The sequence below is a fragment of the Streptomyces sp. NPDC001832 genome (assembly GCF_040297265.1).
Classification (GTDB): domain Bacteria; phylum Actinomycetota; class Actinomycetes; order Streptomycetales; family Streptomycetaceae; genus Streptomyces.
The window spans coordinates 1-47,945 of the sequence record NZ_JBEOYU010000045.1 but is presented as its reverse complement, the minus strand read 5'-3'; the positions used below and the strand labels follow the sequence as shown (position 1 = coordinate 47,945).

Sequence of the window (47,945 nt, the reverse complement as noted above, 5' to 3'; positions counted from 1 at the left end):
CCGATCTTCGACCTCGTCGACTACGGCATCGTCGGCGACCTCTTCCAGGTCGTGCCCCAGCTCACCGAGGAGGTCAAGTCCCGCAAGGGCTGACCCGCTGTCGAGCCGGTTCCGCGACGGGCAAGGTTTGCCCGTCAAGGAGCGGCGACCGGTGCGTGTGATCGCAAGGCGGCCGGAAGCCCTTGGATGGGGTTCCCCTGCTCGAACGAAGCTGAGAGCTTGGGGAAGTGCCGGGCGTCGCGACGGGGCAAACCTTGCCGGTCGCGGAACCAGCACCCCTTTCGCGAGGCCCCGGGGCCGCACGGTGTGAACTCACCGCGCGGCCCGAACCGGTTCCCCCGCCCGGCCGGTCCGGAGGGGCCGGAGTCTCCCGGTGTGCGTCAAGCCGGCGATCGCTCCGGCGCACACCACACCCACGACGGACAACAGGAGCCAGGGCAAACGCGGTTGCTCCAAGGACGCATCCCACACCGCGCCGGTCGCAAGGTTCCCGACAGTGATCCCGACGCCCGAGATGGTGTTGTACAGGCCGTAGTGGGTAGCGACCAGCCGCCCGCCGGAGAGCGTGACGACGGTATCCATCTCGAAGGGATACACCAGGGCCGTACCGAGGGCGAGCAGGGCTGCCGCGAGGAACAGCGGTGCCAGAGCCGCCGCCCGGATCAGCAGTCCCTCGCCCCGGGGCGGTGCGCCCGTGACAAGGAGCGGTGCGAAGGCGCCGCCCATCAGCGCCAAGCCGTACACGACGGACCGGCTCGCGGACCAACGCGCCCGCGCCCAGGCGATGATGCGCAGCTGTCCGGCCGCCGCAACACCCGCTGATACGGCGAACAGTGCCGTGGTGACCGCGTCCCCGCTCCCAGGAGCCGCCCGCTGCGCCTGCAACGGCAGCGCCAGGTAGACCTGGAAAGACAGAACGTACGAGCCGATCATTGCTGCGGAAAAGAGCAGGAAGGGGCGGTTGGACACCACAGCGCGCCAGTCGGCGAGCACTCCTTGGCGCGCCTCGTCCGCGACCGCGGGGCGCCCGTGGCCGGGCATGGCCTTGACCTGGACGAGGGTAAGCACGAGGAAGAGCAGCGCCGCCACCGCGCATACCGCCCGGAAATTCAGTGCGATCAGGGCCAGCCCGGTCAAAGGGCCGACGAACATGCCCACTTGGTAGAAGACGTTGAACAACGCGAATGCTTCCACGCGTCGCTCCCCCGCTTCCTGTGCGAGGTAGGCCCGCACGGCCGGGTTGAACAAAGCCCCCGCGAAACCGGTCAGCGCCGAGGCGAGGACCAGCGCGAGCAGCGAGTCGACGAAGCCGAGCAGTCCGAAGCCGACGGTCCGCAGCACACATCCGGCGGTGATCACGCTTTTGCAGCCGAACCGGTCCGCGAGCGTGCCGCCGATGAGGAACATGCCCTGCTGGCTGAAGTTCCTTACGCCGAGGACGAGTCCCACCGCCCAGGCAGCCATGCCCAGACCGCCCGAAAGGTGGATCGCGAGGTAGGGCATGAGCATGTAGAACGCCGTATTGATGGTGAACTGCTGGACCATCAACAGCCGTACGGTGCCGCCGAAGGAGCGGAACTGCCGGAAGAGTTCCCTCATCGCGTGACCGCCTCGTCCGAGTGCGGCGCGGTGATGTTCACGCAGCGCGTCCAGCGTTCCACGACACGCTCACCGGGATGGGTGATCTCATCGGGTTCGTCAGCGGGCGGGCACGAGAGGAGGTCGTGCGTACGGCAGTACTCGTCGCTGTAGACCGTGTCCCAGTAACGGTGGACTCCGTCGGGGAAGACCGCCGCGATGCGCGTGCCCGGGACGTGGGTGCGGGCGAGCCAGCCGGCCACCAGCGCAACGGCGCCGACGCTCCAGCCGCCGCTCGCGTAGTGGTGCCTCGCCAACCGCCGCGCCGCCCAGACCGCCTCGTTCGGTGCGACCCAATGGGCCTCGTCGAAGGCGGCGTGGTCGACGTTGCGCGGCTGGATGCTGCTGCCGAGGCCCCGCATCAGACGGACGCCGGTAGGCTGACCGAAGAGGGTGGAACGCACCGAGTCGACGCCCACCAGCCGCAAGCCCGGCGAGAACGCGCGCAGGGCACGGGCGATCCCGGCCGAGTGCCCGCCCGTTCCGACGGCGGCCACCAGCACGTCCACCCGGCCAAGCTGGACGGCGAGTTCAAGGGCGAGATTCGCGTACGCCGCCGGGTTGTCCGGGTTGTGGTACTGGTCGGGGCACCATGAGCCCGGATGTGCGGCGAGCAGGGAGCGGACGCGGTCCCTGCGCGCCTGCTGCCAGCCTCCGGCCGGACTCGGTTCTGCCACCGTCTCCACCCGGGCGCCGAGGGCGCGGAGCTGGTGGACCATGAGCCGTTCCATGCCGGGGTCGCTGACCAGCGTGACCGGATGGCCGTAGGTGATGCCCGCGAGCGCGAGACCGAGTCCGAGCGTCCCGCTGGTGGACTCGATGACGGGCGCCTCCGGCCGGAGCTCTCCGCGGGCCCGTGCGGCCGCAACCATGTGCAGGGCCGGGCGGTCCTTGATGCCGCCGGGATTTGTGCCCTCCAGCTTGGCCCAGAAGCCTCGGCCGGCGGGAGTGAAGGGGCTTCCGACCCAGAGGACCGGGGTGTTGCCCACCATGCCGGCGGGGGTGCGGCGGGGCGCACCCGCTGGCTCGGGGAGTTCGTGTGCCGCCACGAAGGCGTGCACGTCATCGGTGGAAATACTGCGCATGGCAGCAGTCATGGCGATTTTGTCCTTCTGCGGCCACGAGCTGGGTCGGGGCCGTCGCGTGAGAGCGGTACGGGTTTCGGGCGGCTCGTGCGGGCGGTCGCCGGAGCGGCCGGGCGCACCGAGCCGTGTCACGTACGGCTGACGCAAACCAGTTGCAGCAGAGGGAATCCCGCCGGGCATGGTGGCCCGGCGGTGACGACACCGAGGAGACGGCGCGAGAGGACCGAGAAGCCCGCTGTCATGAGTCCCCAGGCGGTCAGGGTGAACAGCAGCGCCGCCAGGAAGGGCGGTCCGGAGCGCGTCGGCGCCTCGCCCAGGAGCACCGCAGCGTCGCAACACCCTTCGGGAGCCGCCGGATGATGCCCGGCTTCGTTCACCTCGCGGTCAGCGGTTCCGGCGGTGTCCACCGCGGGCCCCGTGTCCTGCGTTTGAGGCTCGGCGGCTGCGGACAGCGGGGCGCTGAGGAGCGACACGTGGTGCCCGTCCTGCGCCTGCACACCACAGGTCAGCACGTAGGCCACGGCGGCAATCGCCAGGCTCAGGAGCACGGTGGTGACGAGGCGGCGAACACCCGGCCCCGGGGCAACGACGGACGGCACGCCCCGACCGTATCGCCGAACAGGAAACAATGCGCATTTATGAGGACGTAAGGGTGAAATACCTCAGTGAATCGGTACGGACCGGGCGAACCTGCTAAGGGCTGTCCCGTAATCCGTGGTGGATCAGCGCGCGGCGTCAGATGCGGTGCATCGCAAGGCAGAGGGACGTCCGCATACTGGGTGTATGCGGACGTTCCGACAACGCGGCGAGGTGCCGTAGCTGTCGTCGCGCGCCCGCCAGGGGTTACGGGACAGCCCTTAGGTGTGTTTCGAAAGTCCCGTCTGGCCGTCGGTCGCGAAGTCTGAAAGCGCGACAGCCTGACCGGAGTTGTCTTTTGGGGGATCCGAGTGCGTGGACCGCATCACGAGGCATCGATGACGGTGACCGGTCGGGTGCCCCCTGTCCCGCGACACGATGCCCGAAGCAGCGGTCGACCCTACGGTGGTGACATGGCAGTGATCAGGGGTTGGAGGCAGGGAGCGCAGGCTCGGATCGGTGCGTTGGAGGCACTGGGCGTGGCTGTGCTGTTCGTGCTGTCGGTCGTGGCCGCCTCGGTCGTACGGCAGGAGCGCCACTTCGCCCTGCGGTGGCCCATCGTGGTGCTGGCGGCTATCGGTTGCTCTGCGTTGATATGGCGGCGCTGTCACCCATTCGGCGTACTGGTCGTCGCGGTTGGCTGCGGGGTGGCCTTTCAGATTGTCGGGATTCGGGAGAGTCCGCTGGTGATCAGCCCGGTCCTGGTGTCGGTCTACACCGTGGCCGCGCTGACCGACCGGCGTGCCACCTGGATGGCGGGATCGTTCTCGGCTGTCGTATTGGTGGGTGCCGCTGTGTTGCGCGACCCGCGCTCCTGGCTGGCGCCAGACAACGCGGCGATGCTGGCGTGGACGGCTCTGCCGGCTGCTGTCGGGGACGGGGTGCGCTCACGTCGCGCCTATGTGGCTGCCGTGGAGGAGCGGGCGGAGCACGCGGAACGGACGCGTGAGCAGGAGGCGCAGCAGCGGGTGGCGGCCGAGCGGGTGCGGATCGCGCGCGAGCTGCACGACATCGTCGCTCACCACATCGCCTTGATCAACGCTCAGGCAGGCGTGGCTGTGCATCTGGTGGAACGGCGGCCGGAACAGATCCTGGCCGCCTTGGAGGACATCCGGGACACCAGCCGGTCCGCGCTGGACGAACTACGGGTGACCGTCGGGCTGCTGCGACAGTCCGGCGATCCGGTGGCGCCGCGTGATCCGATGCCGGGCCTTGCGCGCGTTCCGGCGCTTCTGGCGTCGTTCGAACGCGCCGGCCTGACTGTGAGCCATATCCGGCGGGGCATCGCCGAACCTCTGGCGCCGGCGGTCGACCTGGCCGCGTACCGCATCGTGCAGGAGGCCCTGACCAACGTCCACAAGCACGCCGGGGCCGACCATGCCCGGTTGTTCCTGCACTACCGTCCTGAGCGGCTGACGATCACCGTCGAGGACGACGGACGAAACGTGGGGGACCACGCCCGTCCGGGGACGGGGCACGGGCTGATCGGGATGCGTGAGCGCGCGTCCACGGTCGGGGGCGTGCTGTACGCGGGGGTGCGCCCGGAGGGCGGCTTCACCGTGACGGCCGAGCTGCCGCTGCGTCCTGGCCTGGTATCGGGCAATCCACCGAGGAGAGACGGGCATGACGATCCGCGTACTGCTTGCCGATGACCAGGCCCTGTTGCGGGGCACCTTCAGGATGCTGTTCGACTCCACGGAAGACATGGAGACGGTGGGGGAGGCCTCCGATGGGCGGCAGGCACTGGAGCTGGCGCGTGCACACCGTCCCGATGTGGTCCTGATGGACATCCGCATGCCGGAGATGGACGGCCTCGAAGCCACACGGCTCATCAGTGAGTCCGAGGACCTCACAGAGGTGAAGGTGCTCATCCTGACCACCTTCGAGGACGACGAGCACGTTGCCGACGCACTGCGCGCCGGCGCGAGCGGCTTTCTCGGCAAGGGGGCCCGGCCCGAGGAACTTCTCGACGCCGTCCGCACCATCGCCGCCGGCGAGGCGCTGCTGTCCCCGTCGGCGACCCGTGCGTTGATCAGGCGTTTTCTTGCGCAGCCGGACCCGTGCCCGGCGGGCGTGCACGAGCGGCTGGAGTGCCTGACACCGCGGGAACGCGACGTCGTGGGGCTGGTGGCACTGGGACTGTCGAACGATGACATCGCCGAGCATTTGTTCGTCAGCCCACTGACCGCCAAGACCCACGTCAACCGGGCCATGACCAAGCTGGCGGCTCGTGACCGGGCACAGCTCGTCGTCATCGCCTACCAGTGCGGCCTGGTCAGTCCGGCGCCGGAATCAGAGGGTTCACCGGCGCCGGAACCAGAAGGTTCACAGACATCCGTGTAACGACAAACCCACGATGGGCAGCGGCGTCGCAGCGCCTGGGACCTCCGCCTCCCGCGTTGTCGTCAGTCGCGATGGTCCCCGAGCTCTCGGCTTCGCTCGAGCAGGGGAGGCCCCATGCGCCATCGCTGCCTCCTCCGCCTCGGATTCGAAGGCCCCAGACGCCGCTGCTTCTCCCAACTGCCCATCGTGGGTGAGGTCGTAATCGCCGGCGCAGTACGTGTGTGTTGGTCCCGGTCGTAGCCAGGCGTGCCGAGTACCGCAGCCGTGGTAGTCGGGAATCGCTGCGGAGGGACGACGCGCGAGGGGCCTTTCCTGGGCGAAGGTGAGAGGGCGAACGGAGGTCTCGCCCATGACCGGAGCCCACTGCCCGACCGAGGGACCCAAGTCCGAATCGATCAAGCCGCGCACCGTGCACGGCGCGCCGATCGCCCTGCTCGCCGCCGCAGCCGTGGGCACGTACTCCACGGAAACCATTCAGCTCACACCAAACACCGCTCTTCCGGGTCCCGGACATCGCCCACGCACGGCGGCACCCAGGCGCACCCAACGCCAGCCGCGGGAGTGACCGCGCCCTCGACGCCATCTCCCTCACCCGGCGTTTCGGCGCCGCCCTCCCCAAGCCCCTCACGCCCGAACCCGTGGCCGCGACGACCGCGGGACCGGCAGCCCAGCAGAGGAAGGACACCGTCCCATGTTCACCGCAATCCAGAAGCGCCGCACGATCAGTGAACGACCGGCCGAAGAGCACGCACTCAAGGCCCCCGCAGCCGACGAGGCGATCACGGCGGGAGCTCACCTGGCAACCCGCCCCACGTGCCGGGACGGGCACGACTTCCCGGCTGCGCTGCCCGCACACCTGTTCCTTCTCCGCGAGGCCCTGGCCGACAGCACCGGACGCCACGGGACGTCCCGGGATGACCGAGCCGATCGCCGCCATGTGGCACCCTGTCGACGCAGTCCGGCCCGCACGGCCGAGGCCACGCAGCTCACCTTGTCCCAGTGGGTCAGCAGGACCGCGACGATCGGGGACCTCGCTGCGCAGCACGGTTCGTAGTTCCCCGCCTCGGTGCCCGGCCGCCCGCACCTCGGGGTGGCCGGGCACAGCAACCCCTCGCTTCCCACCAATGGTAGGATAGGAACCATGAGCGGTAGCAAGAAGTACTCGATCAGCCTTCCCGAGGACCTCGCCGAAACCGTACGCGTCCATGTCGGCCCGGGCGGATTCTCCGCCTACGTGGCCGAAGCCCTGGAACAGCGCGTGGCCATGGACAGGCTTCGTGAGATCGTCGCCGACTTCGAGACCGACAACGACCCGCTTTCCCGGGACGAGGTGGAAGCCGCCCGCACCCTGCTACGGCACGATCAGCGCAGCTCGGGCGGGGCCGCGGCCTGATGCCCGGCACGCTTCTCCTGGACAGCGAGGGCCTGTCCCAGCTGTACCTCAAGGACCGCGCCACCGTGACCCTCGTCCAGGCCGCCCTGGAGGAAGGCATCCGGGTGGCCACGTCCACGATGACCACCCTTGAGGCGGACTACGAACGCATCCACCCGGCACGCATCCGGTGGGTGCTCTCCCGGATCGATGTCCTGGACGTCACCAAGGACGTCACGGACCAAGCCGCCGCACTGCTGCGCAGTCACCGCCTCCACGGTCACAAGTACGCGATCGACGCCGTCCTCGCCGCCGCAGCACGCACGGCACCAGGGCCCGTCACCGTCCTCACCTCCGACCCCGAGGACATCAGCTTGCTCTGCGGACCCGGCATCGAGGTTGTAAAGGTCTGACCGCCCGGCAAGGAAAGCGGCCGACGTCCGGTGCCGCCCGGTCAGCCCGACTTCGGCGGCTTCTGCGCGTCGAAGGCGAAGAGAGTGTTCTTGGCCGCGGCCACGATCACCGCACGCCCCGCAACGGTCACGCGCGGGCTTGCACCCTGCTCGCCCGTCAAACCATCGGCCTGCGGGTCTGTTGTCCACAGGGCTTTGCCATCGTGCGGCGACAGCGCGACCACCCGGCCGGTGGCCGAGCTGAAATACAGCGCGTCGGCTCCCGCAACGGGACCCGACGCACCCTCCACGCCAGTCTGCCGCGACCACTTCTTCCGGCCGGTCGCGGGGTCGAGCGCTGTGACGAGACCGGTCTGCCCGCTCACGTAGACGGTGCCGTCCGCCATGCCGGGCGTCCCCGCGTATGTCTCGGCCAGTCGGGAGTACGTGACCTTCCGCGAAGCCGGGTCGACCCGCGCCACCCCGTCGTAGCCGGCCCGCGCCGCCCCCTCCATGTGTACCTGAAGGAGTACCAGCCTGCCGTTGGCGACGCCCACCGGCACGGCGGGGCCGTCGACAGCGATGGGCCTGCCCAGTGTCCCCGAGGCGCGATCGACCGTGTACAGGGTGGGGTGGCGCACCTCTGAGGCATCGAGCTCCGCATCCGTCGCGCACATCGCGAGGAGCTGTGGGCCCACCGGGACGGGAGCGCACTGCGTACCCGTGGGGAACGGTGTCCTCCAGGTGACCGCACCGCTGTGCGCGTCCCGGGCCTCGAAGCGGGAGTTGGAAGCGTCGACCGTCACGACGGTGGAGCCGACCACAAGGGCGTCCTGAGTCCGCCCCGTGACGGCCGTCGACTGGGCGCCGGACGGCACGGACCACAGCTCCCGGCCGTTGTTCGCGTCGATGGCCACCACCTCGCTGGGAGGGTCCTGCGGGGCGTCCTGGGCGGCGAAGCGGTAACCGAGCACCGTGTCGTCGGTGGCGCCCACCAGGTGCATGCCCTGGACGGGGATGCCCGGGCTCTTCGCCGTCCACACCCGCGAGCCGTCCTGGGCCCTGATACGGGTCGCGACCACACCGCCGCCCCCGCAGAACAGCGCGTCGCCGCGCGCGACGCAACGCAGCTCGTCGGGGATGTCCTCGCGACCGCCCGGCACAGTCTTGCGCCACGGCTCGAAGCCCTCCGGAAGTGCGGCACCCGGCGCCGCAACGCTGTTGCCCTTGTCGCCGCCGCTGTTCCCCCCGAAGCCGCCCGCCGTCAGTGCGGTGACTCCCCCGCCGATCGCTGCCACCGCGACCGCGGCCGCGAGCACAGGACGCCATCGGCGACGCAGACGGCGGCCGGTGGGGGTGCCAGTGCTCCCTGTATCGGGACCGGCCGGGGCGGCGATCGGGGCAATCGGCGCCGGAGTGGCCCGCATCGCGAAGTCATGCTGGGTGATCACGTCGCGGGTGCAGCCCGCGCCGACCCCGTTCGCGTCGGTCCCACCGAGGTCGGCCGGCAGGTCCCGCAGCAGCACGAGGAGTTCGTCCGCAGAGGGGCGCCTCTCGGGATCCTTGTCCAGGCACGACTCGACGACCGCGCGCAAAGCCACCGGAACGGCATCCAGCGACGGCTCCTCATGCACCACCTGATACGCCGTCATATATGGGCTTTCCGCGTCGAAGGGCCCGTGGCCCGTCGCTGAGTACACCAGCAGCGTCCCGAGCGAGAAGACATCGGACCGCGGCCCCACACCACGCGGCGCCTGCAACTGCTCCGGTGACATGAAGGGCGGCGTACCGATGACCCGACCCGTCATCGTCAGCGTCTGCTGGTCCACGGCGCGCGAAATGCCGAAGTCGATGACGCGCGGGCCCTCGGGCGAGAGCACGACGTTCGAGGGCTTCAGGTCACGGTGGACGACCCCCGCCCGGTGGATGTCGCGCAGCGCCTCCGCCAGCCCGATGGCGAGCCTCCTCAGCTCCGCTCCGTTCAGCGGGCCTTTCGTGGCGATGCGCTGGGCAAGCGTGTGCCCCTCGATATAGGTCGTCGCCATCCACGGCTGCTCGGCCTCAGGGGCAGCGTCGACCACGGCGGCGGTGAAGGCGCCGCTCACCCGCCTCGCCGCAGCCACCTCCTGCCGGAAACGGATGCGGAACTCGTCGTCCGCCGCGAACTGCTGGTGGATCAGTTTGATTGCGACAGGTCGCCCCGAACTCGTACGGGCCAGAAAGACCGTGCCCATGCCACCCGAACCGAGCCGCGCCTCGAGCGGATAGCCGCCGATCTCGGCTGGATCACCTCCGCGCAGCGACACTGTTCCCGCCCTTCCGTCCCCCGTGCACCTCTGCCACCACGGTCCTGCGTACCTGTCCTGCACACAAACTAGCCGCAGGGCGGTACGGCAGAGCAAGGCGGGTGACGAACAGTGAGAAGCTGTTGTCCAACCCCCGCTGGATCAGCTCGGGGCGTCTGGTGCGGTCGATCGCAAGGCGCCGGAGTGTCCTCGGATGGCGTCTCCCCTGCTCCTTGAGAGCTAGGGGAAGGAGCTATTGGGGCATTTCGGCAACACGGCGAGCGGCCGTGCCAGGCGTTCCGAGCCCAGCAGGGGTTGGTCGTCCGCATGGCGAAGGTGTCCGATACCGTCGGCGCGCAATGGCGGGACCCCCCGTTGACGGCGCATGGCAGGCACGACAGTCGCACTTCCGAGGCCGCTCCAACGACATCGAGGCTGCATAGCCGCTCGTCACGAGCGAGCATTAATGTGGGATTGAAGTATGTGCGCGCGTCTATCCACGGTGGAGCAACAGGCTCAGGATCCACGCCGCGCACTGGAAGGGAACAAAGCCGTGCATGGCGAGTACAAGGTCCCCAGCGGCAAGCTTGTCGTCGTAGATCTGGACGTCGAGGAAGGCGTACTACGCAATGTGCGCGTCGCCGGGGACTTCTTCCTGGAGCCCGACGAGGCAATCCTCTCGATCAACAGGGCCCTGGAGGGTGCCCCCTCCTCGACGGACGCCGCAGGCCTGGCAGCCCGGATTACGGCGGGACTGCCGGAGTCGACCGTCATGCTCGGACTGACCGCGGAGGGCGTCGGCATCGCTGTTCGGCGAGCGCTGGCTCAGGCGACCGAGTGGAGCGACTACGACTGGCAGTTGGTGCACACGGAAGCGCAGGCCCCGGCCCTGCACATGGCACTGGACGAGGTCCTCACCGCCGAGGTGGCCGCCGGGCGGCGGGCTCCCACGCTGCGGGTCTGGGAATGGGCCTCGCCTGCTGTGGTCATCGGCAGCTTCCAGTCGCTGCGCAATGAGGTCGACCCTGAAGGGGCGGCAAAGCACGGAATGACCGTGGTACGCCGCATTTCTGGTGGTGGGGCCATGTTCGTAGAGCCCATGAGTACCATCACGTACTCCCTGTCCGTGCCGGAGTCACTGGTCTGCGGCCTCTCCTTCGCCGACAGCTACGCCTACCTCGACGACTGGGTGCTGGGCGCCCTGGGCGACATGGGCATCAAGGCCTGGTACCAGCCCCTCAACGACATCGCCACGGACGCCGGAAAGATCGCCGGCGCCGCTCAAAAGCGCATCGTCGGCTCTGATGGTGGCCCAGGAGCCGTCCTGCATCACGTGACGATGTCGTATGACATCGACGCGGACAAGATGCTGGAGGTACTCCGGATCGGCAAGGAGAAGCTCTCCGACAAGGGCACCAAGAGCGCCAAGAAGCGCGTCGACCCGCTCCGCCGCCAGACCGGACTGACGCGCGAGGCCGTCATCGAGCGGATGATCGACTCGTTCCGTGACCGGCACGGTCTCACGCAGGGCAAGGTGACCGACGAGGAGATGGCTCGGGCCGAGGAGCTCGTGCGTACGAAGTTCGGCACCGAGGAGTGGACCGCCCGGGTGCCGTAGAGGCGGGCGCGCGGCGCCGCTCCCCCGGGACATCCTCATGTGTCCGTCGCCGGTAGGTCCTGCTCGGTCCAGATGATCTTGCCTTCGGGTGTGTAGCGGGTGCCCCAGCGGCGGGTGAGCTGGGCTACGAGGAAGAGGCCACGACCGCCCTCGTCCGTGGTCCTGGCATGGCGCAGCCGGGGTGAGGTGCTGCTGGCGTCGGAGACCTCGCAGATCAGGACGGACTGGCGCAGCAGCCGCAGCCGGATCGGCCCGGTGGCATGGCGCAGCGCGTTGGTGACCAACTCGCTGACGATCAGCTCGGTTGTGATCTGCAACTCCTCCAGGCCCCAGGTCCTCAGCAGTCGGGCCGTCCGGGCCCGGACGCCCGAGACGGCTGCAGGGTCGGCGGGTACGTCCCATGAGACGACGTGGTCGGCGCTCAGTTCATGGGTACGGGCGAGCAGCAGGGCAACATCGTCGGGCTGCGGCACGGGGAGCAACTGCTCCACGACCGTCGCGCACAGTGTGTCGAGGGGAAGACCGTGCTGAGCCAGGGCACCGCCGAGGCGGGACATCCCGAGTTCGGCATCCCGGTCCTTGCCTTCGATGAGACCGTTGGTGTAGAGGGCGATCAGGCTGCCTTCCGGCAGCTGGATCTCCGCTGTCTCGAAGGGCAGCCCGCCCAGGCCGAGCGGGGGTCCTGCGGGCAGTTCGGGGAAGTTGACGCGCCCGTCCGGGGAGACGACCACGGGGGGCGGGTGGCCGGCGCGCGCCATCGTGCAGAGCTGGGTGACCGGGTCGTAGACGGCGTACAGGCAGGTGGCGCCGAGCACGGGCGTGCCGCTCGCCTCGCCCTCGGGTTCCTCGTCGCTCAGGCGGAGTACGAGGTCGTCGAGGTGGGCCAGCAGTTCGTCGGGAGGAAGGTCCATGTCGGCGAGGGTGTGCACCGCGGTGCGGAGCCGGCCCATGGTCGCCGCGGCGCTGATGCCGTGGCCGACGACGTCGCCGACGACGAGGGCGACCCGGGCGCCGGACAGCGGGATCACGTCGAACCAGTCGCCCCCGACACCGTCCTTGGCGTCCGCCGGGAGGTACGAGGAGGCCACGTCCAGGGCCATCCCTCCGGGCAGCATCTGGGGGAGCAGGCTGCGCTGCAGTGTGAGCGCCGCGGCGTGCTCGCGGGTGTAGCGGCGGGCGTTGTCCACGCACACCGCCGCCCGTGCCACCAGTTCGCGGGCCGGCAGCACGTCGTCCGGCTCGAAAGGGTTCTGATTCACCGATCGTACGAAGGTGGTCAGGCCGAGCACCGTGTCCCGGGCCCGCATGGGAACGGCGATGAGGGAGTGGAGACCGAACTCGCGGATGGTCGCTTCCGTGGCGGGTTGTTCAACTGCCCACAGCTGCCTGACGGCCTCGAGGGCGGGGATCAGGACGGGTTCGCCGTCCCTGAGCAACCGGCCGTCGTGGGGCGGGGGCACGGAATCCACCAGGTCCCCGACCCGGTGGACCGACTCGGGGCAGCCCTCCCGCACCGAGCTCAACCCTGCGCGGCGCATCCTCGGCCGGGACGACGTGCCACCGGCATCGGGGCGGGCGGCTCCCGTACCGGAAGGCGCCATGCCCAAAGGCCACGGGCCGGGCTCCTCGGGGCTGGCGACCGACTCCAGCAGGTCGACGACGACGAAGTCGGCGAACCGCGGCACCGCGAAGTCGGCCAGTTCCTGAGCCGTGCGGAGCACGTCCAGGGTGGAGCCGATGCTGGCTCCGGCGTCGTTGACCAGGGCCAGGCGCTGCTGGGCCTTCCACCGGTCGGTGACGTCCAGGACCATGTAGCAGATGCCGGTGACGAAACCGTCACCGCCGGTCAGAGGGAAGAACGACGTGGAGTAGGCCCGCTCACGGTGCGGATCGGCCCAGCTCCAGCCCCGGTACTCGTAGTCGATGACGGGAACCCCGGTGTCCAGCACACGGCGCATCAGGGTCTCTATGGCGTCGGCCTCCAGTCCCGGGAGCACTTCGCCCATCCGGCGGCCCACGCGCTGCTCATGCGGGACGCCGGCGATGCGTTCCAGGGTTTCGTTCATCCAGACGTAGCGCAGTTGCGGGCTCATCACCGCCATGCCGATCGGCGAGCTGGCGAGGAAGGCGTCCAGGACGGACTGCCCGACCGTCCACTCCGGCCTCCGTTCGCGTCCGGAGACCAGGAAGCACTCCCGGCCATCCAGGTGGAACGAGGCCGAGACCCGCAGATCCACTTCGATCCGCCTGCCGTCGCGCCGCCGCACGTCGGTGGCACCACTCCACCCGACGCCCGCGCGGCACCGCTCGGCTATCCGCGCCACCCGTACCGGGTCCTCGGGCCTCGCGAGGAGAAAGCCGGCGGGCCGCCCGACCACCTCGGCGGCGCGGTATCCCAGCAGGTCCTGTGCGCTGTGCGTCCAGCCGATGACCGTGCCGGTACTGGCGACCACCGCGGTCGCGTCGTTAGCCGGGCCGGAGAAGTGCTGGGGGGCGCTGGGCTGCGACGGTTCGGCTCCGGGCGTCGGCTGCGGGCCTGCGGACGCCATGCTGGTCACCACCCATCCACTGCGTTCCTGTCCATGATCCCGCCTACGGCGCTCCGGTGCGAGCGTCCGCACCAGGGGATCGGGGACGAAGCCCTGTCGAGCCCGCCTCAGGGGCCGGGTTCACGGGGTGCGACGAGGCCCGATTCCTAGGCGAAGACGGGTGGTCAGCGCCCGTAGCCAGGCCTGCCCGAGGAAGACGGTTCGGGGGGCCGGTGCTCGTACCAGCGCCGGTCGGCCTCCAGCTGGGCGGCGAGGGAGATCAGCCGTTCCTCGCTGCGGGAGGGTCCGAGCAACTGGGCGCCGACGGGCAACCCGTCGGAGGTGAACCCGGCCGGTACGTTGATGCCGGGCCAGCCCAGCACGTTCCAGGGCCAGGCGTACGGGCAGGCCTCGGCCATCGTCACATCGGTGCGCCAGGCACTCAGCCCGTCGAACCTGCCGATCGGGGGCGGCGGCAGGGCTGTCGTCGGCGTGAGCAGTACGTCGTAACCGGCGCCGGCCCGGGACGTGCGGAAGAACGCGCCGATCCTGCGGTGCTGGCGCACCTCCCGCTCCCTCGCCGCGCGCACCACCCGGCCGCCGAGCCGGGTGCCGGTGCGCAGGGCACTGCGGGTGCGCGGGTCGAGGAGGGCAGGCTCGGGGTGGCGGGCGGCAAGTTCCGCGATCCCGGCTGTGGCGCGGGGGACGAAACCGAGGCTGATCAGCCCGTAGCGGGGCCTGGCCTCCTCGACGTCGTGGCCGAGACAGGCAAGGACCTCGGCCAGTGCGCTGACGGCCCGTCGTACATCGGGGTGGGGCGTGGAGCCGGTGAGAGTGAGCGGGGGACGCCAGGCGAGGGCGATGCGCAGTCTGCCCGGGTCGCGGCGGGCGGCGGCCAATGCCTCGACGGGGGGCGGTCGGTGCGGATCGTCGGGATGGGATCCGGCGACCGCGTCGAGCAGCAGGGCCGCGTCGGCGACGGTCCTGGCCAGGGGGCCGTTGACAGTGAGGCCCTGGAAGGCGTCGCTCTGTGGGTGGACGGAGATCCGGCCGCGCTGCGGTTTGATGCCGACGAGATGGGTCCAGGCTGCGGGGATACGGACGGACCCGGCGCCGTCCGAGCCGAGCGCGGCGGGTACGAGTCCGGCCGCGACAGCCGCCGCCGAACCGCCGGACGAGCCGCCGGGGGTATGTCCGGTGTTCCAGGGGTTGCGGGTGGCGCCGAAGGCCGGCCCCTCGGTGAACGGCCACTGGCCCAGCTCGCAGGAATTGGTCTTCCCGACGATCACGGCTCCGGCCGCCCGCAGCCTGCGTACGGCTTCGCTGTCGGCGGTGGCGGCGGGCAGATCGCCGTCGCAGCCGAAGTAGGTCGGCATCCCGACGACATCGGTGTCGTCCTTGACGGCGACCGGGACCCCGAGCAGCGGCAGTCGCTCCCCCGCGGCGAGCCGGCGGTCGGCCTCGGCGGCCTCGGCGAGCGCGGCCTCGGCGCGCAGGTGCCTGAAAGCGTTGAGGGTGCCCTGGCTCGCTTCGATACGGCTCAGGGCGGCGGACACCTGCTCGGTCGAGGTAGTAAGGCCTTCGGCCAGCTCCTGGGCGCTGTCGGCCAGTCCGGCCGGGCCGACCGGTTCGGCCGGTTCAGTGGTTTCGACGGCTTCCGCTGAGGACATGGGCTGTCTGCTTCCTCGTATCGGCAGGCGCGCGCCCGCACCTGTACGCCCCAACGAACTTACCGGAGGGTAACGAATCGTGGGCTGTCCGCTCAACCGTTCGGTGGACTTTCGGCAAGTCGGTGTCCACGGCGACGCCGCCGGGGATGCCGCCGAGGATGCCGCCGACGACGAACGAGACCACCGCCCGCCACTTCCAGCCGTTCGCGTACCAGTAGCAGCCGCCGGGACGGTAGAGATCCGCGAGGTCGAGCACGGTGCGGCGGACGATCCAGTAGTCGGCGATCAGGATGCCCGCGACCGTGCCGAGCAGTCCGCCGACGAGTCCGAGCCAGGTGAAGATGTACAGCTCGGGGGTCCCGGTGAGTTTCCACGGCATGACGAGGACGCCGACGACACCCGTGATCAGGGCGTAGAGCAGCCCGAAGACATTGTCGGTCCTGCCGACGAGCTGGACCGGATCCCAGATCGTCTCCCCGTACACGGCCTGCGAACCGGAGGTGACCAGGACCGAGAGCAGGGCGTAGAGCGTCATCGTCGTCGGCAGGCCCAGCGACTAGCCCCGGATCCGGGCGCGTTGGCCGGCGCCGAAGCGGGTGAAGTCGGGGATGTTCAGGGAGAGCGTGGCCCAGAACGCGATCATGCCCATCAGGGAGGGGAAGAAGACCGGCCAGAAGTCCGCGCCCCAGCCGAGTTTTGACGGCTGGCCGAGCAGCGGGCCGAAGCCGTCGGCCTTGACGGCGCCCCAGCCCAGCAGCACCGCGGCGCTGACGATGACGAAGGGCGCCGCCCAGTTCTCGAACCGCCGCAGGGTGTCCATTCCCCGGTAGATGATGGCGAGTTCGAGCGCCCAGAAGAGGATGAACCGGACCCAGCGGCAGGCGGGGCAGGGAGGCGGGAGGTCGACGGCATGACGGACCACAAGAGCGAGCACACAACGCGCCGACGCGGCCAGGAGGAGCTGGAGACGCAGGTGCTTGCCGCGCTGCGCCAAGCACCTGAGCCGGTCATTGCGGCCTGGGTCCAAGAACGCGTTGGTGCGGGTCTGGCCTACACCACGGTGGTGACGAACCTCTTGGATCAGGTCGCGTGCACGCCCCCGCCTCGCGGCGATGCGCCGCGAGGCGGGGGCGGCTTACGACCTCGGGGGTTTCGGGCTCTCAGCGCCTGGTGCGTTCGCCAAGGTTGAGGAGCGTGTAGAGGAGGAGGGAGGAGGCGAGGCCGACGACCCAGCCGTAGTCGGCGAGGGGTTTGAGGACGGGGATGAGGCCGTCGGCGGGGAAGGGGCCCTGTGCGGTGCCGTTGGCGTCAATAGTGGAGTAGGAGCCGCCGATGGCGAGGACGCCGCCGACGAGGAGGGCGAGGACGGCGCGCAGGTTCCAGCCACCCGTGTACCAGTAGCGGCCGGCAGGGCTGTACAGCTCGTCCAGGGCGAGTTGGGTGCGGCGGATGATCCAGTAGTCGGCGATCAGAATGCCCGCGACGGTGCCGAGCAGGCCGCCGACGACGCCCAGCCAGGTGAAGATGTAGACGTGCGGGTTGGCGATCAGTCGCCACGGCATGATGGCGATCCCGACCACGCCCGTGATCAGCGCGCCGGTACGGAAGTTGATGAAGCGCGGGACCAGGTTGGCGAGGTCGTACGCCGGGCTGACGACGTTGGCCGCGATGTTCACCGACAGCGTGGCCACCAAAACCACGAGCAAGGCGAAGAGCGCCCCCGCGACGCTGTCCATCTTCGCGGCGAGCGCGATGGGGTCCCAGATCGGCACGCCGTAGACCGCCTGCGAGCCCGAGGTGACCAGCACCGAGAGCAGCGCGAACAACGTCATGGTGGTGGGCAGACCCAAGGCCTGACCACGCATCTGGGCGCGCTGGCTGCCGCCGAAACGGGTGAAGTCCGAAATGTTGAGCGACAGCGTGGACCAGAACCCGATCATGCCCATCAGAGCCGGGAAGAACACCTTCCAGAAACCGCTTCCCCACCCCAGCGCCGACGGCTGCGACAGCAGCGGACCGAACCCACCCGCCTTCACCGCGATCCACACCAGCAATGCCAGCGCGCCCACGATCACGAACGGCGCGGCCCAGTTCTCGAACCGTCGCAGGGTCTCCATGCCCCGCGCGATCACCGCGATCTCCAGCGCCCAGAACAGACCGAACGACAGCCACAGTGTCCACGGCTGCCCGGCGATCTGACCAGCGCTCTGCCAACCGCTGCCGAAGAGTTTCCCAGCCAGCAGGAAGATCCCCTCGCCGCCGATCCAGGTCTGGATACCGAACCAGGCACACGCCACCGCCGCCCGAATCAGCGCCGGCAGATTCGCACCCCGCATCCCGAACGGCGCCCGCGCGAACACCGGGAACGGAATCCCGTACTTCGTCCCCGCATGCCCCGTGAGCAGCATCGGCACCAGCACGATCAGGTTGGCCAGCGCGATGGTGAGAACCGCCTGCTTCCAGTCCATGCCGAGCGCGACCAGACCGGAGGCCAGGGTCCAGGACGGGATGTTATGGGCCATTCCCACCCAAAGACTCAAATAGTTGTAAACACCCCAGGTACGTCTCTCGACGGGCACCGGCGCCAGGTCGTCGTTGGCGAACCGGGCGTCGTCCAGAACGACCCCCTCGGCAAGGGCGACGCGGCCATCAGGACAGGTCTGCTGGACCGTGGATGTGTCGGGTATTGACAGTGCGCTGGAGGACATGTAGCCACCTCGGTTCGCGGAGTCTCGTGCGGGACGGCTGGACGCTTCGCTCAGGAGCGGTGCCGTGCGGGGCGCGGGGGGTACGGGGAGGCAGGGGGGCGTACCACCGCGGGGGCGTAAAACCGTGGGGCGAACGGGTCAGGTCGACAGGGCGGGGATGATCTCGGAGCCATAGGCGTCGATCGTCGCCTCGCGCGCATCGTGCATGTTGTAGACGGCGAACTGGTCGACGCCCAGGTCCCGCAGGGCCCGGAGCTTTGCGATGTGAGCCTCGGCGGGGCCCAGCAGGCAGAACCGGTCGACGATCTCGTCCGGCACGAAGGCCGTGTCGGGGTTTCCAGCGCGGCCGTGGTGGCTGTAGTCGTAGCCGGACCGGTCGGCGATGTACGCGGTCAGGGCCTCGGGGACGAGTCCGGAGTGCTCGCCGTACCGGGAGACCAGGTCCGCGACGTGGTTGCCGACCATGCCGCCGAACCAGCGGCACTGCTCGCGGGCGTGGTCGAGGTCGTCGCTGACATAGGCGGGGGCGGCGACGCAGATGGTCACGGAGCTGGGGTCGCGGCCCGCCTGTGCTGCGGCATTCCGAACCGCCTTGATCATCCACTCCGTGAGGAACGGGTCGGCGAGCTGGAGGATGAAGCCGTCGGCCTTCTGCCCGGCGAGGGCGAGCGCCTTCGGGCCGTACGCGGCCATCCAGACAGGCAGTCTGCCGTCCTTCACCCAGGGGATCTGGACCGGCTGTCCGTCGACGGTGGCCTCCCGCCCCTCGGCGAGGTCGCGGATGACGTCGATGGCCTCGCCGAGGCGGGCCAGGGTGTTGGGCTTGCGTCCAGCGACGCGCATCGCGGAGTCGCCGCGCCCGATGCCACAGACGGTGCGGTTGCCGAACATGTCGTTGAGGGTGGCGAAGGTGGAGGCGGTGACCTCCCAGGTGCGGGTGCCCGGGTTGGTGACCATGGGGCCGACGACGAGGTGTTCGGTGTGTTCGAGGATCTGGCTGTAGATGACGAACGGCTCCTGCCAGAGCACCGCCGAGTCGAAGGTCCAGCCGTAACGGAAGCCGTTGCGTTCGGCACGGCGCATCAGGCCAACGACCGCCGATGCGGGCGGGTCGGTCTGGAGGACGAGTCCGAAGTCCATGACGTGTGCTCCTAGTCCGGGTACTGACAGGTGGCGCGCGGACAGTCCATGAACAGCTTGAAACGTGTTGTGGCGCGCCCTCCTGTGTAGTGGCATCCACGTCTGCTGCACGGTGTTTGGCAGGCGTGTTTACGCGGGCGGTGCCCTTGAGTGACGTGCTCGGGCAGATCCTTCCACATGAGATCGCACCGAACCTTGTACAACGCCACCTCGAACGCGAGACGTGGGAGATGATTTTGGACTTCTTTTTAGGCTTTGGGAAGAGGTCATCAACACGTGCCCACAGATCGCCGGTGAGCATTGGCGGCACCATGTACTCCCGGCTGGTGGATCGGGCAGGCGGGACAGCCGAACCAAGAGGTCGGGCAGTTCATCGGGAACGGGCCGGATCACTCACCACCCCCGACTTGGGGCGTCCGTACCAGAAGCTCCGGGCCGACGCGAGGACGACGGAGCCTGCGGGCAAGACGACCGCGTAAAATACGGAATTCAAAGGTCCGATTTCCCTGAGTACTCTCCCGTCACCGCGCCGCTCCCGTAATGAATTCAAGCTTGCACTACCGGGCAGTGAATGCGACATTGGCACAATGCATGCGAACGGGGAGCTGCATCACCGAGAACATGAAAATGGGAAAGTCCGCGCTGCCGCACGCCGCGGGCGCGCTGCCATCCCAGCGAGAGCCGGTTCGCGTACGGCATGGTGCGCATCTCTTCGATCCTGTGCTCAGCGGGATCGGCCGACGCGAGGCATCCGCGTTCGAGGGCTCGCGTCAGCGACGTGGCAGGCACCGGCGTGCGGCCCACCGCCAATCCCTCGCCACGAACCGGCCACGTCCAAGATGCCGGCCTGTCGGCTTGCCCGACGCACCGGCCCGGTCCCCCACGAAGACCAGGAGGGGGCAGCCCCCCGCAGCCCCGGCCCGTGGACGAAGTCCGATCGCACACAGCAGCGATCACAGTTGAAGACCACATTCTGAGATCTCTGCGGTCTTCCAACGGGATGTCGCACCGTGGGATGTAAGGCCCCGCTCCCTTCAAGGTGCTTCCGGGGTGGTCTCGCGGTGCTCCTACGATCAAAGGTTTCATCGGTGCCTGACTGCGCCCCGACGCTGCGGCGCGGAGGCCGCCCTGCCGCGCCCCCGGCGAACGTGCCCATCGCCTGCGCATGTCCGGAGAGGGGAAACGAAATGCAGGTTCAGCTTCTTGGACCGCTACTCATCTCCTGCGCTGACCGCAAGATGAAGGTCAGCGCGCGGAAACCGCGTCAGATTCTCGCCTTGCTCCTGCTCAAGCACTCACGCGTCGTGCCGATGGCCACCTTGACAGAAGAGCTGTGGGGCGGCCATGCGCCGAAAACGGCGCGGGCCTCCGTACAGCTCTACGTTTTCCAACTGCGCAAGAACCTCGCCGAGGTCACCGGTCAGAGTATGGACGCCGTCAGCAGCGAGATGTTGCGCACCGCGCGCGGCGGCTACGAGTTCGTCGGAGACCTGAGCCGGTTCGACCTGCGGACCTTTCATCAACTGGAACGCTCAGGTGCGGCGGCCATTGCCGACGGAGATCTGGTCACGGCTGTTCAGGACTTTCGTGAGGCGCTGTCGTTGTGGCGCGGTCCGGCGCTGGCCGACGTCGAACCGGGGCCGAACATCCGTGCCGAGGCGGCAGGGCTTGAGCAGTCGAGGTCGACGATGCTGAACCACCGCATAGAGCTGGACCTGCGGCTCGGGAGGCATCAGGAGATTCTCGCTGAGCTCACAGACCTGGTGACGCACGACCGGTTCCACGAAGACCTGCATGCACAGCTCATGATCGCGCTGTACCGCTCTGGCTACCGCACCAGCGCGTTGGAAGTGTTTCACCGGCTGCACAAGAACATGGTCCGCGGGTTCGGCCTGGACCCGTCTCCCAAACTGCGCCAGTACTACAACTCGGTACTCACCTCCGACTCGGGGCTGGACAGGATGCCGGTGCTGCAGTTGCCCGGGGAAGTGCGGGTGCAGCTCCCGTAGCGGAAGGTTTCGAAGGGCTCATGTGCCCCTGGCATGTCCGTAGCCGCTTGCGGCGTCCACGGTCGCCGCGTCGGCGACCCGCATGACGTGCCGCAGCCTGGTGATCCGCGCGGACGGTGCTGTAGCGAGTTCATCATGCATGCTCCGACGCAGCTCGTCGAAGACTTCCAGGGCCCGAGTCCGGTATCCCGACCGGTACAAGGCGACCATGTACTGGGCGTGCAGCTCCTCGTGGTGGGGATGCCGTACGACGAGCCTGGCCAGCTCGCTCAGTATCTCGCGATGCCGGCTCATATCCAGCTGGGTTCCGAAGAACAGGGCCAGTGTGTCCAACCTGGACTGGTCGAGTTCCGCCACCGCGGCGCGGAGCAGCCTGCCGTGACAGACGTCCAGTAGCGCGGGGCCGCGCCACATGCTGAGTGCCTCGCTGAGCACCCGGCTGGCGTCGAGCACATCATCGGTGTTCAGCAGTGTCTGCGCCAGATGCCGCAGGCGCTGGAATTCGCATACGTCGAAGAACGCCTTGCCGAGGTTGATCTGATAGCCGTCCCCACGGGTCTGTATCAGATCCCGCACGATCAGGTCGCGCGTGACATCAAGTCTTCGGGCGAACTCCGTACGCAGCGCGGAAATATGGGTGTGCAGGGTGGCCAGGGCACACTGCGGCGGCGCGTCGTCCCACAACTCGGTCATCATTGAGCCGGTTGGTACCCGGCGCGGCTCGTTGAGCAGCAGCAGGGCCAGTAGTTGCCGCGGCTTGCCGGTGGTGTGGATCAGCTCTTCGCCGTCTTCCTGGATCGACAGCGAACCAAGCACCCGAAATTCCATGCGGTCGCCCCCCTGATCGACGTCCATGCCAGCCTGCTACGTGGCGCCGGCAGCCCGTGCCCGGGACAGCGACGGGTGCGCTACCGGGCAAGAATCAGTGTGGCGGGCGACGGAGTGGGATGGAACGAGATGTCCTCGAAGCCCGCCTCGGTGAGCCAGGCCTGGTAGTCCGCCCGTCGCCAGGTCCCACCCTTCTTGCTCTTGAGCAGCATCTCCGAAGCGAAGAGGAGCGGGAAGGACGGGCCGCCCCGGTCGTCGTCCACGACGTAGTCGCAGACGACCAATGTGGCTCCGGGCTTGAGAGCGCCCCGGACCTTGGAGAAGATCGCCACGTTGTCCTCCGGCCCCTCCTGGTGCGCGACGTGGGAGTACACGGCGATGTCGTAGGCGGCGGTGCCGAATTCGACGGCGTGGAGGTCGCCGTCGACGCAGGTGAACCGGTCGGCCACGGACCGCTCCGCCAGCAGTCGGCGGGCGATCGCATTGATCGGTTCCCAGTCGAGCTGCGTGGATCGGGCAGCGGGATTGATTTCGAGCCAGATGGACGAGAAGATCCCCGAGCCACCGCCCAGGTCGAGGATCGAGATCTCCCCAGCCTCCGCCAGCCCCAGCAGGTCTGCGGCGGTCCTCGCCACCGGAACCGACTGCGCGGCTATGGCAGGGACCACTTCCTCCCAGTGGGGGTTGTCGGCCACCTCCACCATCGCGTCCGTCATCGGCCCTCCGATGCGGAACACATCGAGCAGGGATACCAGCTTGCTCATCTCGGCCAACTTGAGCTTTGCGTAGCCGCTCAGATCGGTGCGCTCGCCTTCGACCAGGAACACGGCCGCTTCGGCGGTGTTGCGGTACCTGGCGTCGCGCAGTTCGACCAGCCCCAGGCCGACGAGCCCGTCGAGCAGGGTCTGCGCGCCCCGCTCTGAGATCCCGGCTTTGGCGGCCAGTTGGTCCGTGGTGTCCACACCGGCCTGGAGATGGGTGAACAGCGAGTGCCTCACGGCCACGCCAAGGAGGCCGGTGGCCCAATAGCCGTTGGCGATCTCCAGTACCCGGTCCGGCCTCGGTCGGTCGTCGTTCACTGTGCCTCCTCAGCGGATGCCAGTACGGCATGCGTAACTCGGTCCTTGCTTGCCGTCGGCGTGTCTGCGAACCAACTTCCCACCGCCATTTCAGCGGTGATACCGGGGCCGAAGCCCGCGATCACACCAGTGGCATCCGGCGTCATCGTGTCTTCCTCGAACAGCCTGCGCAGCGCGTCGAATACGACTGCGCTGGCAATGTTCCCGTATTCCGTCAGTGTCGCCCAGCTATGGCGGAACATGCCTTCGCCGACGCCGAGGAATTTGCTCAGGTCAGCCAGGATCCGCGGGCCGCCGGCGTGGATGATGTAGAAGTCGAGATTGCCGATGTCCCAGCCATGGTCCGCGGCGAGCTCGCGCAGCACCGGAGCGAGCGGCTCCATCGTCCCGGGTACCCGGCGGTCCAGCTGGAAGTGGAAGCCGGTGGCGCGTACGGCGTAGGAGATCCAGTTCTCGGTGTTCGGGATGATGTACGAGGCGTTGCGCTCCAGCGACACACCGGTGCCGCCACTTCCGCGCACCACGGCGGCCGCAACCGCGTCACCGAACAAGCCGTCGGACAGCAGGGATCCGACACCGTCGTCATTGGGCTGGTAGCACAGTGAGCACAGCTCGCAGGAGACGATCAGAACATTGCTCTCCGGGTAGGCCATGCAGAAATCGTGAGCACGGTTGATCGCGGCACCGCCCGCCGCGCAGCCCAGTTGCGCAATGGGTATCTGCCGGGTGTTGGTCCGGAATCCCAGATTGTTGATCAGCCATGCGGTCATCGACGGCATCATGAATCCGGTGCACGACACGAAGACGATCGCGTCGATGTCCTGTGCCGTCAGGCCGGCGTTGGCCAGGGCTTGTCCGATGACCGCGGGACACCTTTTCTTGGCCTCGGCCTCGAAGATCCGGTTGCGCTCCTCAAAGCCGGGGTGGCGGAGCGTCTTCTCGATGGGTTGCACGGTGTGTCGTTTCTGCACGCCCGTGTTCCTGATCAGCCGAAGCGCCAGCGAAAGCTGTGGTTTTCCGGCGTGTGCCGCCTCGGCAAATTTCAGGGTGTCTTCCATGGTGATAACATTTTCCGGCACGCTCACCGACGGTTTGCATAACGTTGGCATATCTGCAGAGCCCACCTTCTGAGAAATCGCACCGGCCATCTCATGGCTTCCGATGCCGACAATCGGAATCGGGTCGGGGATCCAACTTCGATAACCATCGCTCGTCCCTCTTGCCATCGGCTTGGCATCGGCTTGGGATTCCCCGTCCTCGGCATCGAAGGAGGGCTATTCACCTTGGCGGGCGATGATCGATTCCAGCGTTCGGCGCAGCACGGTGATCTCGTCCCGTCCGAGGTGCCGTGCCCACTGCTGTTCGATTTCCCCGAGGATCCGGGCGGCGGCGACCTGGCCCTGCGCGCCCCGCTCGGTCAGCCGGATGAGCTTCGCCCGGCGGTCACCCGGATCGGCCGTCCGCTCGACGTAGCCGAATCGCTCAAGTTCGTTGACGACTTCGGCGATTGCCTGTTTGGTGAGCTCGGAACGTTCGGCGAGCACGGTCAGCCGCGATCCTTCAGCGTCGATGAACCGGAAGACGGAGCCGTGCCGGTACCGAATCCCCTCGAACCCCTCCTCGCCGAGCCGCCGGTGGAGCTGCTCGATCGTCATGTCCTTGGCCCGCGCGAGCAGAGTGGGCAGCGGCACCTTGATCCCGCCACCCTCATCGGACTTCCCTGATTGCGTCGTCACCTCGGGCGACCTTTCTGTCACGGGCCATTTCGTCAGGCAGCTTGACTAAATGGTAAAACTACCTGACTATACCGTAGTCAGGCTGCTTGACTAAGTCTGGCGGCCTGGCCCCGATCCGGATCCCGGATGTGAATCCCGCAGCACCCGCGAAGAGAGGAAGAACCATGAGCCGTTCCGACCAGGAAGGCAGCAAGGTCATCGGCGTCGAAGCCGCAGCGATAGAGTCCTTAGCCAAAATGGTGCTGGGTCCGGTGCTCACCCCCACAGACGAGCAGTACGACGCGGAACGCGCCGGAAACCAGACCGCCCGTTGCCATCGGCCCGCCGTTGTGGTGGGCGCGACCGGACCCGCTGATGTGCAGGCCGCGGTGGCATTCGCGACCAGCCACGGGCTTCCGGTGGCGGTGCAGGGAACCGGGCACGCGCTGTCCGCCGTCGCGGCCGAGGGCGGCGTTCTGATCAACACATCCCGGATGCAAGGTGTCCGGGTGAAGGCCGAGGCGGGCACCGCGTGGATCGGGGCCGGGGTGCGCTGGGACCAAGTGCTCCACGAGACGGCGCCGGCGGGGCTGGCACCGCTGTCGGGCTCGGCCCCGGGCGTCGGCGTGGTCTCCTACACCCTGGGCGGCGGGCTGGGACTGCTCTCGCGGCGTTACGGATACGCTGCCGACCATGTGCGCGGCGTGGACGTCGTCACGGCGGACGGCCGGCTGCGGCAGGTCACCGAGGACTCGGACCCGGACCTGTTCTGGGCACTGCGCGGCGGCCGGGACAACTTCGGCGTGGTGACCGGAATCGAGATCGACCTCATGCCGGTCACGACGATCTACGGCGGAGGCCTGTTCTTCGACGCCGAATCGGCCGCCGAGGTCCTCGACACCTACGTGCGGTGGACGGCCACGGTGCCCGACGAGATGACCTCCTCGGCCGCGCTGATCTCCTTCCCGGACGTTCCGGCGCTGCCGCCGACACTACGCGGCCGCCATGTCGTCCATATCCGGATCGCCTATGCCGCAGATGCCCTCGGGGCCGGCGAGAACCTGGTGGCGCCGCTGCGGGCGCTCAACCCGTTCACCGACACCCTTGGCGAACTTGCCTACGCCGACTCCGGGTCCATTCACAACGACCCCGTCTTCCCGGGGACCTTCGAGTCCGGTACCACCATGCTGGGCGAGCTCAACGCCGACGCGGTGCGCGCCGTCCTCGACCTGGCCGGCCCGCACGCGCCGGTGCCGCACGTCGTCGAACTGCGCCATCTCGGCGGACGGCTTGCCCAGCCCTCCGTCATCCCCAACGCCGTCGGCAACCGCGACGCGCGTTACGTGCTCAATGTGATCTCCCGGCTGGAACGTGCTGACATCACTGAGATCCGGCCCGCACACGATCGCATCTTCGAGTCGATCGCGCCGTGGAGCACGGGTGGCCGCGCCCTGAACTTCATGAACGGCGAGAAGGACGCCGAGCACGTGCGCTCGGCGTACGACGCCAAGGACTACCAGCGCCTGACCGAGATCAAGGCCGTCTATGACCCGGAGAACACCTTCCGGCTCAACCACAACATCCCACCGGCCGCCTCAGGCATGTAGCAGCGGCCCATCCGGGGATCGCCGTCGCCGGTGCAGTCGTCGGTGCAGTCGTCGGTGCCGTCAAGGAGCAACTTGCTCAACTTGCCCTCACTCCTTGACGACACCGACCGCAAGGACGCTTCCCTCACTGATGCAGCCGTGTCTGTCATCGAGCGGGCCGGCCGTGCCGACGGTGTCCAGAATGCAGTCCAGCCGCCGGCGCGGCCGAACTGCCCCGCCATGTGGGCCGGCTCCGCGCGAGCGGATACGTAGAAGGCATGGGCCTGCGGGGACAGCGGCGCGAAATGCTCGATCAGGGTGGTCTCCTGACGGATGCCATGGAGACGCGCCGGGATGCGGGAAGCTCAGACCGGCTCCGTCAGCTTCGCCAGCACACGTTCCACCACGGCCGTCTGGGCCTCCGGTGGCGCCTGCTGCTGTTCGAGCCGGCCGATCTCGATCGAGCTCTCGACGACGAGCCGGCACCGCTGCTCGCGCCGTGCGGTGAACGCGTCGAACGTCTCGGCGACGGACCCGTGGCGGACCAGTTCCTCGGCGAGCACCAGGGCGTCCTCGACCGCGATCCCGGCCCCGGAGGCCAGTTGCGGCGTCGTCGGATGGGCGGCGTCCCCGATCAGGATCACCCGCCCGGAGTGCCACGGGCCCGGCAGGTCGAACGACTCCAGCGGGCGGAACACGATCCCGGTGTCCCCGCTGATCGACGCCCGGAACTGCCGCACGTACCCACCGTACGGTTCGAGCAGGCCGGCGAGGCCGCCTGGCAGCTCGTGCGGCTTGCGGGCCACCCGCGGCGTGCGCTCGACCACGAACATGTACATCTGGGTCGCCGAGATCGGTGTCCAGCCGACTTTGGCCTCGCCGCCGAGGAAGTAGTGGCGGCGGTCGACCCCCGGCGGGCGCGGCACAAACATCCGCCACACACTCTGCCCGGTGTACTCCGGCCGGGGCGCGCCGGGGAATATCTGCTCGCGGGTCCGCGAGTAGATCCCGTCCGCTCCGACGACCATGCCGTAGCGGCCGGTGGTGCCGTCGCTGAACGTGACGTCGACGCCGTCGCCTTCGTGGGTGATATTCTCGACGGCCATACCGAAACGCGGGCGGACGCCGTCGGCGAGCACCCGCGAGGAGAGGATCTTGTACAGCACCGGCCGGGCGATCCCGCCCGAGCCGCACACCCGGGCCTCCGGCGGCATCGGCGTCGGGATGTCCCTGATGGGCTCGCCGTCGACCCCGCACACCCGGATGCCCTCACCGGCATAGCCCTGCGCGGCGATCTCGTCGTACACGCCGAGCTGCCGGAAGGCCCGCAGCGTCGGCCCGGTGATCGTGAGGCCGGCGCCGGTCACCGTCCAGTCGGTACCGATGTCGATCAGATCGACCGCAACTCCGTTGCGGCGCAAGGCGATCGCCGCCGACATGCCGGCTATGCCGGCACCGACGATCAACACGCGTTCGACCTGCTTCGACGCCATTGTGATCCTCCCTTGCTGCGCAGGAGCGGGAAACGGGCTACTGGGGCGGGTTGCCGTGCTTGCGGTAGGGACAGTTCGGCGTGTTTCGCGGCGAGCATCCGCAGGGATCGGATGAGCACCGACCGGGGCTCCGCGGGGTCGATGACGTCGTCGACCAGGAGCAGGCCGATGCGTTCGCGCGCGGTCGGCCTGCTCTCACCGCGGTCATGACCACTGCAGCTCCACGGCGCGGGCCGCATCGATGCCGTAAGTCCGGGCGATACGGGCGACCAGATCCGACGGGACCAGCTTGTACTCCTGGGTGCCGACCGACTCCAGCACGGTGGTGGCCAGGGCGCAGCCGAGCTGGGCGGCCCGCTCCTGCGGCCACCCCCACGCCGCGCCGGCGAGGAAGCCGGACCGAAAGGCGTCACCCGCACCCGTGGGGTCGACGATCTTGTCCGTGGGTACGGCCGGTATCTCCAGCGTGGCGGCACCGGACGAGGCCAGTGACACTCCGGACGCGCCCCGCGTGGTGATCCAGGTGCCGACCCGGGCGAGCAGTTGCCGCTTCGTCCAGCCGGTACGTTCCATCAGGAGGGCGGCCTCGTACTCGTTGGTGAACAACCACCGTGCGTGGTCGACCAGTTGGCGGGCCTGCTCGCGGCCGAGGCGGGCGAGCTGCTGGGAGGGGTCGGCGGCGACCGGGATGCCGAGGCGGTGGCCGGTGGCGGTGTGCCGCAGCATGGCCGCGGGGTCGTCGGCCCCGACCAGGACGAGGGCGGGCTTGCCGGTGCGCTCGGCGATCGCGGCCAGGTCGATCCGGGGGGCCTCGGCCATGGCGCCGGCGTAGAAGGTGGCGATCTGGTTCTGGTCCTCGTCTGTGGTGCACACGAAGCGCGCGGTGTGCAGACTGTCGCTGACCAGCACCGAGGAGGTGTCGACGCCGTTCGCCTGCAGCCAGGCGCCGTACTCGGCGAAGTCGATGCCCGCCGCGCCCACCAGGATCGGGTTCAGCCGGAGCCGTCCGAGGCCGCATGCGATGTTGGCGGCGACGCCGCCTCTGCGCACCTCCAGCCGGTCGGCCAGGAACGACAGGGAGACCCGTTCCAGCTGCTCCTTGATCAACTGCTCGGCGAAGCGTCCGGGAAACACCATCAGATGATCGGTCGCTATCGATCCGGTCACGGCGATACGCACGGAAGAGCACTCCTTGAACCTGAGCCGGTGTCAGGGACCTGACGGCTGCCGGTTGCCGGTGCCCGGCGGGGAAGTGGTGAGCGGCCGGGGAAACCGCGCACCACTGGCTGTCGCGCCGGGCACCCCGGCGCGACTGGGGCGTGTTTCGAAAGTCCCGTCTGGTACGCACGCTCGCTGCGTTGTCGGTCGTCGGCGCAGCCCGCTGCGCTCTCCTCCCTCCGCCTTGCGATCGCACGCACCAGACGCCCCCGGCCCCCGCCCTGCGGGCGGACGACGCTACTTTCGAAACACGCCCTAGGCCGTTCCGCCCGCTTGCACCGCCTCGCGCAGGGCGTCGACGCGATCGGTGCGCTCCCAGGTGAAGTCCGGCAGCTCACGGCCGAAGTGGCCGTAGGCCGCGGTCTGGGAGTAGATCGGGCGAAGCAGGTCGAGGTCCCTGATGATCGCCGCCGGGCGCAGGTCGAACACCGCGGCGATGGCGTGCTCGATCCTGTCGACGGCGACCTTGGCGGTACCGAAGGTCTCGACGAACAGGCCGATCGGCTCGGCCTTGCCGATCGCGTACGCTACCTGTATCTCGCAGCGCGAGGCCAGGCCGGCCGCGACCACGTTCTTGGCGACCCAGCGCATCGCGTACGCCGCGGAGCGGTCCACCTTGGAGGGGTCCTTGCCGGAGAAGGCGCCGCCGCCGTGCCGGGCCGAGCCGCCATACGTGTCGATGATGATCTTCCGGCCGGTCAGCCCGGCGTCGCCCATCGGGCCACCGATCTCGAACCGGCCGGTCGGGTTGACCAACAGGCGGCAGTCGTCCGTGTCCAGCTTGATGCCGTCATCGGCCAGTTGGGCCAGGACGTGTTCGACGACGTGCCCGCGGATGTCGGCGGCGAGCAGCGAGTCCAAGTCGACATCGCGCGCGTGCTGCGAGGAGACCACGACCGTGTCCAGGCGGACCGGTCGGCTGCCCACGTATTCGATGGTGACCTGGGTCTTGCCGTCGGGGCGCAGGTAGGGGACGGTGCCGTCCTTGCGGACCTGCGTCAGGCGGCGCGAGAGGCGGTGGGCGAGCTCGATCGGCAGCGGCATCAGGGTGGGCGTCTCGTCGGTCGCGTACCCGAACATCAGGCCCTGGTCGCCCGCGCCCTGCTTGTCCAGCTCGTCACCCCCTTCGTCGCGGGAGGCGCCCTCGACGCGCTTCTCGTACGCCGTGTCAATGCCCTGCGCGATGTCGGGCGACTGCGAGCCGATGGACACCGACACGCCGCAGGAGCCGCCGTCGAAGCCCTTGGCGGAAGAGTCGTAGCCGATGTCGAGGATCTTCCGCCGCACCAGGTCGGCGATGTCGACCTGGGCGGATGTCGTCATCTCGCCCGCGATGTGCACCTGACCGGTGGTGATCAGGGTTTCGACCGCGACGCGCGAGGTGGGGTCCTGGCGCAGCAGCGCGTCGAGGATGGTGTCGCTGATCTGGTCGGCGATCTTGTCGGGATGCCCCTCGGTCACGGATTCCGAGGTGAACAGGCGGCGGGACATGACCCTCCAGACTGGTGGGTGTCGTCGTGGCTACAAGTGGTGCGCGGCGATCAGGAGGTCTTCGTCGCGCACAGAATGCCCTGCACGGGGAGGGCGTACGGCGGCAGCTCGGCGGGATCCTTGGAGATCGCCTTGGTGACCGTGAAGCCGGCTTCTTCCAGCCAACTCCGGTACGTCGACAGCTTCTGCGGCCCACCCTGGCCCATAGAGGCGCCGAGGAAGAAGCTCGGGAAGAAGTCGATGGTGTAGTTGTCGGTGTCCTTGATGTTCTCCGGGTACACCGGCACCAGGACGTTGACCTGTCCGCCGACATTCAGCGACTGGCTGACGCCGTCGAAGATCCTGAGCACGTCCCCCTTGTCGAACATGTCGATGAAGTGCTTGATCAGCACGACGTCAAAACCTTTCGGAACAGCCTTGAACACGTCACCGCCGATGAACGAGCAGTGCTCGGCCACACCGTATTCCTGGAAATTCCGCAGGCATTCCTCTTCCCGTTCGGGAAGGTCGAATGTGGTCACCCGGAGTCCGGGCGACTTCTTGAGCTTGTAGGTGTGGATCGCACCGAGGCCGGTGTTCCCGGCCAGATCGAGCACCTGCGCCCCGGAGGGGATGTCGATGTTGTCGAAGAACCAGGGGTCGATGCGCGCGGTGGTCGCGTTCATCACCTTTGCCCAAGGGTCGCCCAGGTCCCGGTGCTCGGCTGCGGCAGCGTACAGATTCCCGTCAAATCCATAGAATTTTCGCAGGCCGACGATGGTCCCGCTCCGCGCGCTCTCGGTGAGGTAGAACAGCTGCCTGAGCGTGGTGACCTTAATGAATTCCAGAAAGGCGACGACCCCCCGGAGGTCGCTGTCGGCCACGTCGGCGAGCGCGTCCAGCGAATATGCGCCACAAGCCTCGTCGTACGCGACGAAACCCTCCTTGACCAGCAGATACAGGAGTTGCTCCACGGCATCCGGCTTGGCCCCGACGATATCGCCGAGCTTGGCCGCCGTCATGCCGGGATTCTCCCGGAGCGCATCGACGACGCCGAGTTCAAAGCAGGACAGCAGATTCATGAACCGCGCGGGTCCCACCATGTATTCGCGGAAACGTGCAAGCGTTGCTTCTGCAGTCATGGACCGATCCCTTCGAGTCATGCGAAACCAATGGTGGAGCCAGGACGAACCCGGCTGATCATGCAGTCTTCGTCGCGCACAGAATGCCCTGCAGCGGGAGGGCATCCGGCGGAAGGTCGGCGGGATCCTGGGCAATCGCCTTTGTGACGGTGAATCCCGTCTCCTCCAGCCAGGCCCGGAACGTCGACAGCTTCTGCGGCCCACCCTGACCGGTGGCGCAGCCGAGGAAGAAGGACGGGTAGTAGTCAACGGTGCAGGAATCCCCGATGTTCTCGGAATATATCGGCACCAGGATGTTGACCTGTCCGCCGACATTCAGCGACTGGTGGATACCCTCCAGGATCCTGAACACATCCCCCTTGTCGAACATGTTCAGGAAGTGTTTGACCAACACGACGTCGAAGCCTTTGGGAACAGCCTTGAACACGTCACCGCCGATGAACGAGCAGTGCTCGGCCACACCGTGATCCCTGAAGTTCCGTAGGCATTCGTCTTCCTTGTCGGGCAGATCGAACGTGGTCACCCGAAGTCCGGGCGACGCCTTCATCCTGAAGGTGTGAATCGCGCCGAGACCAGTGTTTCCGGCCAGATCGAGCACCTGCGCGCCGGAGGGGACGTCGATGTTGTCGAAGAACCAGGGATCAATGCGCTCGGTGACCGAGTCCATCAACCTCGACCATGATTCGCGCAGGTCCGCGTGCACGCCCATAGCGGCGTACAGGTCCCCGTCGAACCCGTAGAGTTCGCGCAGGCCGACGACGGTCCCGGTCTGCACACTCTCGGTGAGATAGAACAACTGCCGGAGCGTAGTGACCTTGATCTTGTCCATGAAAGCGAGTACCCGCTGGAGGTCGACGTCGGCCACGTCGGCGAGCGCGTCCAGCGAATATGCGCCACAAGCCTCGTCATACGCGACGAAACCCTCCTTGACCAGCAGATACAGGAGTTGCTCCACGGCATCCGGCTTGGCCCCGACGATATCGCCGAGCTTGGCCGCCGTCATGCCGGGATTCTCCCGGAGCGCATCGACGACGCCGAGTTCAAAGCAGGACAGCAGATTCATGAACCGCGCGGGTCCCACCATGTATTCGCGGAAACGTGCGAGCGTTGCTTCTGCAGTCATGGACCGATCCCTTCGAGTCGTGCGACAGCATCGGCCACCCGACTTGGCCGGGGCTGTTCAACGAGTTGGCGCCGGCTTGGCGCCCCGTCCGCCTCTCACGACATTGGATGCGCCGTTCCCACTTCGAAGGCGTGTCGGCTGCGGTGGAGCGGGCGCGTGAGGCGTGGCGATCTGCACGATGCGGAGCGGGAGTTGATCGAGCCGCACCTACCGCTGGGGACGCCCGGGCCGATTCCCGACCTGCGCCGCTACATCAACGCGGTGATGTGAAGAGTGCGGACCGGCAGTCCTTGGCAGGACGTGCCGGAGCGCCAACAGCACAGCCGGCCACCCGCCACGGCAAGACACCCAAGAGCCGCACCGCCGGGTTCCACCTCCGCAGCTTCGCCCTCCAGCCGCACAGCCGGCCAGCCCTTCCATGATCTCAACCGCACAGACCCTAGGGCCTTTTAAGAGATTTTTCAGCGGGCGTCCCTAGCCTCAACCAGCCGATGCCCGGATGCACAGCGGACACTCAGAACGAATTCCGCAACGTGATCACACACAGCAGCTGCCCCCCGGAAAGGCTTGACATGATCAATGCATTAGTCGTCGGGAGCTCATGCCTTACGGGATCTGCCCGGTGACCAAGACTCAGTCGCCGGCCGCACACAGCGGCCCCCAGGTCGCGGTGGAATTCCGTGCGTTGGGCCCCGTGGAAGCAATGATTGCCGGCCGGCCGGTGGATCTGGGGGCACCCAAGCAGCGCACATTGCTCGCGCTGCTGGTGAGCCAGGTGGGCCAGCCGGTGACCGTGGACGTGATGATGGAAGCCCTGTGGGCCGGGCATCCGCCGCCCTCGGCGATGACCTCACTCCAGGCGTATGTGGCGAATCTGCGAAAGCTGCTGGAACCGGATCGTGCGCCGAGAAGACCGGCGACCGTGTTGCGTACGTGTACCCAGGGCTATCTGCTGGACGCCGACGCCACCGACGTCGACGCCCACAGGTTCGTCGAGCACGCCAAGGCGGGCTGGCAGGCCAGGGGCCAGGAGCACCCGCAGCGGGCGCTGAGTGAGTTCGAGGCGGCGCTGGCGCTGTGGCGGGGGCAGGCCTACCAGGAGGTGGCCGCCGTTCCTTGTGTGGTGCCGGAGGTGGCGCGACTGCAGGAACTGCAGCTGTCGGTCGTCGAGATGCGCTGCGCGGCGCTGCTGGACCTGGGAGCCAATGAGATGGCGGCGGCCGAACTGGAGGCCTTCATGAAGGCCAATCCGCTGCGTGAGTACGGCTGTGAGCTGCTGAGTCTGGCGCTGTACCGGGCCGGTCGGCAGGCCGACGCACTGGAAGTGCTGCAGACCATGCAGATACGGCTGACCGAGGAGCTGGGCGTCGATCCGCGGATGGCGCTGCAGCACCTCAGGCGGAAGATCCTGAACCAGGCCCCGTCCCTGGACCGGCACCCGACCCCGGCCCTCCCGGACTCGGCAGGGTCCAGCAGGTCGGCGGCCCCGCAGCAGGCTGGTTCGGCAGGTCTGCCGCCGGCGCCGGATGCCGACGGGGAGGTGTTCGTCGGCCGGGAGGAGGCACTGCGGCAGCTGACCAAGGCACTGGCCGCGGCACAGGCCGGCCGGGGGCGCGTGGTCACGGTGTCTGGGGAACCGGGAGCCGGAAAGACCTGTCTGCTGAGGCGCTTCGCCGAGCCGACGGGAGTGGCGGTGCTCTGGGGTACCTGCACCGAACACGTCACCGCACCGTCGCTGTGGGTCTGGGAGCAGGTGCTGCGTGCGGCGGCCACCGCTTTCCCGCAGCACTCGATACCCCGCCCGGTGTCGGAGCTGCTGGACGGGGACACCCAGCGGCCGACGGACGGCGCGGAGCCGCCCGGTGCCGCACTGCGGCGGTTCGAGGCGATCGTCCAGTATCTGACCGGCCTGTCCCGGACCGGACCGCTGGTCGTGATGCTCGACCACCTGCATCGGGCGGACCCGGGCTCCCTGCGGCTGCTGGCCCACCTGGCCGAGTCGGTGCCCGCAAGCCGGCTGCTGCTGGTCGTGTCCTACCGGTCGCACGAGGCGCCGGTCCTGGCCGAGACGCTGGCTGCCCTGGCCCGCGGGGAAATGACGCGGCTGGAGCTGGAAGGGCTGACTCCCCAGGACACCCAGGCTCTGGCGAGCGCCATCCTGCGCCGGGAAATCAGCAGCCATACCGCGGAAGGGCTGTGTGCCCGCACCGACGGCAACCCGTTCTTCCTGCGGGAGATGATCGGGCTGCTGACCGACGACCAGCGCTTGGACGATCCCCGTGCGGCCCCGGTGCCGGTCCTGGTGCGCGAGGTGGTGCTGGGACGCATCGCGCGGCTGCCCCGGTCTGCGGTCGAGGTGCTGTCGGTGGCGGCCGTCGTCGGCCGGCACTTCGACATCGCGGTCGTCGCCGACCTCGTGCCGGTCGGGATCGACGCGGCACTGGCGGCCCTCGACACCGCGATCGCGGCGGGCCTGATCATGGAAGACCAGCGGCGCCTCGGCTGGTTCCGCTTCACCCACGCCCTGGTCGCCGAGGTGTTGTACGAAACCACCGGGCGGTTGCGCCGGGCCCGTCTGCACCGGTGGATCGGTGCGGCGGCCGGCCGGGCGGGGGCGACGGAACGGGCGGCCGAAAGGGCGGCCAGGACCGCCAGGCACTTGCTACCGGCCACCGAAGGCGACCCTGCCACTGCCACCCGCGCATCGTTGTCCATCGGCGGATAAGTCAAGGAGTCCAAGCATGGTTACGGCGGAGAATGCGGCAACCTCCGATGTCCCGTTCCTCAATATCATTGAGCCAGAGTTCGACTTCGGCGCGCCCGAGGTGATGGCGGCCCAGGCGAAGAGCTGGTATGCGAACAGCCCGATGGGCCTACTCGTGCTGCGGTACGCCGAGGCCCAGGAACTCTTGCGGGACCGGCGGCTCGATCACAACGGCCGGGGCTACATGGAGCAGAACGGTGTCTTCGACGGGCCGATCTACGACTGGTTCGTCCCCATGATCAACAATCACGACGGGGAGGATCACCGGCGGCTGCGCGGCCTGGTGAGCAAGGCCTTCACCCCGCGCATGATCAGTGAGTTGCGGCCGTTCGTCCGGGCAGAGGCCGAGCGCATGGCCGAAGAGATGGCATCGGCCGGCTCGTGCGAGTTCGTCGAGAGCTTCGCGGACCCGCTGCCGCTGGCGGTCATGTGCAGGATGCTCGGCGTGCCGAGGGAGGACTACGACACGTTCCGCCTGTGGACGAACGACATCGGCCTCGTCTTCAGCATGATCCACGGCGGCGACATCGTCGCGCGCGTGGAGCGGGCTGTCGTAGGGCTGAACGGCTATATCTCCTCGCTGATGGAGGACAAGGCGAAGAACCCGGGCGATGACCTCATCTCCACACTGGTCGCCGCGCAGCGAGAAGAAGGCCAGGTCAGCGAGGACGAACTCCGCAACCTTCTCGTCACGCTGGTGTTCGCCGCCCACGACACCACCTGCCATCAGCTTTCCAATGCCATGGTCATCTTCGCCGAGCGCCCTGAGCAGTGGAACCTGCTGGCCGAGCGCCCCGAGTTGGTGCCCCAGGCCATCGAGGAGATCATCCGCTGGTCCCCATCGACGCCGATCATCTACCGGTGCGCGGCCGAGGACTTCGACTACGGAGGCCTGCACATCGAGAAGGGCACCTTTATGACGATGTGCGCACAGACCGCGCAGCGCGACCCGCGCGTCTTCGAGTACGGCGACTCGTTCGACATCACGACCAGCAGCACGGCACCCCCTCTGCTCTTCGGCGCGGGTCTGCACTACTGCCTGGGTGCCCCGCTCGCCCGTGCTGAAATGGCGGATGCGCTGTCCGCGCTGGTCAAGCGGCTGGGCCCGCCTTCCATCGTGGGCCCGGTCAGCTGGCGGCCACCGACCGGCATCCACGGTCCGGAAAAGCTCCCGCTGCGCTTCGGCGATCGCTAGTGCCGGTGGAGACACTGGTGCCCGGCCTGGCCGGAGCAGGCCGCTATCCCTGCGGCGCGGCCTTCGCCCGGGCTGCCGGGCTCGGGCCGCGGTTGCCACGAGCGGCGGAGCGAGGGGGCTGGGCGCGCATGTGGTCCCGCACCCGGGTCATGATGTCGCCAAGTCGTTCCAGCTCGTCGTCGGACAAGGGGTCGAACAACATCCGGCGGGTGACCTGGACGTGGCCGGGCAGGACGTGGTCGAAAAGGGCCCGGCCTTTGTCGGTGATGGTGACCAGGGTGGCGCGGTCGTCGTCGGGACTGCGACCGCGGGTGATGAGGCCGACCTCCTCAAGCAGACCGGCCTGGTACGTCAGGCCACTGCGGCTGTAGACGACACCGTCGGCGAGTTGCGTCATGGTCATGCGGCCGTGGGACGTGGCGAGGCGGGCCAGGAGCTGGAACTGCACATAGCTGAGGTCGCCCTCGGCACGCAGCTGTTGCTCGACCTGGTGCTGGAGCAGGCTGACGGCTTCCATGAGTGCGAAGTACGCCGCCAGCTGCTGGGGATCGAGTGCGCCAGCGCTGTCCGCGTCGGCGGCCGAGTGGGAGCCGCTCATCCAATGAGCGTACCTGCTGCCCGAATCAACGAAGAGGTGTGCTTCGAACTCGAAGCACACTACTATGATTGCTTCGAGTTCGAAGCAATCGAGAGAAGCGGTGATGACGATGAAGGCGATGCGTTACCACTCCTACGGGGCCACGGACGTCCTCGTTTTCGAGGAGGCGGACCGGCCGACGGCAGGTGAGGGCCAAGTCGTACTGCGGGTGGCCGGTGCCGCGTTCAACCCGGTGGACGCCTCGATCCGCGCCGGCTACTTCCCGAAAGTGTTTCCGCTGGTCCTGCCGCATGTTCCGTGCTACGACGTGGCTGGTGTCATCACCGAGGTCGGCGAGGGCGTGAGCGGTTGGAGCATCGGGGACGCGGTGGTGGCATGGCTGCCGATCGCCTCGCCCGGCGCGGCTGCCGAATACGCCGTCGCACCGGCCGAGACGCTGGCGAAAGCTCCCCGCACCGGTGAACTCGCGGACGCCGCGGCGCTGCCCTCGGTCGGGCTGACTGCCTGGCAGGCCTTGTTCGAGCACATCGGCCTGAAGCCGGAGCAGAGCATCCTGATCAACGGCGCGGGCGGCGCGGTGGGCGGATACGCCATCCAGCTCGCGGCACAGGCCGGCGCGGTCGTGACCGCGACCGCCAGCGCGCGCAGCCGCGACCGCGTCCAGTCCTACGGCGCGGACCAGATCATCGACTACACCGCCACCCCTCTCCAGGAGGCGGTGGCCGGGCAGCAGTTCGATGCGGTACTGAACCTGGTATTCCTCGGCCCGGAGGAGCTCGCGCGCCTGGTAGACCTGGTCGTCGACGGCGGAGCCTTTGCCAACACCATCCCCCCGGGCCTGCAGGACATCGAGCGCGGGGTGCGGAACCTGCAGGTCTTCGGGCGCAGCGACGCCGGCCAGCTCGCCGAGCTGGTCAGCCGCGTGGATGCCGGAGAACTGAAGATCCACGTGGCCCAGCGCCAGCCGCTGCCCGAGCTGAGAGCCGTCCACGAGGCGGCCGCCGCCGGAGAACTGCCCGGCAGGACCGTCCTGATCCCCTGAGCCCTTCACGTCCTATAAGGAGCAACCTGCCCATGCCATCGACATTACGATCGGACGCTGTCGCCTCGACCCTGAACCAGCTGCTGGCCACCGAGGAAAAGCAGGATCTGGTGGCCGCCTTCGCTGATGCCGGCGTGGACATGGCTGGCGATTACCCCATCGAGCTGAGCGCCGCCGAGCTGGCGGAACGCACGAAGGACATCATCATGTCGGTGTCCAGGGAGGGCGGGGACCTGCTGTACCTGCTCACCCGGGCGGTCAGTGCACGAACGGTGGTGGAGTTCGGCACCTCTTTCGGGATTTCGACGCTTTATCTGGCGTCCGCGGTACGCGACAACGGCGGCGGTCAGGTGATCACGACCGAGCTGCAGCAGGACAAGGCACGCCGCGCACAGGAGAGTTTCGCCGCCGCCGGCCTCGCCGACCTCATCGAGCTGCGGCTCGGCGACGCGCGGGAGACGCTGCGGGAACTCCCCGGACCGGTCGACCTGCTGCTGCTGGACGGATGGCTCGACCTGCGGCTGCCGATCCTCAGCGTCGTGGAGCCCCGGCTGAGACCCAGCGCCCTGGTGATCGTCGATGACATCGACCTCGACATCGGCCGGGGCTTTTACCAGGATTTCCTGGACCATATCAACGACCCGGCCAACGGATACCTTTCCGTAAGGCTCCCGGTCCACCAGGGGGTTCAGGTGTGCCTCAAGCTCGGCTGACGCAGGGCAGTCGATGATGCACATCAGGGTCCTGGGGCCGCTGTCGATCCATCACGGCGCCGTCGAGATAACACCCACCGCGCAGAAGCCACGCACCCTGCTTGCGCTTCTGCTGCTCAACCATGAGCAGGTCGTGCCCGTCTCGGAAATGATGGACGAGCTGTGGAAGGGCGCCCCGCCCAAGAACGCGCGCGCGGCACTGCAGATCTATGTGTTCCACCTGCGGAAGAGGCTGGCCCAGTGCTCCGGGTCCCCTTCCGCGGAGGTGGCCCAGACCATGCTGCAGACGGTGCAGAACGGGTACCGGTTAGCCGTCGAGCCCAGGCAGTTCGACCTGGAGATCCACCATCGGCTCCAAAGGGAAGGTGGCCATGCCATGGCGGCCGGCGATTTCCGCTCGGCCGCCATGCACTTCCGCGAAGCCCTGAACCTGTGGCACGGACCCATGATGAGCGATGTGGAACCGGGCACCAGGATCCGCGCCGAGGCCGCCGCGCTGGAGCAGTCCCGGATGACGATGCTGGACTACCGCATCGAACTGGACCTGAAGCTGGGCCTGCACCGCCAGATCCTCAGCGAACTCGCGGTGCTGACCTCACAGAACCGTTTCCATGAGAATTTCCACGCCCAGTACATGATCGCGCTGTACCGGTCGGGATACCGCATCCGTGCGTTGGAGTTATTCCACAAGCTACGGCGCAACCTGCTCGACGAGTTCGGTCTCGAGCCTTCTCCCAAGCTCAAGGAGTTCCACCAGTCGGTGCTGACCCTTGACCCCGCCCTCGATGACGCGGAGGTGGTGACGCCGCCTCCGCGGCCGGCGGCGGACCTGCCGGAGATACCGGCACTGGCGAGCTCGTTCTGACAACCAGCGGTGGACGCGGCTGGGTGCCCAGCGAGCCCATGGGCGCAGCAATGCCGCCAGTGCGGCAGGCAACGCGTCTGCCCCATCTGCCGGGGCGGGGGCGAGCTGGCCGTCTCCCAGATGTCGCCGTACCAGCTGACCTACTACCCCGAACTGAGCCAGTAGCCGCTATGACCTGTTCGAAACTGGATCAAGAACGTGCGGTGATCGCCTCTCATGGCTCGGGCAGATCTGACAGACGCTCTTGACCATCAACAGGCGGCTGTCTCCGCTGCCGCGAGCACGGCCCGGACGCTGTCATCGACGAGGCGCTCAGCACGCTCCCTGGATATCGCCTCGTCGATGTAAGTGAAGTTCCACGACAACTGGTCGTGGCTGGTGGTAACCGATGAGGCGAAGTAGCCGACCACCGAAATACCGCCCACGAACTGCGCCCCGGACAATCCCCACGCACCCAGCTTCCCGGGAAAGTCGAACCGCCCGATGTTGGACACAAAGAAGTTGAAAGAGCCGTGCTCCTCAATGTATTGGACCAACGGCCCGCTGTCAGCGACGCCGGTCGGCCCCTGGTCGGCGAGGAGGCTGAACACCGAATACTGCTCGCCGCGTTGCCTGCGCGCCGCGATGTCGCGATTGATGAATCGGGCCATCGACCATAGATCCCCGGGCTGATAGCGGACCACGGAGTGCACCGCCGACACGTAGCAGCCGACCTCGTCCTCGGACACCGGCCGCTCGAGTTCATCCCGGAAGGCGACCGGAGAGCCCACTGCGAAATGCGCGGGCGGCGGGGCGCCGGCGTCACGTGCCACGGCACAGGCCATCGCCGCGGCCAGCACGCCGTGCAAGGTGACGCCCTCGCGCCGGCACGCCGTCGCGAGGCTCTGCAGTACGCGACTTCCGAGGAATCGGTGCAGCAGCCGGGTCCGGCGCTGGTGGAACGGCACGAATCGCTCGGGCTCCAGCCGGCCCACCTCGCCCGGGTCTGCCTCGGGTCCGTCCCCGTCGGCCGCGGCCTTGTCCGGCAGGATGCCCGACATCACGCGGTAGTGCGCCGGGAAGAGGGCTTCGACCGGGACCGGGACCGGGGTGGAGCCATTCTCCGCAGGGCTCCGGCCGGGCACCGGCGGCTCGGCGGCGAGCCGGACCCACTGCCGCAGCAGCGCGAGCGCGGTGGTCCCGTCCGAGATGCAGTGCGGGACGGTGATGACGAGATCGTGGATCTGCCCCGGCTGCCCGATGACAACGGCGCGAGCGAGCGGACCGGACCGCCAGTCGATCGGCTCCGCCAGCTCGTGGCCGTCCACCTCACGCACCCATCGCGAATCATCGGATTCGCTCAGCGTCACCTCGCGCAGTGGAATCGCGTTACTCGTCGGCACGAACCGCGCTCCGGTGCCGCTCGAGTCCGACGGCTCTTCCGTTATGGCCAAGCGCAACATCGGATGCCGGGCCTGAAGCGCGCCGAGCGCATTGCGCAGAACCGCTGCGGGTAGCTCACCCTCAATACGGACCCGGGCGCAGACATTGAGCGTGGAAAGCTGGTCGATAATCCAGTACCAGCGTTCCGCCGGGCTCAACGCCCGCGTTAAGGCAGTCGGTGTATTCATACTGGCCCCCAACCACTGTCAGAACACCGCATAGTCCACTGACCTGAGCGGTCACGCGACAGGAGACTAGCAAGCCCACAAGAGGCGTCAATCAAACACCAAGTGGCATGAGTCACAAATCCCAGAACCGGAAATTATAGGCGCCATTAACTGATTCTCAAGCGGGTCGTGCTGGCATTCGCTTCATTCCCATGCCCTGAAATTCAGTCGGCATCCAGTCAGCCAGGAGGCGCATCACCATGACCGACTCGACGGTCGACCAGACCTCCCCCCCTCTCATCCACATCGATCCCCTGGGAACCGACCGCCATGGCGAGGCGGCCCGGATGCGCGAACTCGGCCCGGTTGTCCGCGCAGAGCTTCCCGGTCGCGTCCGGATGTGGGTGGTCACCGACTACGCGCTGCTCGCCGAGCTCGCCGCCGACCCGAGGGTGGGCCGGGACTGGCGCAACTGGGATGCCCTGCAACGCGGCGAGATCCCCGACGACTGGCCACTGCTCAGCATGATCCGGCTCAACAACGCGATGGCCCGCGACGGCGCGGAGCACCGTCGGCTGCGCCGCCCGCTGACCCGCTCGTTCACTCGTACGCGAGTCGAGCGCCTGCGACCGCGCATCGATCAGATCGTGACCACGATGCTGGACGGTTTGCCCGGCCAGGTCGGACCGGATGGCACCGTCGACCTGCGGCAGCACTACGCCTACCCATTTCCCATGCAGGTGATATGCGAGCTCATAGGCGTACCCGAACCGTGGTGGCCGCGGTTCCGCGAGCTCATCGACACCGTCGTACGGGCCGACACGACTGCCGAGCAGTTCCTCGCCACCCAGCAGGAGCGGCACGAACTGTGGCAGCGGCTCTTCGCCATGCGGCGCGCCGAACCGGCCGACGACCTGACCAGCGCGCTGCTCGCCGACAACGACGAGGACGACGCACTCACCGACGACGAGCTCGAGGACACGCTGTGGATGCTCATCGGCGCCGGCCATGAGACCTCGATCAGCCTGATCACCAACGCGACGCGGGCGCTGCTCACCCACCCGGACCAGCTGGCCGTCGCCCGCGACGGCGACAGCGAAACGTGGAGCAAGGTCATCGAAGAGACCCTGCGCTGGGATGCCCCGGTCGGCAACTTCCCGGCCAGGTTCCCGGTCGAGGACATCACTGTGGCCGGTGTCACCATCCCCAAGGGCGACGGCATCCTCGCGCCCTGGAGCGGGGTCAACCGCGACCCGGCGCAGTACGGCGAGGACGCCGACCGGTTCGACATCAACCGACCGGTCAAGAAGCACATGGCGTTCGGCGGCGGACCCCACGTCTGCATCGGACCCGCCCTTGCCCGGTTCGAGGCGATGGCGGCTCTGCCCCCGCTGTTCGCCCGCTATCCGGGCCTACGGCTCGCCGCCGACCCCGCCGAGCTGAGCGCGGTTCCGTCGATCTTCTCCAACTCCGTCAGCAGCCTGCCGGTGTATCTCGGCCCGGCGAAGGACTGAGCCTGGATCCACGTACGCCGTCAAAGCGCCGGCTGACCGGACGGTGCCGGCTGCCGACCTCCCAGGGCAATACATCTAAGGCTGTGCCGTAATTCCTGGTGGCCGTGCGCTTGCCAGGAATTACGGCACAGCCCTTAGTTCATGTACTGGCAAATACCCCGCGGCAGGTAGACCCCGTGCCCGGACTTCCCCACATACACACGGTTATCGATCACTGGAACCCCCCGAGACAGCACAGTCTCAACCCGTCCCATCACGCGCTTGCCCTCGTAGGCCGAGTAGTCGACATTCATGTGATGTGTCTCGGCGGACATGATCTGCTCGGTATTCGGGTCGTAAATGACGATGTCGGCGTCCGCACCGGGAGCAATCGTTCCCTTCTTCGGATACAGACCGAACATCCTGGCTGGCGCGGCGCAGGCGATATCGATCCAGCGTTGACGGCTGATGTGCCCGTCGACGACGGCCTGGTGCAGCAGGTCCATGCGGTTCTCAACACCCGGCATGCCATTCGGGATCTTTGAGAAATCCCCCCGCCCCATCTCCTTCTGCCCCTTGAAGCAGAAAGGGCAATGGTCCGTGGACACCACCTGTAGATCATTCGTCCGCAACCCGCGCCACAACGCCTCCTGATGTTCCTTCGGGCGCAGCGGCGTGGAACAAACGTACTTCGCACCTTCGAATTCCGGTTCAGCAAGGTTGTCGGTCGAAAGAAAGAGGTACTGCGGACACGTCTCACCGAACACGGGAAGGCCCTCGTCCCGCGCTCGCGCCAGTTCGGCAACGGCCTCCTGAGCTGATACGTGCACTACGTAGAGAGGGGATCCCGCCACCTGGCTCAGCTTGATCACCCGATGCGTCGCCTCCGCCTCAAGAAGCGCCTTTCGAACTTCGCCGTGATAGCGCGGATCCCTATCACCCCGCGCCAGCGCCTGCTCCACCAGCACGTCGATCGCGAGACCGTTCTCCGCGTGCGTCATTACCAGCCCACCGTTCGAGCCTGCACGCTGCATGGCTCGAAGAATCTGACCGTCATCAGAGAGAAAAACACCGGGGTATGCGGTAAAGAGCTTGAACGATGTAACGCCGGCCGAGACGAGCTCATCCATCTCCCTGAGTGAGGACTCGTTCACATCGGACATGATCATGTGGAACCCATAATCGATCGCACACTTTCCATCCGCCTTCTCATTCCAGGCATCAAGCCCTTCACCGAGAGATCCGCCCTTGGACTGGATCGCGAAATCGATGATGGTTGTTGTGCCGCCCCACGCCGCGGCCCGAGTCCCGGTCTCGAATGTGTCGGAAGCGAACGTGCCGCCGAACGGCATCTCCATGTGCGTATGCGCGTCGACACCGCCCGGGATGACGTATTTGCCGTTGGCGTCGATCCTCCGGTCGGCGCTCCAGCTCTTGACCGCGTCGGTGTCGTGCGCTGCGAGGGCGGCGATGCGGCCGCCCTCGATGAGTACGTCGGCATGGATCTCGTCGGACGCGGTGATCACGAGACCACCGTGGATGACGGTGCTGTTCATGTACCCCTCCTCACTGCGGCGGAATGGGTCTGTGCACGTGGACAAGGTGCGTGGTGAAGAACGTAGAAGTGGGTTACCCACTGTGGCAATACCGCTGAGGCCAACCACTGAAGACGTTTCTGTTTCTCTCGCCCGGCACTCCACCGGCCCACAGTGCGACGCGGCTCGGCATCGTTCCCGGGCCGGGAACGGCGCCGAGCCGCGTCGGTGACGTTCGAGGGACGCTGCTTCTCATCCCACCGACCGCAGAGCCTCGGCCAGGATCTCCGCGCCCTCCTCCGCCTCCGGGATGGTCAGTGAGAGCGGTGGCGCAATCCGCAGCACGCTGGTGTTGTGACCGCCACCCTTGCCGATGAGCAGGCCGCCCTCGCGGGTTGCTTCGAGCATGGCGGCGGCCGCCTCCGGGTTCGCCTCGTCGGTGCCGGGCTTCACGAGCTCGATGCCGATCATCAGTCCCCGGCCGCGTACCTCCCGTACACACTCCGAAGCCGCGCCGATCGCACGCAGTCGCTCGAGCAGCAGTCCGCCGACGCGCCGGGCGTTGCCCTGCAGATCGTGTTCGAGGAGGTACGAAAGGTTGGCGAGGCCCGCCGCCATGGTGACCGGGGAGCCGCCGAAGGTCGAAATGGAGTTGGCGTCGAGGCAGTTCATGACCTCGGAGCGGGCCACGACACCGCCGATCGACATGCCGTTGCCGATGCCCTTGGCGAAGGTGAGGATGTCCGGCGGCCCGTTCTCGCCGTGTGCCTGCCAGCCCCAGAAGTGTTCGCCGGAGCGGCCCCAGCCGGTCTGCACCTCGTCGGAGATCCACAGGATGCCGTGGCGGTCGAGGACCCGGCGGAAGGCCGCATACAGACCGTCGGGCGGCGAGGTGAACCCGCCTACTCCCTGGATGGGTTCGGCGATCAGGGCGGCGGGCTCGCGGGTATGGCCGAGCAGGTCCTCCAGATCGGCGACACAGGCCGCGATGAAGGCTGCGTCGCTGAGGTGCGCGTACGGCCCCCGGGTGCGGACGCCGCCGTGCACGTACAGCGTCTGCAGCGGGGACAGATTCGTGGGCGACCAGGCGCTGTTACCGGTGATGGAGACCGTGGAGAAGGATCTGCCGTGGTAGCTGTTGCGCATCGCGAGGATCTGGTTCGACCTGCGGTACGTGGTGGCGAGCAGCAGGGCCGTGTCGTTGGCCTCCGTACCGGAGGTGGTGAAGAAGACCCTGGCGTCCGGGATGCCGGAGAGCGTGGCGATGCGTTCGGCCAGCTCGACCATCGGCCGGTTGAGGTAGAGCGTGGAGGAGTGGATGATCCGCCCGGCCTGCTCGCTGACCGCCTTGGTCACCTCGGGCAGGGCATGGGCGGTCATGGTGGTGAGGATGCCGCCGAAGAAATCGAGGTAGCGCCTGCCTTCGGCGTCCCAGACATGGCGGCCCTCGCCGTGGGTGATCTCCAGGGGGTTCTTGTAGTAGATCGCCAGCCAGTCGGGGCTGACGGCGAGATGGCGTTGGTGCAGACTGCTCACGGCTCCACCAGTCCTTCGTATGCGTCGGGACGGCGGTCCCGGTAGAACGCCCACTGCTGGCGGACCTCGTCGATGAGACCGAAGTCGAGGTCGCGGACGAGGAGTTCCTCCTCCTTGTCGCTGGCGACCTCGCCGACGAACTGACCGCGCGGGTCGACGAAGTAGCTGGTTCCGTAGAAGTCGTTGTCGCCGTACTCCTCCTGGCCGACGCGGTTGATCGCGGCGATGAAGTACTCGTTGGCGACGGCCGACGCGGGCTGTTCCAGCTGCCAGAGATAGCCGGAGAGGCCGCGCGAGGTGGCAGACGGGTTGTACACCAACTGGGCACCTTTGAGACCGAGTTGACGCCACCCCTCCGGGAAGTGTCGGTCGTAGCAGATATACACACCGACCTTGCCGACGGCGGTGTCGAAGACCGGCCAGCCGACGTTTCCGGGCTTGAAGTAGTACTTCTCCCAGAACCCCTTGACCTGCGGGATGTGATGCTTGCGGTACTTGCCGAGATAGGAACCGTCGGCGTCGATGACGGCGGCGGTGTTGAAGTAGAAGCCGGACTGCTCGACCTCGAAGACCGGCGCAACGATCACCATGCCGGTCTCGCGGGCGAGTTCCCGCATCCGCCGGACGGTCGGCCCATCCGGGACGGCCTCGGCCCAGCGGTAGTGCTCGGGTTCCTGCACCTGACAGAAGTAGGGGGCGTTGAACACCTCCTGGAAGCCGATGATCTTCGCGCCCTGGCGGGCGGCCTCGCGCGCATGCTCCTCATGCTTGGCGATCATGGATTCGGTGTCGCCGGTCCAGGTCGCCTGGACGAGTGCGGCGCGTACGACTTGGGACATGAGCTGCTCCTTCGACAGGGCGTCAGAGAGCCTCAACGCGTTTCTACGCCCGTAGACACGTGCGTAGAGGAGAACGTAAGCCCCGTCACACAGCGGGGCAAGACCATCGCCGTGAACCGGCAGAGTCGATCACGTTTCATACCCGCGCGGTCCACACGTTCATTCACCTTCCAGCTCGGCGGTGGCAGCCTCTCGACGTGGCGGCACCCGCCACCCAGGCACCGCGGAGCCCCGCAGCCCGGTCCCGGGCCCTGGCCAAGGACCGGCTCTACCCGGCCAGCGGCACCACGCACGGCTCCGGGGCGCAGCGGGCCAGCAGTTCGTCCATCGAGAGTCCGAGCGCCCCGGCCAGCGCCGCGACGGTGAAGAAGGCGGGGGTCGGGGCGCGGCCCGTCTCGATCTTGCGCAGCGTCTCGGCGGAGATTCCGGCGCTCGCCGCGATCTCGGTCATGCTGCGCCCGCCGCGTGCCTCGCGGAGCAGCGCTCCGAGGCGTTCGCCGCGACGGCGCTCTTCCGGGGTCAGGGGCGTTCGTACCATGCCGTCATTCTAATACCGCCGGGGCCGGTATAGTAATTGGCATGGTGCAGCTCAAGACAGACACATCCATCGGATAGCTAGCGAGGGGACCCGTGCCTTTAGGCATGGGGGGAATCGTTTCTCAGGACTGCTCTGACCTCAACTGTCCCTACGGATCTGC

Annotated in this window: 38 protein-coding genes and 2 pseudogenes; 15 read left to right on the top strand and 25 right to left on the bottom strand. The window is 67.9% G+C overall.

Annotated elements, in window-relative coordinates; genetic code table 11:
• Positions 1–312: 312 nt before the first annotated feature.
• From ABT115_RS26235 to ABT115_RS26225, 3 genes are all read right to left on the bottom strand, one after another.
• The gene (locus ABT115_RS26235; RefSeq protein ID WP_351794502.1) at positions 313–1,599 is read right to left on the bottom strand and encodes an MFS transporter; all 1,287 of its coding nucleotides are present in this window, start codon (positions 1,597–1,599) and stop codon (positions 313–315) included.
• A complete protein-coding gene (locus ABT115_RS26230) occupies positions 1,596–2,735 on the bottom strand; it encodes a PLP-dependent cysteine synthase family protein (RefSeq protein ID WP_351794499.1) in 1,140 nt (379 codons plus the stop codon). The genes ABT115_RS26235 and ABT115_RS26230 overlap by 4 nt, the downstream gene beginning before the upstream one ends.
• 116 nt (positions 2,736–2,851) lie before the next feature.
• Positions 2,852–3,322 (bottom strand): hypothetical protein, encoded by a 471-nt coding sequence (locus tag ABT115_RS26225; protein ID WP_351794496.1) that lies wholly within the window; start codon positions 3,320–3,322, stop codon positions 2,852–2,854.
• 450 nt (positions 3,323–3,772) lie between these two features.
• Between ABT115_RS26225 and ABT115_RS26220 the strand changes: the two genes are divergently transcribed.
• The 6 genes from ABT115_RS26220 to ABT115_RS26195 all read left to right on the top strand — a co-directional run bounded on the left by ABT115_RS26220 (position 3,773) and on the right by ABT115_RS26195 (position 7,487).
• Entirely contained in the window at positions 3,773–5,011 is a 1,239-nt protein-coding gene (locus tag ABT115_RS26220; RefSeq protein WP_502969168.1) for a sensor histidine kinase, read from the top strand.
• Complete coding sequence (locus ABT115_RS26215) at positions 4,983–5,702, top strand: response regulator transcription factor (protein ID WP_351794490.1); 720 nt, start codon at positions 4,983–4,985, stop codon at positions 5,700–5,702. Before ABT115_RS26220 ends, ABT115_RS26215 begins: the two co-directional genes overlap by 29 nt.
• A 349-nt stretch (positions 5,703–6,051) precedes the next feature.
• Positions 6,052–6,267 carry a hypothetical protein gene (locus ABT115_RS26210; protein WP_351794487.1) on the top strand — a complete coding sequence of 72 codons (216 nt, stop codon included), beginning with the start codon at positions 6,052–6,054 and terminating at the stop codon, positions 6,265–6,267.
• Positions 6,268–6,393: 126 nt separating this feature from the next.
• Complete coding sequence (locus ABT115_RS26205) at positions 6,394–6,756, top strand: zf-HC2 domain-containing protein (protein ID WP_351794484.1); 363 nt, start codon at positions 6,394–6,396, stop codon at positions 6,754–6,756.
• Positions 6,757–6,843: 87 nt separating this feature from the next.
• Positions 6,844–7,095 (top strand): hypothetical protein, encoded by a 252-nt coding sequence (locus ABT115_RS26200; RefSeq protein WP_351794481.1) that lies wholly within the window; start codon positions 6,844–6,846, stop codon positions 7,093–7,095.
• On the top strand, positions 7,095–7,487 hold the full coding sequence (locus tag ABT115_RS26195) for a PIN domain-containing protein (protein ID WP_351794478.1): 393 nt from the start codon (positions 7,095–7,097) through the stop codon (positions 7,485–7,487). Before ABT115_RS26200 ends, ABT115_RS26195 begins: the two co-directional genes overlap by 1 nt.
• A 41-nt stretch (positions 7,488–7,528) precedes the next feature.
• Here the strand turns inward: ABT115_RS26195 and ABT115_RS26190 are convergent, their stop codons facing one another.
• Positions 7,529–9,772, bottom strand: a complete 2,244-nt coding sequence (locus ABT115_RS26190) for a serine/threonine-protein kinase (RefSeq protein ID WP_351794476.1) — start codon at positions 9,770–9,772, stop codon at positions 7,529–7,531.
• A 532-nt stretch (positions 9,773–10,304) separates the two neighbouring features.
• Here ABT115_RS26190 and lplAB point away from each other — a divergent pair.
• Complete coding sequence (gene lplAB / locus ABT115_RS26185; protein ID WP_351794473.1) at positions 10,305–11,369, top strand: lipoate-protein ligase LplAB; 1,065 nt, start codon at positions 10,305–10,307, stop codon at positions 11,367–11,369.
• Between the two features lie 35 nt (positions 11,370–11,404).
• Here the strand turns inward: lplAB and ABT115_RS26180 are convergent, their stop codons facing one another.
• The 5 genes and pseudogenes from ABT115_RS26180 to ABT115_RS26155 all read right to left on the bottom strand — a co-directional run bounded on the left by ABT115_RS26180 (position 11,405) and on the right by ABT115_RS26155 (position 19,415).
• Positions 11,405–13,918 carry a SpoIIE family protein phosphatase gene (locus tag ABT115_RS26180; RefSeq protein WP_351794471.1) on the bottom strand — a complete coding sequence of 838 codons (2,514 nt, stop codon included), beginning with the start codon at positions 13,916–13,918 and terminating at the stop codon, positions 11,405–11,407.
• Positions 13,919–14,082: 164 nt separating this feature from the next.
• Complete coding sequence (locus ABT115_RS26175; protein ID WP_351794468.1) at positions 14,083–15,567, bottom strand: amidase; 1,485 nt, start codon at positions 15,565–15,567, stop codon at positions 14,083–14,085.
• Between the two features lie 154 nt (positions 15,568–15,721).
• Positions 15,722–16,435 (bottom strand): annotated as a pseudogene (locus ABT115_RS26170) (cytosine permease); the annotation flags it as partial.
• A 292-nt stretch (positions 16,436–16,727) separates the two neighbouring features.
• A complete protein-coding gene (locus ABT115_RS26160) occupies positions 16,728–18,275 on the bottom strand; it encodes an NCS1 family nucleobase:cation symporter-1 (RefSeq protein ID WP_351794465.1) in 1,548 nt (515 codons plus the stop codon).
• Between the two features lie 138 nt (positions 18,276–18,413).
• Positions 18,414–19,415, bottom strand: coding sequence for a TIGR03842 family LLM class F420-dependent oxidoreductase (locus ABT115_RS26155; RefSeq protein WP_351794462.1), 1,002 nt, complete (start codon positions 19,413–19,415; stop codon positions 18,414–18,416).
• A 1,187-nt stretch (positions 19,416–20,602) separates the two neighbouring features.
• On the opposite strand from ABT115_RS26155, the gene ABT115_RS26150 reads away from it, so the two are divergent.
• The gene (locus tag ABT115_RS26150) at positions 20,603–21,424 is read left to right on the top strand and encodes an AfsR/SARP family transcriptional regulator (protein ID WP_351794458.1); all 822 of its coding nucleotides are present in this window, start codon (positions 20,603–20,605) and stop codon (positions 21,422–21,424) included.
• A gap of 18 nt (positions 21,425–21,442) precedes the next feature.
• Here ABT115_RS26150 and ABT115_RS26145 read toward each other — a convergent pair whose 3' ends face one another.
• The 4 genes from ABT115_RS26145 to ABT115_RS26130 form a co-directional block, all read right to left on the bottom strand.
• Positions 21,443–22,279 carry an AfsR/SARP family transcriptional regulator gene (locus ABT115_RS26145; RefSeq protein WP_351794456.1) on the bottom strand — a complete coding sequence of 279 codons (837 nt, stop codon included), beginning with the start codon at positions 22,277–22,279 and terminating at the stop codon, positions 21,443–21,445.
• A 53-nt stretch (positions 22,280–22,332) separates the two neighbouring features.
• Positions 22,333–23,331, bottom strand: coding sequence for a class I SAM-dependent methyltransferase (locus ABT115_RS26140; protein WP_351794453.1), 999 nt, complete (start codon positions 23,329–23,331; stop codon positions 22,333–22,335).
• Positions 23,328–24,440: a type III polyketide synthase gene (locus ABT115_RS26135; RefSeq protein ID WP_351794505.1), complete on the bottom strand. Its 1,113-nt coding sequence runs from the start codon at positions 24,438–24,440 to the stop codon at positions 23,328–23,330. The genes ABT115_RS26140 and ABT115_RS26135 overlap by 4 nt, the downstream gene beginning before the upstream one ends.
• A 165-nt stretch (positions 24,441–24,605) precedes the next feature.
• Positions 24,606–25,088 carry a MarR family winged helix-turn-helix transcriptional regulator gene (locus tag ABT115_RS26130; protein WP_351794450.1) on the bottom strand — a complete coding sequence of 161 codons (483 nt, stop codon included), beginning with the start codon at positions 25,086–25,088 and terminating at the stop codon, positions 24,606–24,608.
• A gap of 143 nt (positions 25,089–25,231) precedes the next feature.
• On the opposite strand from ABT115_RS26130, the gene ABT115_RS26125 reads away from it, so the two are divergent.
• Positions 25,232–26,653 (top strand): FAD-binding oxidoreductase, encoded by a 1,422-nt coding sequence (locus ABT115_RS26125; RefSeq protein WP_351794447.1) that lies wholly within the window; start codon positions 25,232–25,234, stop codon positions 26,651–26,653.
• A gap of 344 nt (positions 26,654–26,997) precedes the next feature.
• Here ABT115_RS26125 and ABT115_RS26120 read toward each other — a convergent pair whose 3' ends face one another.
• The 6 genes and pseudogenes from ABT115_RS26120 to ABT115_RS26095 form a co-directional block, all read right to left on the bottom strand.
• Positions 26,998–28,125 (bottom strand): FAD-dependent oxidoreductase, encoded by a 1,128-nt coding sequence (locus ABT115_RS26120; protein WP_351794444.1) that lies wholly within the window; start codon positions 28,123–28,125, stop codon positions 26,998–27,000.
• 37 nt (positions 28,126–28,162) lie between these two features.
• Positions 28,163–28,283 (bottom strand): annotated as a pseudogene (locus ABT115_RS26115) (propionyl-CoA carboxylase); the annotation flags it as partial.
• Positions 28,284–28,329: 46 nt separating this feature from the next.
• Positions 28,330–29,304, bottom strand: a complete 975-nt coding sequence (locus ABT115_RS26110) for a carbohydrate kinase family protein (RefSeq protein WP_351794442.1) — start codon at positions 29,302–29,304, stop codon at positions 28,330–28,332.
• Between the two features lie 294 nt (positions 29,305–29,598).
• Positions 29,599–30,834: a methionine adenosyltransferase gene (gene metK, locus ABT115_RS26105; protein WP_351794439.1), complete on the bottom strand. Its 1,236-nt coding sequence runs from the start codon at positions 30,832–30,834 to the stop codon at positions 29,599–29,601.
• A 50-nt stretch (positions 30,835–30,884) separates the two neighbouring features.
• Positions 30,885–31,955 (bottom strand): methyltransferase, encoded by a 1,071-nt coding sequence (locus ABT115_RS26100; RefSeq protein ID WP_351794437.1) that lies wholly within the window; start codon positions 31,953–31,955, stop codon positions 30,885–30,887.
• A gap of 58 nt (positions 31,956–32,013) precedes the next feature.
• On the bottom strand, positions 32,014–33,078 hold the full coding sequence (locus ABT115_RS26095) for a methyltransferase (protein WP_351794434.1): 1,065 nt from the start codon (positions 33,076–33,078) through the stop codon (positions 32,014–32,016).
• 622 nt (positions 33,079–33,700) lie between these two features.
• Here ABT115_RS26095 and ABT115_RS26090 point away from each other — a divergent pair.
• Both ABT115_RS26090 and ABT115_RS26085 read left to right on the top strand, forming a co-directional pair.
• Positions 33,701–35,803 (top strand): ATP-binding protein, encoded by a 2,103-nt coding sequence (locus ABT115_RS26090; protein WP_351794431.1) that lies wholly within the window; start codon positions 33,701–33,703, stop codon positions 35,801–35,803.
• Positions 35,804–35,819: 16 nt separating this feature from the next.
• Complete coding sequence (locus ABT115_RS26085; RefSeq protein WP_351794429.1) at positions 35,820–37,037, top strand: cytochrome P450; 1,218 nt, start codon at positions 35,820–35,822, stop codon at positions 37,035–37,037.
• 43 nt (positions 37,038–37,080) lie between these two features.
• Here the strand turns inward: ABT115_RS26085 and ABT115_RS26080 are convergent, their stop codons facing one another.
• On the bottom strand, positions 37,081–37,635 hold the full coding sequence (locus ABT115_RS26080; protein ID WP_351794426.1) for a MarR family winged helix-turn-helix transcriptional regulator: 555 nt from the start codon (positions 37,633–37,635) through the stop codon (positions 37,081–37,083).
• Positions 37,636–37,738: 103 nt separating this feature from the next.
• On the opposite strand from ABT115_RS26080, the gene ABT115_RS26075 reads away from it, so the two are divergent.
• Genes ABT115_RS26075 through ABT115_RS26065 form a run of 3 tightly spaced genes read left to right on the top strand, consistent with a single transcriptional unit; the run spans position 37,739 to position 40,255 of the window.
• Entirely contained in the window at positions 37,739–38,677 is a 939-nt protein-coding gene (locus tag ABT115_RS26075; RefSeq protein ID WP_351794423.1) for an NADP-dependent oxidoreductase, read from the top strand.
• A gap of 32 nt (positions 38,678–38,709) precedes the next feature.
• Positions 38,710–39,390, top strand: a complete 681-nt coding sequence (locus ABT115_RS26070) for an O-methyltransferase (RefSeq protein WP_351794420.1) — start codon at positions 38,710–38,712, stop codon at positions 39,388–39,390.
• A 13-nt stretch (positions 39,391–39,403) separates the two neighbouring features.
• Positions 39,404–40,255 carry an AfsR/SARP family transcriptional regulator gene (locus tag ABT115_RS26065; RefSeq protein ID WP_351794417.1) on the top strand — a complete coding sequence of 284 codons (852 nt, stop codon included), beginning with the start codon at positions 39,404–39,406 and terminating at the stop codon, positions 40,253–40,255.
• Between the two features lie 251 nt (positions 40,256–40,506).
• On the opposite strand, the gene ABT115_RS26060 is transcribed toward ABT115_RS26065, so the two are convergent.
• A complete protein-coding gene (locus tag ABT115_RS26060; protein WP_351794414.1) occupies positions 40,507–41,835 on the bottom strand; it encodes a condensation domain-containing protein in 1,329 nt (442 codons plus the stop codon).
• A 269-nt stretch (positions 41,836–42,104) separates the two neighbouring features.
• Between ABT115_RS26060 and ABT115_RS26055 the strand changes: the two genes are divergently transcribed.
• The gene (locus ABT115_RS26055; protein ID WP_351794411.1) at positions 42,105–43,358 is read left to right on the top strand and encodes a cytochrome P450 family protein; all 1,254 of its coding nucleotides are present in this window, start codon (positions 42,105–42,107) and stop codon (positions 43,356–43,358) included.
• A 134-nt stretch (positions 43,359–43,492) separates the two neighbouring features.
• Here the strand turns inward: ABT115_RS26055 and hydA are convergent, their stop codons facing one another.
• The 4 genes from hydA to ABT115_RS26035 all read right to left on the bottom strand — a co-directional run bounded on the left by hydA (position 43,493) and on the right by ABT115_RS26035 (position 47,785).
• Positions 43,493–44,893 carry a dihydropyrimidinase gene (gene hydA / locus ABT115_RS26050; RefSeq protein WP_351794408.1) on the bottom strand — a complete coding sequence of 467 codons (1,401 nt, stop codon included), beginning with the start codon at positions 44,891–44,893 and terminating at the stop codon, positions 43,493–43,495.
• 231 nt (positions 44,894–45,124) lie between these two features.
• Positions 45,125–46,408 carry an aspartate aminotransferase family protein gene (locus ABT115_RS26045; RefSeq protein WP_351794406.1) on the bottom strand — a complete coding sequence of 428 codons (1,284 nt, stop codon included), beginning with the start codon at positions 46,406–46,408 and terminating at the stop codon, positions 45,125–45,127.
• Positions 46,405–47,247 (bottom strand): nitrilase-related carbon-nitrogen hydrolase, encoded by an 843-nt coding sequence (locus ABT115_RS26040; protein ID WP_351794403.1) that lies wholly within the window; start codon positions 47,245–47,247, stop codon positions 46,405–46,407. The genes ABT115_RS26045 and ABT115_RS26040 overlap by 4 nt, the downstream gene beginning before the upstream one ends.
• A gap of 268 nt (positions 47,248–47,515) precedes the next feature.
• Positions 47,516–47,785, bottom strand: a complete 270-nt coding sequence (locus ABT115_RS26035) for a helix-turn-helix domain-containing protein (protein ID WP_351794400.1) — start codon at positions 47,783–47,785, stop codon at positions 47,516–47,518.
• Between the last annotated feature and the right edge of the window lie 160 nt (positions 47,786–47,945).

Coding starts and splice junctions, on each gene's coding strand:
- ABT115_RS26175 (WP_351794468.1), bottom strand. CDS start 15,567: ATGTCCTCAGCGGAAGCCGTCGAAACCACTGAACCGGCCGAACCGGTC.
- ABT115_RS26055 (WP_351794411.1), top strand. CDS start 42,105: ATGACCGACTCGACGGTCGACCAGACCTCCCCCCCTCTCATCCACATC.
- ABT115_RS26070 (WP_351794420.1), top strand. CDS start 38,710: ATGCCATCGACATTACGATCGGACGCTGTCGCCTCGACCCTGAACCAG.
- ABT115_RS26155 (WP_351794462.1), bottom strand. CDS start 19,415: ATGGACTTCGGACTCGTCCTCCAGACCGACCCGCCCGCATCGGCGGTC.
- ABT115_RS26150 (WP_351794458.1), top strand. CDS start 20,603: ATGCAGGTTCAGCTTCTTGGACCGCTACTCATCTCCTGCGCTGACCGC.
- ABT115_RS26230 (WP_351794499.1), bottom strand. CDS start 2,735: ATGACTGCTGCCATGCGCAGTATTTCCACCGATGACGTGCACGCCTTC.
- metK (WP_351794439.1), bottom strand. CDS start 30,834: ATGTCCCGCCGCCTGTTCACCTCGGAATCCGTGACCGAGGGGCATCCC.
- ABT115_RS26205 (WP_351794484.1), top strand. CDS start 6,394: ATGTTCACCGCAATCCAGAAGCGCCGCACGATCAGTGAACGACCGGCC.
- ABT115_RS26200 (WP_351794481.1), top strand. CDS start 6,844: ATGAGCGGTAGCAAGAAGTACTCGATCAGCCTTCCCGAGGACCTCGCC.
- ABT115_RS26195 (WP_351794478.1), top strand. CDS start 7,095: ATGCCCGGCACGCTTCTCCTGGACAGCGAGGGCCTGTCCCAGCTGTAC.
- ABT115_RS26095 (WP_351794434.1), bottom strand. CDS start 33,078: ATGACTGCAGAAGCAACGCTCGCACGTTTCCGCGAATACATGGTGGGA.
- ABT115_RS26145 (WP_351794456.1), bottom strand. CDS start 22,279: ATGGACGTCGATCAGGGGGGCGACCGCATGGAATTTCGGGTGCTTGGT.
- ABT115_RS26065 (WP_351794417.1), top strand. CDS start 39,404: ATGATGCACATCAGGGTCCTGGGGCCGCTGTCGATCCATCACGGCGCC.
- ABT115_RS26210 (WP_351794487.1), top strand. CDS start 6,052: ATGACCGGAGCCCACTGCCCGACCGAGGGACCCAAGTCCGAATCGATC.
- hydA (WP_351794408.1), bottom strand. CDS start 44,893: ATGAACAGCACCGTCATCCACGGTGGTCTCGTGATCACCGCGTCCGAC.
- ABT115_RS26100 (WP_351794437.1), bottom strand. CDS start 31,955: ATGACTGCAGAAGCAACGCTTGCACGTTTCCGCGAATACATGGTGGGA.
- ABT115_RS26085 (WP_351794429.1), top strand. CDS start 35,820: ATGGTTACGGCGGAGAATGCGGCAACCTCCGATGTCCCGTTCCTCAAT.
- ABT115_RS26215 (WP_351794490.1), top strand. CDS start 4,983: ATGACGATCCGCGTACTGCTTGCCGATGACCAGGCCCTGTTGCGGGGC.
- ABT115_RS26180 (WP_351794471.1), bottom strand. CDS start 13,918: ATGGCGTCCGCAGGCCCGCAGCCGACGCCCGGAGCCGAACCGTCGCAG.
- ABT115_RS26125 (WP_351794447.1), top strand. CDS start 25,232: ATGAGCCGTTCCGACCAGGAAGGCAGCAAGGTCATCGGCGTCGAAGCC.
- ABT115_RS26235 (WP_351794502.1), bottom strand. CDS start 1,599: ATGAGGGAACTCTTCCGGCAGTTCCGCTCCTTCGGCGGCACCGTACGG.
- ABT115_RS26075 (WP_351794423.1), top strand. CDS start 37,739: ATGACGATGAAGGCGATGCGTTACCACTCCTACGGGGCCACGGACGTC.
- ABT115_RS26035 (WP_351794400.1), bottom strand. CDS start 47,785: ATGGTACGAACGCCCCTGACCCCGGAAGAGCGCCGTCGCGGCGAACGC.
- ABT115_RS26160 (WP_351794465.1), bottom strand. CDS start 18,275: ATGTCCTCCAGCGCACTGTCAATACCCGACACATCCACGGTCCAGCAG.
- ABT115_RS26040 (WP_351794403.1), bottom strand. CDS start 47,247: ATGTCCCAAGTCGTACGCGCCGCACTCGTCCAGGCGACCTGGACCGGC.
- ABT115_RS26120 (WP_351794444.1), bottom strand. CDS start 28,125: ATGGCGTCGAAGCAGGTCGAACGCGTGTTGATCGTCGGTGCCGGCATA.
- ABT115_RS26135 (WP_351794505.1), bottom strand. CDS start 24,440: ATGCCAACGTTATGCAAACCGTCGGTGAGCGTGCCGGAAAATGTTATC.
- ABT115_RS26080 (WP_351794426.1), bottom strand. CDS start 37,635: ATGAGCGGCTCCCACTCGGCCGCCGACGCGGACAGCGCTGGCGCACTC.
- ABT115_RS26220 (WP_502969168.1), top strand. CDS start 3,773: ATGGCAGTGATCAGGGGTTGGAGGCAGGGAGCGCAGGCTCGGATCGGT.